The following is a 57,671-nucleotide window of genomic DNA, read 5'->3' as shown; positions in this document are numbered from 1 at the left end:
TATTTTTCCGTGGACGAGTGAAAAGGGCAAAGTGGCCCGTTTGATTTGTGATGTGTATAAAACAGATGGCACACCTTTTGAAGGAGATCCGAGGGGGATTCTCAAAAAAACATTAAAAAGAATGGAATCGTTAGGGTTTACTGAATTCAACATTGGGCCCGAGCCTGAATTTTTTCTTTTTAAAATGGATGCGAATGGCGAACCGACCCTTGATGTGAATGATAAAGGCGGTTATTTCGATCTTGCCCCAACCGATTTAGGTGAAAATTGCAGGCGTGATATTGTTTTGGAATTGGAGGATATGGGATTTGAAATCGAAGCATCCCACCACGAAAATGCGCCCGGCCAACACGAAATTGATTTTAAATATGCCGATGCTCTCACAACATGCGACAATATCCAGACGTTCAAGCTTGTTGTAAAAACGATTGCCAGGAAACACGGATTGCACGCAACCTTTATGCCAAAGCCATTATTTGGGGTGGCAGGTTCTGGAATGCATGCAAATATGTCGTTGTTTAAATACGATAAAAACGCTTTTTATGATGAAAAAGAGGAACTTGGTTTAAGCGAGGTTGCTAGGCAATTCATTGCCGGTATCTTGAAAAACGCAAGAGCATTCACCGCTGTTACGAATCCAACAGTCAATTCATATAAACGCCTTGTACCAGGCTACGAAGCCCCGTCTTATATTGCTTGGTCTGTCAAAAACCGCAGTCCGCTCGTCCGTGTGCCTTCCTCGCGGGGAATCAGCACCAGAATTGAAGTACGAAGCGTCGATCCGTCCGCAAACCCATATTTGGCGATGGCGTTGTTGCTGGCTTCAGGTCTTGATGGAATTGAAAATCACTTGATCCCTCCAGCTTCAACAGATTTTAACATTTACGAAATGAATGATGATGAACTTCATCAAGTTGGTATCTTTGCACTTCCAGATACGTTAAAAGAAGCGCTTAGAGAATTGAAAAACAATGAGTTGATGATGTCAACGCTTGGAGACCATGCATCCGAGCATTTTATTAAAGCGAAAGAAATTGAATGGGAAATGTTTCGAACCCAGGTCCATCCGTGGGAGAGGGAACAGTATATGACACTTTATTAAAAGAGGGTAAACCGTTGAGGCTATTGGCTTTGGCGGTTTTTATTTTGGGGCAAATTAGGCCATTTTCTTATTAAAAATAGAAGGCCGTCCTGAAAAGGACGGCCGCTATGCGGGAGTTTATTTTTTATATTTCTTTACGGTTATTTTGGTTGCTTTGCTTGTGTTCCCGGCGGGGTCTTTTGCTGTAACGTACAATACGGTGCCGGCTTTTTGTTTTTTGATTTTGATCTTGAATGTTCCTTTGCGATCGGCTTTTTTCTCGCCGATTGTTTTTTCTTTATGTTTTACGTATACGGTTGCGCCTGCTTCCGTTGATCCGGTTACGAAGGTGTCGCGGTCACTTACTTTATGGACCTTCGGTTTTTCCGGCGGCGTTATGTCAATGACCGTAACCAGGGCGGGTTTGCTCGTTTTTTTGGATACGCTTGTAGCCATTACATGGAGAACGGTGCCAGCTTTTTGTTTTGGAATGTTGACTTTAAACTGTCCTTTATCGTTAGGCTTTGCTGTTCCCAATGTTTTCTTATTTGCTTTAACGGTAATGGTGGTTCCCGCCGGGGCTTTCCCCGTTACGGCTGTATCCCGGTCGGTGACACGGTTGACTGTCGGAGTTGCCGGTGGCGGCGTATCCTGGACGACCACACGCACCGAAGTTTCGGCCGCTCCTTTTTTGGCTGTTAAGCGAAGAACTTCCTTTGCCTTTTGGGGCGGAATCTTGAAACTGAATGTGCCTTTGTCATCCGCTTTCCCTTTCACAAGCAAGGTTTCGCCGTTTTTGAGTTCAAGCTGTGTTCCCTTTGCTGCTTTGCCTGTGATTTTTTCGTCATTATCCGTCAACGGACGTACGGAAAGCCCCAAATCAAGCATACTTAAGGCACCCCAGGCATTCAGCCTGCCCCAGCCGGATGCTGGATCATACCCCGCCTCCAGTTCCCCGACACTAAAATCGTCATCCGGGAAATCGGGGTATTCGGGCTCTTCCACGGAAATATCGTCGGCTGTCGAATTGACGATATGCCTGATCTCATCCGGTTTTAAAGATGGGTTTGCCGACCATAATAATCCGGCAACCGCGGAAACATGGGGAGCGGCCATGGATGTTCCGCTTAAATATGTGACATTTCCGTTTGGCAGCAGGCTCGGAATTTCAACACCCGGAGCTACGAGGTCCAATTTTTTTCCGTTCAATCCTTCCCCATAATTGGAATCATCCCATACGACATCACCCCTGTACGTTGCACCGACCGCAATCGTGTATTTCGAGGCGGCCGGATAATTCAAGAATTCTCCACCGTCGTTCCCGCTTGCTGCAACCACGGTGACATTTTTCTCAGCCGCATATTTTAATACATCTTCAATCACTCTGCTCGTCGCCCCGCCCAGGCTCAGATTGATGACTTTTGCCCCTTTGTCGACGGCATGTTTAATCCCTAATGCAATTTTGTCCGATTCCCCGCTTCCGGTGGCATCCAATACTTTCACCGGTAAAATGGTGGCGTTCGGATGAATGCCTGTCATGGAATAATGATTGTCGGCAGCCGCTGCAATAATGCCGGCAACGTGGGTTCCATGGCCCTCATCATCGTAGGCATCCCCATCCCGGTTGACAAAATCATAATCGTGTTCTATGTCGATTTTTCCTTCAAAATCGGCCAGTGTATAATCGACACCAGTATCCACAACAGCAATTTTCACGGGTTGCTTCGATTGTTTTTGCTTCAAAAGCGGTTGAAGTTTTGCAAATCGGATATCTGCATGTTGTTTTCCCGATTCCTGGCCGGTATTTTCCAAGCCCCATTGGTGAGGATACTGGATATCGGTAGAATTTTTATGATAGGTTTTCACGGGTTCCGCGTATTCCACTTCAGGCAATTTTTTCAGTATGCCGGCCACTGCTTCAGTATTGGCGGCCACCTCTGCAATATACAAGTTTTTGATAGCCGTTTTCCCGTTTTCGGCCAATGGTTTCAAAGAACGCTGTTTCAATTGGGAAAAGGATTTTTTCTGGAACGATTGGAATCCCTTTTCATTTTTGAATTTCACAATCACCCGGTTTTTACTTTCTGTTGCTGCAACCAGGCCGTTTTCTTTTAAAATAGCAGAAACCTTTTTGCCTGCAAGATTGTTCATGTCCATATTTTCGGCAATCTTTTCGATTTGTTTTCGGTTGGAATCGGGTACATGCCCGATGGCGAATTCATAAAGGCTGATGATGGCTTTCTGTTCTTCCTTCGTAATGACGTGGCTGCTGTTTTCACCGTTTTCTGCAACGTCGCCAAAGAGATCTTTTAATGCGGCCAGATCTTCGTATACTTTGTTGATGGCTTTTTTGTCAAAGGTCAATTTCGAAACAAGGAAGGGTGCGGCTTTGTAATACATGGAAGATAATTCTTTTCCTTTTTCCGTTTTGGCCAATACGTTGTCCCGGATTTGGCGCAGATGTGTCAAAATTTTCGAACCGAGGGCCCGTTTGTCTGCACTCACTTCAACAGGGCATGCCTCACCGATCAAGCCCAAGTCCGTTGGCGGGAGTTTGATGCCTTCATATGTGATGTCATAAGTGGCATCCTGCTGTTCCGGATCCTCCTCGGAATGGCCGAAATATTCCACCTTTATGTAATAGGGCCCCTTCCAGGCATGCGGCATCATGACTTCAACAGGTTCGCCGTTTGTAATGTAACCTCTGTATGCATCAAAGGTTTCGTCCTGTTTTGCCCTGTTCAGATCCGGATAAACCGATACATTCCCTTCAAATGTTCCTGTGAGTTTGATCTTCATATGAGAATCTTGGTTGATTTCGTTTGCGTCCGGATTGATTTGGTACCAATGGACCTCACCCAGTTCTCCAAATGTTCCTTTAACAGTTTGTTCCTTTTTCAATGCCGTCCCCTGGCTAGGCGCTTCCGCTGCCATTGCGGCAAACGGATGCAAACAACTGATACATAATACGAAAACGATTAAAAAAGCTTTCCATTTCCTATTTTTCCCCATTTGTTCTCTCCCCAAAAAAGATATGAGCAACTGTCACCAGCATGGTCCTCTGGAACATATTCGGAAATATTTTCAGAGAAAGATATTTTCCAAACTTTTCCTGGCATAGCTAGTCTATATGATTATAACGCATAAAATAAAATTGCATAGCCCTTTTGGATGGGATTTTCTGAAAAATTTTTTGGGAAAATCGAAAAAGATATGTTCAAATTTTGGATATAGGGTCCGGCTTATGTATTTAGTCAGCGATGGAAACCGATTCTATGATCCCAATCGGGCGTCCCACCATACTATTTACGAAATCATGATGTCCGAACTGATTGAAATGAAAATTCAGTGCATGTCGCAAGCAGAAGAAATCCGCAGGGCCGTTTCAAAACAGGACAGCACGAAAGCAAAAGTTCTCCTCCATTTGCAAAGTGGGCAGACGTTGCAGCCGGAAATTACCCGGATGATCGATTACGATTGCCTGCTGCAAAAAAAGTGGCTTCAGTTCATTGAACAGTTGCCGAATGTGGAGGCATTAATGATAGAATGGAAGAAAATCAGAAATGGGGTTACCATTATGAGAATTGCATTTATTTCGGATATTCATGGCAATGCTGTCGCTTTAGATGCCGTATTACAAGATCTAGCAGAAAGAAACGTTGATAAAGTTTGTGTTCTTGGCGATCTTTGTTTTCGCGGTCCTGAACCGAAGCGTACACTTAATCTGATTCAATCCCTGAACTGTGATGTCATAAAAGGGAATGCGGATGAATGGGTTGTCCGTGGCATAAGGAAAGGAGAAGTACCAGATCAGGCATTGGAAATGATGGCGAAAGAACGCGAGTGGACGTTATCACAATTAGGCGAAGGGAGCCTCGAATATTTAAGAAATCTTCCAACAGAAATTATCATTCGATGCAGAAAATATAAAAATCCATGCTTTTCATGCAACACCTACTAGCTTGTTTGATGTCGTTCAACCAAACGAAAGTGATGATGAATTAAGCGAGAAATTGATGGCCAACGAAGCGGACATTTACATATATGCTCATATCCATAAACCATTTATCAGGTACATAGACGGCAAATGCCTGATAAATATAGGAAGTGTCGGCTTACCTTTTGACGGCATGAATAAGTCGTCCTATGCCATCATAGATGTTAATAAGAATGGTTTTCAAACTTCAATGATTCGCGTTGGTTTTGATGTAGAAAAAGTGATTAACCAATTAAAAGAAATGAATTACCCGAACATTGAATTGATAGCAAGTTTTTTGCAGAGGGCGAAAATGTAATGAAATGTGAAAGGACCATTTTAACGTATGCGCAGAATGTTTACTTCTCTAGGGTTGATACTTTTTTTCGCTCTATTTTTATATGCAAACAACAACATCATCACTATAAATAAAGAAGAAATTCATTTAAAAGATTTGCCGGAAGATTTTGATGGAATGCGGATCGTGCACTTATCCGACTTGCATGATGCAGCTTTCGGCGAGAGGCAAAATCGATTATTAAAAAAAGTGAGGAATGCTGAACCGGATTTCATTTTTTTTACTGGTGATCTTGTAGATAGAAATCGTTATCGCCTCGAAAACAGTCTGCACCTTATCGATGGATTACTGGAAATTGCACCAGTTTATTATGTGACAGGCAACCATGAAATCTCTGCAAATAAAGTAGAGGACATAACAGAAATACTTGAAGAGCGGGGAGTCATCGTTCTAAGAAATCACGTTCAACTTATTAAAAAGGGAAACAGCACCATTGCGATAGGTGGAATAGATGATCCGCTGATGAGAATAAGTGAATTGGAAGATGAAAAAACGATCACATCGACAAATATTGAAAAGGCGTTTACAGGGATTCCCGAGGGCACATTCGCTCTTCTACTGTCGCATCGCCCTGAGCAAATGGAAGCTTATGTTGAAAAAGAAATGAATGTTGTTTTCAGCGGGCACGCCCACGGAGGACAGGTAAGAATCCCTCTTGTTGGAGGCCTAGTCGCTCCAGGGCAAGGTTTATTTCCTAAATACACGTCAGGTATTTATTCAGCAGGGGAAACGCATATGGTCGTTAACCGCGGGTTGGGAAACAGCCTCTTTCCGTTTAGGATATTTAATTTTCCAGAGGTGATTGTCGTAACTTTAAAAAATTGATGCCGAACTAGCAAAAAAAGTGCTGTTTTTTTTAGCTATATGAAGGAAACTAAAGAATGGTGAGAAGCAGTCTTTTGAGTTTGAATATCTGAACGACTGTGGATTAAAATTCTTTTATTCCATGTCTATCGCTTTTTTCTTTAACAAATGATTAATTTGCAAGCGTGTTGGCCAAATTAAAAGCAACGGCATAGGAGGTGATCATTTTGAAAAAGGATGTTAATCATCTATCAACTATACAAAATGAGGAAAAAAGAGAAACAAATGATGATAACAAAGGAAAGGAAGAGAAAAATCCCCTTAACAAAGTTGATGGCATACATTCAGAAAAACTTCGTTACAAAAACGCGGATGAAATATATGATTAAAGCTATATTTGTGGATTAAAATTCTTAGGTTCATCTCATATATTATAATTTTTCGGGTTTAAAATGTCCGAAATAAACGCCACAAATTTCCGCCTTATTAAAAGGAACATTGATCGTCCTGTAATTTGGATTTTCTGAAACAAGACTAAACATCGGAAAGTTAGAAGACCAGGTTATCCGTTTTATCATCCCTTCCTCATTGCCTGTTATGCTAACAGCAGCAATTTGCCCGTTATATTCAGGGTGATCTAATGAACGCATATAAATGATATCGCCATCGTCTATACCCGCCCTCGCCATTGAATCCCCTTTCATTTTAAGTGCATAATCAGGCTGTGTCCCGTCGGAAAAAGGGTAATAAATATATTTTTCGATATTGGCTGCATTTAACAGCTCAATATGAGGTTTAACCTCATAAAGAAGAGGGATAGGGGAGGGGGAAGATTGATTATTTTGTTTTTCTAAACTTGAACGGGTTGACTCGTTCGTTTCTCTAAGCGCCTCTAAATCGATAAGCCCGGCTTTATCCAAAAGATCATAAATATTAAGCTCATAGGCATCCGCAATTTTTTTTAAGGAATTTATTGAAGGGATGACTTTTTTTCCTGTTTTTCGATTAATGCCTAGCTCTAAATCTCTAATATAAGAATGGCCAAGCCCACTTTTGCTCGCAGCTTCTCTTAAGGACAAATTCTTTTCTTTCCTTACTGCTTCTAAAAACGTTCCTAGCACATTTTCCATCCTAGAATCACCTGCCAATCAATTAAATCAATTGTACACTATACAACACATTATATAAACAAAAACATTGAACGTAAAACAACACAAGGTAAGACAGAAATACAACACACGAAACGTTTGTGTATTGTATAAAATACATCCGATGAATATAAAAAGACCATCCAAATGTTGAACAGTCTTTTTATACATTGCTAAATTTTTGTGTGTTAAGCGAGAGAACGAAATACACCAATTACTTTGCCTAAAATCGTACAATTTTTTAATATAATTGGCTTCATGGCAGAGTTTTCCGGCTGGAGGCGGATAAAATTCTTTTCTTTGAAAAAACGCTTCACAGTAGCTTCATTTTCCTCTGTCATGGCAACAACAATATCACCGTTATCTGCTGTAGCCTGCTGTTTAACGATAACGTAATCCTTATCATAAATGCCCGCTTCGATCATGCTTTCCCCATCTACCACAAGTATAAACATCGGATCATGGCTGGAGAAATGCTTAGGCAAAGGAAAGAAATCCTCTACATTTTCGACAGCTGTAATTGGTTGGCCGGCTGTTACTTTTCCGATGATTGGAACATTAATGCTTTCAACCTTTGGCAATTTGTCTCTTCTGTCAATAATTTCAATTGCTCTAGGCTTTGTAGGATCGCGTCTAATTAAGCCTTTCTTCTCAAGCCTTGCCAAATGGCCGTGGACTGTTGAACTTGAGGCAAGCCCTACCGCTTCTCCAATTTCCCTAACTGATGGGGGATATCCTTTTGTATTTACTTCTTCTTTTATAAAATCTAAAATCGCTTGCTGCCTTGTAGATAATTTTAACATCATTGCACCTCGCTCATTATACTGTTATTTAAAATTATATCAGATAATGCCCTTCGCTACAAACATAAGTTCGAGTTGTATTCGTTATTAAGGAAAATCTTTTTTCCATATGTTAAAATAAAGCGGAGTTTTCCAAGATGTGAGGAGTTGAAAATAGAATTGAAATCGGAATTAAATCGCATAAATGAACTGGCAAAGAAAGCGAAAACAGAAGGTTTAACAGATAAAGAAAAAATTGAACAAAAGGAGCTTCGTGGACAGTACCTAAAGAGGTTTCGCAGCGCTTTTGAAAAACATCTTCACGGATTAACGGTTGTTGACGAGTTGGGAAACGACGTAACACCGGAAAAACTTAAAAAAAGCAAAAAACGTAGACATAAGCATTAATTGTTAAAAAGTTAGCTTGTATAAAGCGGATTTAATTACTATTATAAAGAGAGACTTCAAACAATGCGGGATAGAAGGAGTAGATAGATGAAATGGAAAATCAATTGGATGCGGCAGCAATAAATACAATCCGGACACTTTCTATCGATGCGATCGAACGTGCCAATTCCGGTCATCCGGGTTTGCCGATGGGGGCAGCGCCGATGGCCTATGCACTTTGGTCTAAAATAATGAATCACAATCCAGCAAATCCGGAATGGTTTAACAGAGATCGTTTTGTATTGTCTGCCGGACACGGCTCGATGCTTTTATACAGCCTGCTTCATTTGTTCGGATATGAAGTAACAATGGACGATTTAAAAAACTTCCGCCAGTGGGGAAGTAAAACACCGGGCCATCCGGAATACCGTTATACACCGGGAGTTGAAGCGACAACAGGGCCTCTAGGGCAAGGAATCGCGATGGCTGTCGGGATGGCCATGGCAGAGCGCCACTTAGCGGCTACTTATAACCGAGAAGGCTATCCGATCATTGATCATTATACATACAGCATTTGCGGCGATGGGGATTTAATGGAAGGTGTTTCAGCAGAAGCGGCTTCTTTGGCCGGCCATCTTAAGCTTGGCCGATTAATTGTCATGTATGATTCGAATGACATTTCTCTTGATGGTGACTTGCATTTGTCATTTTCAGAAAATGTCGGTGCAAGGTTTGAAGCGTATGGATGGCAAGTCATCCATGTGGAAGACGGCAATGACATCGCTGCTGTGGAAAAAGCTTTGCAAGATGCGAAAGCAGAAGTAAATAAGCCTACCTTAATTGAAGTAAAAACAACGATTGGTTTTGGATCACCAAATAAAGCTGGTAAATCAGCCTCTCACGGAGCCCCTTTAGGTAAAGAAGAAACACGATTAACAAAGCAAGCGTACAAATGGGAATTTGAAGCGGATTTCCATGTTCCTGAAGAAGTAAGGGAGCACTTTAACCGGTTGAAAAATAAAGGAATCGAGAAAGAAAAAGAATGGATTTCTTTATTTGAACAGTATAAACAAGTTTTTCCGGAATTGGCAAAGCAATTAGAGTTCGCTTTAAACGAAACACTTCCTGAAGACTTTGAGAAACACATGCCGGTATTTAATGAAAATGAAGACACGCTCGCTTCACGCGATGCTTCAGGCAAGTTTATAAACGCTGCTGCTTCACTATTGCCTAATTTCATCGGAGGTTCCGCGGATTTGGCAAGCTCAAATAAAACATTGATAAAAGATGAAAGCAATTTTTCAGCGGAAAACTATAAAGGCAGAAATATTTGGTTTGGAGTACGGGAATTTGCCATGGGTGCAGCAATCAATGGAATGGCCTTGCATGGCGGCCTACAAGTTTTTGGTGCAACATTTTTCGTTTTCTCCGACTATTTAAGGCCGTCGATTCGTCTGGCGGCTCTTATGAAGCTCCCGGTTACGTATGTATTTACACATGACAGCATTGCGGTAGGCGAAGACGGGCCAACCCACGAGCCAATTGAACATTTGGCATCATTGCGTGCGATGCCGGGCTTATCCGTTATCCGTCCTGCAGACGGAAATGAAACAGTCGCGGCTTGGCGGTTGGCTTTGGAAAGCATGAATGAACCGACAGCGCTCGTTTTAACCCGTCAAGGTTTGCCAACGTTAGCCGGCACAGACAAATTAGCATATGAAGGGGTGAAAAAAGGCGCGTATACGATTTCTAAAAGCAGCAATTCACAAATCGATGCGTTGCTCATCGCGACTGGCTCCGAAGTAAACCTTGCCGTTTCAGCAAAAGAACAACTTGAAGCTGAAGGCATTCATGTCAATGTCGTCAGCATGCCTTCGTGGGATCGATTCGAAAAGCAATCAGAAGAATATAAACAAAACGTATTGCCATCAACAATAAAAACCCGTCTGGCAATTGAAATGGGATCCTCGTTAGGCTGGAGCAAATATGTAGGCGATTCGGGAGATGTGCTGGCCATTGATCGTTTCGGAGCATCAGCACCCGGGGATACCATCATCGAAAAATATGGTTTTACCGTTGAAAATGTTGTTCGAAAAGTAAAGGATCTGTTGAATAAAGCGAGACATCAATGAGTGGAAAATGGTCAAAAACCGTCTTATTTTTTTCGATAAGGCGGTTTTTTCGACGAAACTAGTGTTATCTTGCGTCATGAAGCGACAAGGATTTTTCATAAAATTGTTTATAATGGAAATATTATTGAACAAGGAGGATCCTTCATGAGGCGTTACGTTATTTATTTATTGGATAAAGAAGTAGCACATAATTACTGTGGCAAAGAAGAAAAATTATACCAGCTATTTCTCGAAGCACAAAATAAAATTTCTCCATACAATTCAATAGTAAAGAAACAAATAAAATATATTACGAACGAAATTCCTGTTCCTTATTTGCATCACGTGATATTGACTGAATTAAATGATCAACTACATAGCTATGAAAAAGAAAAATCATATGAAATTTTTATTGAAGAAAACAATAGCAGAGCGGTTCTTATCACAGAAAAAAATTATTTATCGCTTTATGCATATGGTTCGTGTGAGGCCGAGTCCGTCTTTTTTGAGGCCCTTCGAAAATTTGAACCAAGTTTCCTAGCTATCGATTTTAAACATTCAAATTACGGTTGGCTAAACCCAATCAAACGAGAAAACCTCGTTTAAGCTAAAAAAATAATTTGGCTGGCCGCCTCTTATCTCCCACATCTTGTAGATTCCGTTCTCATCCTATTGTATAATCGGATAAGATTGTAGTAAAATCAACAGGAAGATAGTTCGGAAATCCCGATGGACAAGGATTAGAGAGAGACAAGGAGGGAATCGCAATGTGGGTCTATATTTTAGTTGGTGCACTTTGCTTACTGGCAGGTGTTGCTTTAGGCTTTTTTATTGCACGTAGATACATGATGAATTATATGAAAAAGAATCCACCGATTAATGAAAATATGCTACGGGTAATGATGATGCAAATGGGTCAAAAGCCGTCACAAAAGAAGATTAATCAAATGATGAAAGCAATGCAAAATCAAATGAATAAATAACGAAACAGTTTAGCACTCAAAAACGAGTGCTTTATTTTATCCCGCATTAACTGGCAGTACGCAACTTTATTGAATAAGGGGTTTTTTGATTGAAAAAGTGGTGTGTGTTATCTGCAATATTTTTCCTTTTCTTATTTGCCACTGGCTGTGGAGGAAGTCCCGTAATGAAAGAGCAAAACGATCCTGAAGGGAAAAATGCAGGAGAAGCAAACGATGAAAAAATGACACATGAACAGAAACAGAACACAGGTTCTGTTGAAAAAGAGGCTGTCGATGTATTGGCTGATAAACGATTGGATAAGACAGTGACTGCAGATGGATCAGGAAAAAATATCGTATCAAATCCAGATGATCTTTTAGTTGTGACAAATAAAGAGCGGAACTTGCCGGCAGATTACATTCCTGAAGATTTAGTCTACCCAAATATTCCGTTCCCATTTGAAGGCAAAGAAGAAAAAATGATGTTGAGAAAAGAAGCTGCGGCAGCGTTGGAGGATTTGTTCAAAAAAGCGAAAGAAGATAAAATAAATCTTTATGCACAATCCGGTTACCGTTCGTATGAACGGCAAGAAGCAATCTTTGCATCCAATTCGGAGAGGGTTGGTGAAGAAAAAGCAAACAGGGTAAGTGCGCGAGCTGGACAAAGTGAACACCAAACGGGTCTGACAATGGATGTGACAAGTCCGGCAGTAGACTACAAGTTAGTCGAAGATTTTGAGAACACCGTTGAAGGGAAATGGGTGAAAGACCATGCGCACGAATTTGGCTTTATCATTCGGTATCCGAAAGGGAAGGAATCAATCACAGGGTATAACTATGAACCTTGGCATTTACGTTATGTTGGAAAAGAACATGCAAAAATGATTCAGCAAAAGGGGATAACGCTTGAAGAGTATCTTCAGCCCAAACATAAGGCAGTAAATAAATAAGCAATTATAAAAGCCCGCATTGATTTGCGGGCTTTTTATGATAGCAGCTCTTGGTAAGGTTTAATGTCGATTTGTTTTTCATTTAATTTTTTGATTAGAAATTTATGATCTCGTTTCGGTGTTGCAATAATATAGCCGCGTATAATTAAATCTTCATCAAGGGTCCGGGCTTTTTCTTTCAGTGCAAGCTCGCCGATTTTACCGGCAATTTTTTGCTTTGCGATGTCTCTGAACAATTCAGGAACGGGTTCAACCAATTCGTTTAGAAGGACTTTTTTATCTTCTGTCCAAAGATGGAGTGTTTTTTCTATATAATAATCTTGCCAATCAAGGATGGATTTGCCATCTTCTTTCGGCAATCTTTTTAAAAATTTGCGAAACATAAAGAATCCGCCAATGAAGATAATTGTAATAAGAAAGACCGACCATAATAGAATAAAGCCCATAAACCATCCTGGCATGAGGAAATCACCTCTAAAAGCATTTTACATCATTGTCTAATATTATACGCGATTCCTTTATTTTCAACAAGCTTTCCTATTGGAACGTTAAGAGAGTTTGCTTTCAATTAAATCGGCAATAAGAATATAACGTTCAGGGGCGCTGCCGATAAAATCGAAAGGGTAGCACGTTGTGACCGTTAAGGTCGCCCGAGGCTTCGGAACGATGATTGTACGATCATCAGCATCTACAATTTTTACTTTGCGAATCTTGTACGTAAATTCTCCGGCTGATGTGGAGACAACAAGCAAATCGCCTTTGCCGACATCGCCAAGCTTTCGGAACACGGTATCGCGGTGGCCTGAAAGGACTGAATTATCTTTTTCGCCGGGGAGTACACTGCCGGCGAAATGCCCCACGCCTTTTTCCAGCTCATCTTCATCTGTACCATGATAGATCGGTAGAACGGCATCAAGCTTAGGAATTTTTAAATCCCCAATTACATCTCCTTTTTCTGGACGTTCGGAATAGGTTACAGTCTTGGCTGTTTCTTCTTTCTCGTTCTTCTTTTCTGGTTGTGTTTCTTGAACGGGCTCTGTGCTCGTTTTCCCGGTTGTATAGATGAAATAGCCAGCCATAAATTTAAAAGCATTTGTCCCACTGAACCAAAGTCCAAACAAAATCATCCCTATGGATAGTGAAAGAAGAACCAGCCGTTTGGTTCTTCTTTTTTTCTTTTTATGTGCGCTTCTCATTCTACATGGCTCCGCCGCTTTTCATTTTACGGAACAGAACAAGCCCTGATAATAGAATCGCAAGTCCAGCGAATGTGTTTGGGAGATAATCGGAAGCCGTTTTCGGCAGCTTTGCTCCGTTGACCGTTTTTACTTTTTGTGATGGCTTTTTCACTGCTTTTGGTGCTTCTTTTGCTGTTTTTTTCGTTTTCACGATACTGGAACCTGCTTGTTCCAACAGGTCGGAGCCAAACATTTCTTTCGTAATCACCATGTCTGCCAAGAACTTGCCACTTTTTGAGAAAAATTTAATTAACAAATTCGCCCCATCCGTAGATTCCAATTTCATGAGCTGATTGAGAGAAATAGGCATCTCTTTGCCATTTTTAACTAAATAAAATTCCGTTTTTAATTCAAAGAGGTCAAGCATCTCGTTCCAAATGCTCAGAAGTTCTGCGATTTCTTTCGCCGACAATTCCTCTGCGCTTTCAAAATCGGCGAATCCCATCATCCGTTCTCCGATTGATTCCATGCGATTGAAGAACTCCTCGTTCTCTGATTCGATGTTCTTTTCGAAGATCGCCATGAAATGGTTTTTCAAGTTTTTGATCTCGTCTTTTGTCAAGCCGAACGGTTTCAGCATTTCGCTAATTTCATCTTCCATTTGATATTCAAAGATTGCCAGATCTAAATCTTCGAGTGACTCATAGTTATTAATCGAGTCACCGTTTTTGTTTAAATAGTTTTCCAGCTCATTCCTTGATTTGAATCCGTATTCGCTTAGCACGTCCTTTAACGTTTCATCATTAATTGGAGTTAACTCTTCGTCATATAGTAAATCAGAGACATCATAATCAAGATCATCATAAAAAACATAATCATCTACAGATGCACCGATTTCTGCAAGAAGGTCATCTAATTCCTCCCTGCTTAACCCGTACTCATCAAGTAAAGACTGAAGGTTTTCATCGTTTAGAACTTCTCCTAAGTATTCTTTTAAATCGTCCACATCGTCAAAGTCTTCTAAACTATAGTCGTGAACATCTTTAAGATATTCAACAAACTCGCTTTCAGGCATGCCGATTTCCTTTAAGTAGGCTTGCAATTCTTTATCTTTTACTTCTACTTTTGCAAAAGCCTGAAAAGGAAAGAGACAGCATACGAATGATAGAGCTAAAACGAATGCCAATGGTTTTTTCACAAATTTTCCCCCTGTTAATTCATAATACAAACACTTCAAATTATAACCGAATTTCTCTTAATTAAATAGAAGTAGTTTCATAGAAAATATTTTCAGGTGGAAAACACGGATAATCCATAAGTATTAGTAATTATTTTTAATAAATAACTTTAAATTTACTTATTAAGTATGATCAAGTATGATAAGTGTTGGAAATAAATATGGATACCTTTCGACAATTATTACATTTTGTTTTATGATTAGTTACGAGGAGGGGACTTTATGTCGAAACAAGATGTTTTTAACGCAAAAAAATCGTTCGAATCTAATGGAAAGACGTATCACTATTATGACTTAAACGTCCTAGAAGAAAATGGAGTAGGCAAAGTTTCAAAGCTGCCATATTCTATTAAAGTTCTTCTAGAATCGGTCTTGCGTCAATATGATGGAAGAGTGATCGCAAAAGAACATGTCGAGAATTTGGCAAAATGGGGCACAGAAGATGTCAAAGAGATTGATGTTCCATTTAAGCCTTCAAGAGTTATTTTGCAAGACTTTACAGGTGTTCCGGCTGTCGTTGATTTGGCATCACTTCGCGGCGCGATGGCTGATATGGGCGGAGATCCTGAGCAAATTAACCCGGAAATCCCTGTTGACCTTGTTATTGACCACTCGGTACAAGTTGACAAATATGCTTCACCAGATGCACTAAAATTTAATATGGAAAAAGAGTTTGAGCGGAACCAAGAACGCTATAAATTCCTTAAATGGGCACAAAACGCTTTTGATAACTACCGTGCAGTGCCTCCAGCAACAGGAATCGTTCACCAAGTAAACTTGGAATACTTAGCTTCCGTCGTCCAAACGAAAGAAAATAAAAACGGAGAAGTGGAAGCTTTCCCTGATTCACTTGTTGGAACTGACTCCCATACAACGATGATTAACGGACTCGGCGTACTTGGCTGGGGTGTTGGAGGAATTGAAGCGGAAGCGGGAATGCTTGGACAGCCTTCCTATTTCCCAGTTCCAGAAGTCATTGGCGTGAAGTTGACAGGACAATTGCCAAGCGGTGCAACAGCGACAGACTTAGCTTTAAAAGTAACGCAAGTCCTTCGTGAGAAAAATGTTGTCGGTAAGTTTGTCGAATTCTACGGCCCAGCTCTTTCTTCAATGCCGCTTGCAGACCGTGCGACAGTTTCAAACATGGCGCCTGAATACGGAGCAACATGCGGATTTTTCCCAGTTGATAAGGAAACGCTTGACTACATGCGCTTAACCGGACGCAGTGAAGAACAAATTAAATTAGTTGAAGACTACTGCAAAGCAAACGGTCTTTTCTATACTGTTGGAACAGAGGATCCAACATTTACAGAAATCGTGGAAATTGATCTGTCCAAGTTGGAGCCAAGCCTTTCAGGCCCTAAACGTCCACAAGACTTGATTCCATTATCAAAAATGAAGCAGGCCTTTAATGATGCTCTAGTCGCTCCACAAGGAAACCACGGATTCGGCCTTGGCGATAAAGAAATCGAACGTGAAACGACTGTAAAATTTGATGATGGCAGTGAAACAGTGATGAAGACTGGCGCAGTTGCGATTGCGGCGATTACAAGCTGTACGAACACTTCAAACCCATCTGTTATGATTGGCGCCGGTTTGCTTGCGAAAAAAGCTGTTGAAAAAGGCTTGACAGTACCAGCTTATGTAAAAACAAGCTTGGCGCCTGGTTCAAAGGTTGTTACAAATTACTTGAATGATTCAGGTCTTTCTCAATATCTTGATCAACTCGGATTTAACCTTGTTGGTTATGGATGTACAACATGTATCGGGAACTCAGGTCCGTTATTGCCTGAAATCGAAAAAGCCATTTTTGATTCAGACTTGACAGTGGCGTCTGTTCTTTCAGGAAACCGTAACTTTGAAGGAAGAATCCATCCATTAATCAAAGCGAACTACCTTGCTTCGCCTCCATTGGTTGTTGCTTATGCATTGGCTGGTTCAGTTAACTTTGATTTGCAAAACGATTCATTCGGCAAAGACAAGGACGGCAATGATATTTACTTAAAAGACATTTGGCCAACTCCAGAAGAAGTGAAAGAAGTAATGGCTCAAACCGTTACGCCGGAAATCTTTAGAAAAGAGTATGCCCGTGTGTTTGACAGCAATGAAGAGTGGAATAAGCTCGACACAACTTCTGAGGAGCTTTACAATTGGGATGAAGATTCAACATATATTCAGAACCCTCCATTTTTCGTTGATTTGTCACCAAATCCTGAGAAAATTCAGCCTCTTAGCGGCATGAGAGTCATCGGCAAGTTTGGGGATTCCGTAACAACTGACCATATTTCTCCGGCTGGGGCGATTGCGAAAGATATGCCTGCAGGCAAATATCTCATTGAAAAAGGCGTTCGCCCAATCGACTTTAACTCTTACGGTTCCCGCCGCGGCAACCATGAGGTCATGATGCGCGGTACATTTGCGAATATCCGCATCCGTAACCAAGTTGCGCCAGGAACGGAAGGCGGCTGGACAACTTACTGGCCAACCGGCGAAGTGATGCCAATTTATGATGCCGCGATGAAATATAAAGAAGACAATACGGGCCTTGTTGTTTTAGCGGGGCAAGATTACGGAATGGGAAGCTCACGCGACTGGGCAGCGAAGGGTACAAACTTGCTTGGCATTAAAACAGTTATCGCGCAAAGTTTCGAGCGGATTCACCGCAGCAACCTCGTGTTGATGGGCGTTCTTCCGTTGCAGTTCAAAAAAGGCGAAAATGCTGATACACTTGGTTTGACTGGCAAAGAAACGATTGAAGTTCAAATTGACGAAAATGTAAAGCCGCGTCAAATCGTAAAAGTTACAGCAACTGCTGAAGATGGCACGAAGAAGGAATTTGAAGTCATGGCACGTTTTGACAGTGAAGTTGAAATTGACTACTATCGCCATGGCGGCATCCTTCAAATGGTTCTTCGTGATAAAATTTCAAAAAAATAAAGATTGATATAGTGAACGTTTTTTAGGCTGTCGAAGAGACTTTCGGCAGCCTTTTCTAATATGAAAAAATTCACGTTCAAACCTGGTCTCAACCTCTGACTTCTATACATATAGTGTGTTACACTAGACTATGTAAAATTAAAGTGTTATAAGAGGCTGTTCAAAAAGTCCGGAGGCTCACAGGATGTGAGTCAGTTCGACGTTATCAAAGACGTGATGCTTTTAGTCGAACATCTTAAGCTGTCGAATTTCTTCGTCAGCTTCGTTCTTGCGGTACTCACGTATCCTTCAAACTGTTCGAAGGTTCTTCTGCTAAAAACGTGCACGTCCTGTGCACAACGCAGAAGCCGCACCTCCTGTGCAAGTCTCAGAACTTCGCTTCCTCGAAGGAGCCAGGCGACATTTCAACGTTGGCCACAGGACGTGGCCTGCCTTTAGTTGAAATTGGGCTCTTTTTGTCCTCCTTTTTGAACATGCACAATAGGGAAAGAAGTGTGAATGAATGTATTCAGTGGAAAAAGATATTCAAGTCCGTTACGCGGAAACGGATCAAATGGGCGTTGTTTACCATGCGAACTACCTTATTTGGTTTGAACTCGGAAGAACACAATTGATTGAAAGCATTGGCTTTACCTATGCTTCTATGGAGGAAGAAGGGTTCCTTTCCCCAGTAATCGATATTCAAGCCACATATAAAAAACCGGTAAGATATGGCGAAAAGCCGAGAGTTAGGACATGGCTTGAAAAATATGACGGTTTGCGTGTTACTTATTTTTATGAAATTTTAAATGAACACGATGAATTATGCGTGTCAGGATATAGCGTGCATATCGCTGTATTAAAAGACAGCTTTCGGCCAGTGTCAATAAAAAAACATTTGCCTAAGTGGCATCGGGAATATGAGAAAATTAAAAGAAATTGAGTGAAGAACATGGCATTTGGGATTACTAAAAAAGAATTGATGCTTTGGAAGAAAAAAGTGTCCAAAGGAGAAATGGCTTTTTTAACCCACTTTTGGTTTGATGAGAGGTTTCCACAGGCAAATACAGTAACAAAAGCAGGGTGTGTTGACATCGAACGTCTCATTGCATGGGGCAAAAAATATGATTTGAAAGAGCAGTGGATCGATCGGCGCAGCCGTTATCCGCATTTTGATCTGTTGGGAGAAAGACAGATTTTAATCTTAACTGAAGAAGGCCAGTGGGATCAAATCAGCCGTTTTCATCTAAAAGGTTAAAGTTCAAGGGAAGATCTACTATGCTTAAAAAAGTTTTCATCTTGATGGTTTCGATAATTATCGTGATTTTTGCATTGAACTTTTTTAATAAACCTGCAGTGCAAGTGAATACGCCAAAAATTGCACACAAGTCACAATCGACAGAAGTACAAACTGAAAAGAAAGCAGAAGAACATGTAGAAGAAGAGTCCTCTAAAATACATGAACCAACGAATAAAGAGGAATCATCCATTCAAACCAAATTTCAAAAAGAAAAGTGGCTCAAAGAGGAAGAGAATGAAGCAGCAGATATTCATATCGTTGGGATCGGAGACTCGTTAACCCAAGGTGTGGGCGATATGAATAAAGAAGGGTATATAGGAATTATTAAAGAAAAAATTGCGAATGAATCCAACGTAACAGTTGCTCTTCACAACTACGCAAAAAGAGGGCAGCGCAGCGATCAGCTATTAAAAAGGCTGAATAAAAATGAATTTAATGAGGATCTGCGCAATGCTGATTTTATTTTTTTAACAATTGGCGGCAACGATATTATGCGTGTTTTTAAAAATAATTTTTTCAATTTAAATGTTGCGTTATTTGAAAAAGAAAGTATCGATTTTCAAAACAACTTGGGAGAAATCTTAACACGTATGAGAAGTGAAAACCCAACAGCACCAATCTATATGATTGGCATATTTAACCCGTATCTCAATTATTTTTCAGATATTGTTGAAATCGATGAAGTTGTCCGAATTTGGAATGAAAGCATTAAAAAGGTAACAGTCAGTTTTCCAGAAGTACATTTCGTTCCAATTGATTCAATCTTTGAAGAGGGTGAAGAGCCGCTTTTGCACGATGATTTTTTCCACCCAAACAGGCACGGATATGAGCTTATCGCTGATAAATTAATCGCCCAAATGAAAGTTGAAGGAGACTTTGTCTCCAAAAAAGTTGAATGATTACGCACATGTTCAGGAGGGAAAAATATGGAGAAGAAGGAATTTGTTGAGATTATTGAAGAATTAAGCAAAAATTATACAGTTAAATCTTTTCTTCCTGAAAAAGCTGATTTCATCTTTATGCTTGAATCCCCCCATATTCAAGAATTGAAACACAACATTCCAGTTGCCGGTTCATCCGGCGCTACAATGTCAAAAAATTTATTTGGAGAACAATATAATAAACCGCTCGGATTGCTAGTTAAAAAGAATATGGAAATTGGATTTGAAAGAAAAACATTAAATAAAATAGGCCTTTTTAATGTTTCGGAAATTCCTCTACAGAGAAAAGCGTATAAAGATAAAGCGTTAGAGGAGCGTTACCACGATTTTTTTGACAACTTGGAGAAGGTTCGAAGCACAAATCACAAAATAAACTATGAATCATCTGAATTAAACGAACTTCAGCAAGTACTGCTCGATCGTTTCAAAGGAAGGCTGGCAATGCTTTTGGATCGCAAATGTACGATCGTCCCATGCGGCAGGTTTGCGCAAAAATTTTTTCGTTTAGCAAACCTTCACGGAGTCGAATGGACAGTCATTCATGACGTTCCTCATCCGTCTTATAATTCTTGGAGCCAAGAAAAATATCGTGCTAAAATTCAAGAATTGAAAGACGCGTTTTATTCAGAAATCTAAATCCAATAAGTCCATTGATAAGTATCGCTTTATAATTAAAACGGTTTTTGTGTATAGTATGAAGAGACAAACTTTTAAATATAAGGAGTTTATACATTTTGAAAACATTTTACGAATTTAATTTAAGTCATCCAGTTGTTCAGTCAATCAGTTCACTTGGCTTTGAGACAGCAACGCCAATTCAAGAACAAACCATTTCAATTGCACTTGAGGGACATGATGTAATTGGACAAGCCCAAACTGGAACGGGTAAAACAGCGGCATTTGGTATACCAATTATAGAAAATAGTGAAGCTGACAAAAGAGCGATACAAGCTGTCGTATTAACGCCAACAAGGGAACTTGCAGTTCAAGTCGCTGAGGAATTAAACAAAATTGGGAATAACAAAGGCATACGCACAGTTCCTATTTATGGCGGACAAAGTATTGATAGACAAATTCGGGCATTAAAAAACAAACCACAGCTTATTGTTGCGACGCCTGGCCGTTTAATGGATCATATGCGGCGCAGAACGGTTCGTTTTGATGAAATTAAAACGGTTGTATTAGATGAAGCTGATGAAATGTTAAACATGGGTTTTATCGAAGATATTGAAACAATTTTAGCTGAAATGCCGAAACCACGCCAAACATTGTTATTTTCAGCGACAATGCCGAACCAAATCCGCATGCTTGCTGAGAAGTTCATGAATGATCCAAAATTGATAAAAATAAAAGCAAAAGAAATGACTGTGTCTAACATTGACCAGGAGTATATTGAAGTCCAGGAAAAGAAGAAATTCGATGTGTTATGCCGGTTGCTCGACATTCAATCCCCCGAGCTTGCCATTATTTTTGGCCGTACAAAAAAGCGCGTCGATGAAGTTTCTGAAGCGCTTATTAAACGCGGCTATTTTGCCGGTGGGATCCACGGTGACCTCACGCAAATGAAGCGTGATCAAGTGATAAGGCAATTTAAAGAAAAAACAATTGATATTATGGTGGCAACAGATGTAGCGGCCAGAGGTCTTGATATTTCAGGTGTTACGCATGTTTACAATTTTGATATCCCTCAAGATCCGGAAAGCTACGTCCACCGCATTGGCCGGACGGGCCGTGCCGGTGCCACAGGCTTGGCCATCACTTTTGTTACGCCTAGAGAAATTGACCATCTACGGACAATCGAAAAGTTAACAAAGAAAAAAATTGCGAAAAGAGCAATTCCAACCTATCAGGAATTAATGGTTGGCCAAAGGCAGGCAACGATTGATAAACTCGTTCATACTGCTGAGGAAGAGGATTTAAAAGAATACAAAATGGCAGCGGAACAATTGCTCGAAGATACGGACTCTGTGACGCTTTTGTCAGCTGCATTGAAATTACTTACAAAAGAACCTGATACAACACCAGTTAAAATTAGTTCCATTGAGCCGCTGCGGGTAAAAAAAGCTAGGAAACAAAACGACTCTTATAACAGAAACCGCGGCCGGGATCGAATGCGCCGCAATAAACCGAGAGGAAGAAAAAAAAGCTAAGCTGCCATGATATTGATGGCAGTTTTTTCTTAAATAAAAGAAATCGGTCTGTTTCGCCGATTTTCTCTATTCTGGCCTCTGTTAAGAAAAAAGCCCGAGCGTTTTTCTTAACTTGCAGGAAAGGCGCGACAGCCATAAAATAAAGGTAGCACAGATAAAGATTGGGGAAGAACGATGAATTCTAAGCTTGCTATTACACAAGAAGCAACAGTGATTAATATAAATGATTGGGTGGGCCGGCTTGCCGTCATAAGAGAGAAAATGCAGGCAAAAGGCGACGAAAATAATGCACGGAAAATTTTGCAGTTAGTCGAGAAAGTGAAGCATAACGAATTTTCAATCGGTTTTTGCGGCCATTTTTCAGCAGGTAAATCGAGTATGATCAATGAGCTGTGGGAAGAAGATCTACTGCCTTCAAGCCCGATTCCGACAAGTGCAAATTTAGTAAAGGTGAAGGCAGGCGAGCCTTGGGCCCGCATTTATTTTAAACAGCAACAGCCTATTCAATTTTCCTATCCATACGATATAAACAAAGTAAAGAAATATTGTGTAGATGGGGATGAAGTCGAATCAGTAGAAATCAGCCATCCGAGCATTCATTTTCCTGAAAATGTCGTCATCATGGACACACCCGGAATTGATTCAACCGATGATGCGCACCGAGTTGCGACGGCATCATCTCTTCATTTAGCCGATATTGTGTTTTACGTGATGGATTACAACCACGTGCAGTCTGAACTCAATTTTCATTTTGCGAAGGAAATTAAAGAACAAGGGAAAAAAGTGTACTTTGTCATTAATCAAATCGATAAACATCATTCTGAAGAAATATCTTTTGCCGACTTCAGGCAAGGTGTCGATGATGCTTTTCAGAACTGGAACATTCAACCTGATGGTGTATTTTATACGTCTTTGCAAAATAAAGAACATGTCCATAATGAATTTCAGCAATTAAAGCAGTTCATTCATTCCCTCATCGAACAGAAAGATGAAGCATTTCATGAAAATCTTTGGAATGCAACAGTATCCGTCATTAATGAACATTACCATTGGTTAAAGTCATTAAATGAATCGAAAAAAGAAGAGCTTCATAAGCAGATTTCCACTCTATCAAACATTGAAATAAGTAAAATAAAAGAAGAGTATGAAGAGGCGTCACAGAAAAAGAAAAACAATGAAACAAAGCTTCATCAATTCGAGGACGAACTGAAAAATGAACTGGCTAAAATTTTAAACAATGCGATCCTTATGCCTTTCGAAACAAGAGATTTGGCGAAAAGCTTTTTAGAGTCAAAACAAGCGAACTTTAAAGTCGGAATGTTTTTTTCGAAAAAGAAGACGGAAGAAGAGCGAGACAGAAGGCTGCAAGCGTTCTATACAAATTTTATGGAGAAAGTTTCAGCACAACTGGATTGGCATATTAAGCAATTGCTTGTGAACAAAGCAAAAGACTACGGCATAGAGGATGGCAATGGCCTATTTACATCGATTTACAATGAAGAAATTGAGATTCAGCAAACATTATTAAATGAACTTGTGAAACCGGGCGCAAGTGTGAATGGAGACTACATTCTTAAATACACCGAAGATGTCGCTGAAGAAGTAAAGAAAGCATTTAAACAATTTGGATTGCGCGTCCTTGATCGGTTAATGGAACGCCTCCAATTCCATTTGGATCAAGAAAATCAAAAACTGGAACAACAGATTGGTGAAACTAGTAAAATCATCAACGCTTTCCAGGCAAAAAATCATTTGGAAAAAGAGGAGCAGTCAAACAAAACAGCGCTATTAGCCATTTTAAATGAGGAACACTTTGCAGAGCAAAGCGAGATTGAGAAAGCAATAAAAAACCTGCCGAATGAAAAACAGGTTTCGATTGCAAACAGTGATGACTTATATGAAGGAGAGAATAAAAGCCAAGAAGTGGACTTTGATGGGCCGCCTGTTGAGCAGCAAAATGATAAACAGGACGAAGTGGAAAATTCAAGAGAAGCTATTTTACACACCGTTCATAAATTAAAAGCTGTCTCAAAAGAAATAAAGGGACTCAGCGGATTTAAAACAACAGCGAAGGAAATGATTGAACGGGCGAACCGTCTTGAGAACAAGCAATATACGGTTGCGCTGTTTGGCGCGTTCAGTGCAGGCAAGTCTTCATTTGCCAATGCATTGATTGGGGATCACGTACTTCCTGTTTCTCCAAATCCAACGACTGCGACAATAAACAAAATTTTGCCTGTGAACGATGAACATCCTCACGGAACCGTTGTTGTAAAAATGAAGCCAGAGAAGCTGTTATTGGAGGATATCCAATCTTCATTAAAGTATTTTAATAAGCAAGTGGACACAATTCATGGAACCAGGGAAACCATCGATACAATCAAAGCGGATGAGCTTTCTCCAAAAGAGAAACCACACTTTTCTTTTTTACAAGCGGTAAGAAGAGGAATTGATTTCTACCGTAATCATGCTGGAAGTGAAATGACGATTTCGCTCAAAGAGTTCGAGCAATTTGTTGCGGATGAAGAGAAGGCTTGTTTTGTTGAATGGATTGAACTTTATTATGATTGTCCATTGACTCAAGAAGGAATTACGCTAGTTGACACGCCTGGAGCGGATTCGGTTAACGCAAGGCATACAGGGGTGGCGTTTGAGTATATCAAAAATGCCGACGCCATTTTATTTGTGACGTACTATAATCATGCATTCTCACATGCCGATAAAGAGTTCCTCATCCAACTTGGAAGAGTCAAAGATATTTTTGAACTGGATAAAATGTTTTTTATCGTCAATGCGGCTGATTTGGCGAAATCAAACGATGAACTTGAAATGGTGCTTGAGCATGTGAATGGCAATCTATTGCAATATGGAATTCGCCATCCTAGAATTTTCCCTGTCTCTAGCCAAATGGCTTTGCTATCCAAAATCGGGCAAAAGAGAAAGTTAAGCACCGAGCAAGAGACACGGTTAATGGGGATGATGAAAGCAACGAGCGGCAACGTCACCGACCTATCAGAAAAGGGATATGTCCAATCAAAAATTGAAGCCTTCGAACGATCGTTTCATTTATTTACGTCGAAAGAATTGACAGCAGCCGCAGTTGATGCTGCGAACACAGAAATCAGCCGAACAGTTGAAACATTGAAGGAATGGATCGAATCCGCCCAGCTTAGTTCTGAAAAGCGCGAAGAGAAGAGAAGGCAATCTGAACAACTGCGCAATGATTTAATAAACGAAGTCCGATCGATTGAGCTTGCTTCAGATAAACGGGCGCTTTTACAAGAGATCGAAGAATTATTTTACTATGTAAAACAGCGGCTTTTCCTTCGGTATAATGAAATGTTTCAGCAAGCATTCAACCCGGCTGTGCTTCAGAATGATAAACAGCCGGTAAAGGAAAAATTAAAAGGCTGTTTACAAGAACTTGTGGATTTCATAGGATTTGATCTTGCACAGGAAGTGCGGGCAACATCGCTTAGAATTGAAGCGTTTCTTTCGAAGCAGATCAAATCAACGTTCAATCAAGCGGAAAAAAGCATACATGAACGTTCTTCATCGTCGTTTTTACACAATTTTGAAATGGATTCGATCGAACTGCCGCAATTTCATGAGCCATTTGATACAGTGAACGTCCCAGCCCTGTATCCTATCTTAGCCAAGTTCAAAAATACGAAGCACTTTTTTGAACTGGATGGAAAAAAAGAAATGAGAGAAGCGATTGAAACAGCGTTTCAATCACCTGTCGAAGATTATCTTTCCGTAAATCGCAAACAGCTTTCAGCTTATTATGATGAAATATTCAACGAAGAAACCGAGAAGCTAAAGCGCCGATTGGAACGAGAGATTAATGATTATTTCGATGGACAGCTTTCAGCGCTCGCTCCGAATGTTGACATCCAGGAATTACAATCGCTTTGCAACAAAATCATGGAGGTTTAACATGCAAAAGAACTTGGCCATTTCGATGCCAAGTTCATTTTTTAAAAAGTTAACGTATAAATTTGTCTCTTTTGCAAATGTAGACCAATCTGACCTCTGACTTTCTAAGAAAGCCGCGCCAGCGTTTTTCTTATGTATGCCGTTATTTCTTTAAGTAAAGATAAAGCGCACTCATATCATCGTCGCCATGGCCGGAATCAACTGCTTCCTTCATCATAGCGGTTACTTGTTTGCCAATTGGCAAGGGAATGTTTTTCTCATCGGCAAGTTCACCGGCAATTTTTAAATCTTTATGTAATAATTTCATTGCAAAGCCTGGTTCATATTCATTTTTTGAAATAAAATTTTCATAATGCCGATCGAAAACCCGGCTTTGCGCATAGCTTGAATGTAAGATGTCAAATAGCACATCTGAATCAACACCCATCTTCTCCCCAAGATTAAGAGCTTCTGCAACAGCTTGGGTATGAAAGCCGACCATAAGATTATTAACGAGCTTGACGATCGAGCCGCTCCCGCATTTGCCGACATGATAAATGTTCTCCCCTAATATTTGAAAGTATGGCAACATACTTTCAAAGACTTCTTTGTCGCCGCCAACCATAATGCTGAGCGTTCCTTCTTCCGCACCGAAATTGCCGCCGCTTATCGGAGCATCTAGGAACTTCATTCCTTTTTCATTTGCCTTTTCATACACTTTCTGATTCAATGTAGGGGAAACCGTACTGAAATCGATAAGATATTGACCGTTCCGCCCATGCTTTACAATTCCTTCATCGCCTAGTATCACCTCTTCAACATCGTGGGGGAAGGGAAGGCACGTCATAAGGATATCACATTCTTGAACGATTTCAGATAATGTGTAGCCTCCTTTGCCGCCTGCGTCAATAAATAGCTGTTCTTTGCCTTTGCTGCGGTTCAGTCCAATTACATCATAATTTGCTTTTACTAAATTTTTTGCCATAGGCAGCCCCATCGCGCCTAGGCCGATAAATCCAATTTTGGCTGACATAAACTAAATCTCCTTTCAATCGGTTCTTCCCTTATTTTAGCATACTTATTTGCATATTCTTGACAGTTTTTTGGGAAATGAAGGAAACAATTTTCTGAAAAGACTAAAAAGTGGATTGAAATCTTTTACTGAATTCGGTATAATTAAAAAAAGCAGAGGAGGCACTAACATGAGACACGAAAACTCCTATAAAGAAAACATGAAAAAATCTGCTATGGATAGAAAGAGAAAAGAAGATGCATTTATGTTAGACATCTTTTCTCAAATGGTGATTGATGAAGCACTCTTTAAAGCGAAGAAAGAAGAGATGAAGGCACAAATTGATTGTGCGCTTGACAATCATGATGAGGAAAAGTTTTATTCTTTATCAAAACAGTATAAAGAATTGCTAAAAAAATATGCATAAATAAATGACCCCTTTTTGGAATGGCATCCAAAAGGGGTTCTTCATTTCATATTGTCATTTGCTTTTATAACGTTAAGCCATGTTTACTAACGCTTCTTTTTCAAACCATTGTTTTGCTTCGGCAATAAATGAGTGATTGCCTAAAAAAAGAATAAAATCGGCATGTTTGGTTTGGAGCGCTTTTTTGCATGCCTCGGGTATAGAGGAAATGAATTCGACCGAAAGGAGATTTTCTGCATATTTTGCGACGTTCTCTTCGCGAAATGTTTTATATCCGTTTTCCGGTTTCGTAATGATCAATTCATTTGAAAAACGTTTCACGACATGAATAATCCCTTTGTAGTCTTTGTCTTCTGATAAGCCAAGGACGGTAATAAGACAGGAAGGGTTAAAACTTTTAACGACTTCCTGTATATATTGGGCAGAGTCCCGATTAATCGCCGCATCCGCTATCACGACTGGTTTTTTTAAAATAACTTCACATCTCCCGGGATTTTGCAGGGATGCCAGCCAATGCCCAATCATCGTACGGCTTATTGCGGTTTTCAAAATTATTTCACAAGCTTGTATGGCCGCCGCAATATTTTCGCATTGGAATGCCCCCAACAAAGGGACGGACAAATTGCTGTAGGCTGTTTGTTTCGTATCGATATGAAATATCGTGCCATTGATCGTAACCTTGGATATAATGGCGTTAAAATCAGTGCCATAACGGAAAATTTCATTCGATTGGCTTGAAAGCTTTTTATTAATGTATTGCCGGACATCCGGGCGCTGTTTGCTTATAATGACAGAAGTGCTGCTGTTTTTTATGATGCCTAATTTATGGTCAGCAATGTTTGAAATGCCGGGCCCCAGCTCCTGAACATGCTCCTCAAAAATTGGGGTAATGACCGCCCACTTGTTATCTACGACGTTTGTGTCATCAAAAAGGCCGCCTTTTCCAACTTCAAGAACAATGTAATCAACATTCTGTTCTTCAAAGTAGAGAAGAGCGATCGCTAAATTAATCGCGATGGGTCCCAAATATTCATTAGCATCCAATTGGCGGTCAATCTCTTGTACATGCGGATACATGCTGTTTGCGATTTTTATAAAAGCGTTGTCTGGAATATTCTCCCCGTTTAATTGGATTCTTTCATTAAACGTAAACTGATGGGGTGATGTGAACAACCCCACTTTATAAGATAAAGACGCAAGTAAAGAAGAGATAAACTTGGCTGTTGAACCTTTTCCTTTGCTTCCGGCCACAAGGATAATCTTCTTACCGGCGTCTGGGTTGCCAATTGCGTGTAAAAGCTGGCGCGATCGCTCTTGTTTTCTAATTAAGTTCCTTTTTGTCATTTGACTTGCCCGGTTATAGGAAGAATAAACCAAATCAATGGCTTGAGATCTTGTTTTTATCATTTTTCCTGTCCTTTTAAGCGTGATTTATCCATGAAGAAAAGCCGCCCAAAAGTGCGGCTCTTTCAGGTTCGTTATTTCCAATCGTAAGGTGTTTCTTGATAAACGTAGTAGTTTAGCCAATTGCTAAACAGGAGGTAAGCGTGTGAACGCCAAGTATGCAGCGGCAGAATATTTGGGTCGTCATTAGGAAAATAGTGCTTTGGCAAAATATGCAACCCTTTTTTTGAATCTCTGACATACTCGTCTCTAAGTGTACATACGTCATACTCTAAGTGGCCTGTCACAAAGATTTGGCTGCCGCCCTGGTTCGCAACAATTGCCACCCCGGCTTCATCTGATTCACATAAGACTGATAAATCTTTTACTTTTTCAATGTCCTCTTTGCGTACTTCGGTAAAGCGGGAATGAGGTACGTTGAAGAGGTCGTCAAACCCCCGTAAAAGTTTGACATTGTTTTTCAAAACCCGGTGTTGAAAGATTCCTGTAAGTTTCTCATTTAACTCATATTTTTGTATTCCGTAATGGTAATAAAGGGCTGCTTGCGCTCCCCAGCAAATATGGAGAGTAGAGGTGACATTCGTTTTTGTCCAGTCCATAATTTCTTTTATTTCATCCCAGTATGTCACTTCTTCAAATTCAAGATGTTCAATAGGGGCGCCGGTAATAATCATCCCATCAAATTTTGCATCTTGTATATCCCCAAAGCTCGAATAAAATGATTCCAAATGGGACTTAGCCGTTGTTTTTGGTTGATGGGTAATCGGCGCTAGCAGTGTAATATTCACTTGCAAAGGCGAATTGCCAAGCAACCGTAATAAATGTGTTTCTGTTTTTTCTTTTTCAGGCATAAGGTTCAAAATGACAATATTTAATGGCCGAATATCTTGTGTATAGGCTCTTTGATTATCCATTACAAAAATATTTTCATTCTCTAATATTTCTTTTGCGGGCAAATCAACGGGAATATTAATTGGCATGACAAAGCTCCTTACTTCTTTTTTTCTAATAAATTCCATTCAATAATTATTTTTACATCTTTCCTGTTCTATTTTATCATAATAAAAGAGAGAATAGCACAAAAGACGCTTTAAATTCGTGTCCAAAATGGAGGACAAAAAGAGCCCGATTTCAACTGAATGAAGGCGACGTTCTGTGGCCAACGTTGAAATGCTGCCAACCTGGTTCCTCCGAGGAAGCAAGTTCTGAGCTGTCTCACATTTTGTGAGTCTCCAGATTTTTTGAACAACCGTTACAATGAATCGAACATTTAGGAGTGGAAGACCTTGCAGCGTAAACAAGTCATTTGTAAAGTGAACGACATACTTGATACCTATTGCACAGATTGCTTCCTTAAACAGTTTTTGCGCCAAACGTATGGAAAGAATCATGCACAGCGCTTTTGTATCAGGGAATGCTCAGTAGGTGAAGAACTGCAAAAATACGGAGACAAACTTTTAAAAAAGACGTAATTAACAATTTGATTATGTAATATACCTATTGATAAACTTGCAATAGAAACAAAAAGAGGAGCGGAACAAGCTAGAGGGGCACCTCTTATTTTAAACGCGATTACTGTGTCAGTATCATGCAAGAAATTTCCTTTGATATTTCTGATGAAGAGCTCGAACGCCGCCTCAGTGAGTGGCAAGAACCGCCTCTTAAGCATCCAAAACGTTCTAGGTAACTATGCGAGACTCTGCAGCTAAAGGTGCGGTTACAGACGAATCTTGAGCAGATAAGTTGACAATGCGCATGTCTTAAGACATAATAATTTTCAGATTGAATCGGTATATGTTTAAATTAAACTTGCGTTGAAAGGGATCAGTAGAAAGCAAGCGTGCACAAGAGAGTGGAATCCATCGGCTGAAAGATTCCATTGCATGGCACTTTTGAACCTGCCCTTGAGCTGTCAATGGTTAAGCATTGACCGGATATTCTCCGTTACAGGAAAAGAGTGGGCATACTTATGCCAAAAAAGGTGGTACCACGGAAACTTTCCGTCCTTTTACAAGGATTGGAAAGTTTTTTTATATTGAAAGGTGATTTTTCGTGAAGAAACAAAGAATTGTCGTTAAGATCGGCAGCAGCTCGTTAACAAATGAAACTGGTGGATTATCTGAAGATAAATTACATGAACATGTTGACGCTATCGCGAAATTGAAACAAAAAGGCAATGAAGTTGTTCTTATTTCGTCAGGAGCCGTCGCAGCGGGGTTTAAAAAACTCGGTTATCCTGCAAGGCCTGTCACGATTGCCGGAAGGCAATCCGCCGCAGCTGTCGGACAGTCACTGTTAATGCAGCATTACGGCGAATCTTTCGCGCGTTACAATATGATTACCGCTCAAATGCTGTTAACGAGAAACAACTTTAAAAACAGGGAACAGTACAGAAATATTTTTCAAGCGTTGTCAGAATTGCTACGCAGAGATGTGATCCCTATTATTAACGAGAATGATTCTGTTGCAATTGATGAACTGACATTCGGCGATAATGATATGCTCTCGGCTTTAGTCAGTGGGATTATTAGCGCCGATCTATTAATCCTTTTAACGGATATTAATGGATTGTATGATAAAAATCCGAGAGAACATCCTGACGCAAAAAAGTATAACTTTATCAGTGAAATCAGTGATGGCCGCATTGAAGAAACAAGCGCTTCCGGTTCATCAGTGGGCACGGGAGGGATGAAAACGAAATTGTTGGCGGCAAAAACCGCACTGTCACTCGGAGTAAAATGCTTTATCGGAACAGGCGAGGGAGAAGATAAATTGCTTGACGTCATCGAAGGCAAAGGCGATGGCACATACATCGGGTCCCCTAAAACGGCAAGAATAACGAACAATAAACAATGGCTTGGCCTCCATTCCCAAATATCCGGAGCAATTGTCGTAGACGAAGGAGCGGAAGCCGCTTTATTGAATATGGGAAAAAGCTTGCTTCCTGCAGGAATCGTTAAAATTGAAGGCGAATTTTCAGTTAATGACGTCGTTGAAATTAAAAATATCCGAGGAAAGCAAATCGCACGCGGGCAAGTTAACTATACGTCAAACGAATTAAAGAAAGTGAAAGGAATGGCCAGCTTTGATGCAAAGCATGTAACGGAACGAAATGCAAGCGAGGTCGTTCATCGTGACCATATGATTTTAATCTAATTAAGGAAGGATGATTCCATTGTTTAAAAATAAAGATGATCCTTCATTAAAAACTTGTTTCGAATTGGTTTTTTCCGAGGATTTGGCAGAGAAGTCTTTTCTGGAAGATCATCTTTATTCTCTCAATCATGGGGTGGTTTAAAATTCTACATTGAAAAGGAGATGGAGAAAAATGGAATTAATTGAAAAAGCGAAAAAAGCGAAAAAAGCTTCAGCCATTTTATCGGCAACGACGACGGAAGAAAAAAACGCGGCATTAAATACAATCGCTGATGAATTAATCAATCATAAAGATTTCATCCTATCGAAAAACGAGCTCGATATCCAAAACGGTAAAGAGACAGGCTTAAGCAGCGCACTGATCGATAGGCTGACATTGACAGAAAAGAGAATAAATGATATTGCGGAAGGGCTGAACCAAGTTGCGAAATTAAAAGATCCGGTCGGGGAAAAAATCGAATCCTGGGAACGCCCGAACGGCCTTCAAATTACAAGTGTACGGGTCCCTTTAGGGGTCGTCGGCATGATTTATGAAGCGAGGCCGAATGTAACCGTTGATGCTGCCGGCCTTTGCCTGAAAACGGGAAATGCTGTTATTCTTAGGGGAAGCTCTTCAGCGATTGAATCAAACAAAGCGCTCGTCACCATCATTCATCAAGCGCTCGAAAAAACCGCTTTGCCCGCTGATGCTGTCCAATTAATTGAGGATACGAGCCGCGAGGCCGCATCTGCCATGTTTAAGCTGAATGATTACCTTGATGTCCTAATACCAAGAGGTGGAGCCGGCTTAATAAAAACTGTAGTAAACAACTCAACGGTTCCGGTTTTGGAGACTGGGGCAGGAAATTGCCACGTATATATCGATGAGTCTGCTGAAAAGCAAATGGCGATAGATATTGCGGTAAATGCAAAAACACAGCGCCCTTCCGTTTGCAATGCGATTGAAACATTGTTAATCCATAAGCGCTGGGCAGATGCTCATCTAGGCGATGTTGTAAAAGATTTGCAAACAAATGGCGTGGCATGCCTCGGTGACGATTATGTTGTTCAGCACGCCACTGATGTAAAGAAAGCAACAGAAGAAGACTGGGCTACGGAATTTTTAGACAATACGATTGCGATTAAAGTAGTGAACGATGTTGAAGAAGCCATCGAACATATTAACGACTACGGAACGAAACACTCTGAAGCAATTGTCAGCGAAAATGAAGGGAATGTAAAGCGGTTCTTTCAAGCAGTTGACGCTGCCGCATTATACCACAATGCCTCAACAAGGTTTACCGACGGGTTCGAATTTGGCTTTGGCGCAGAAATCGGGATCAGCACGCAAAAACTCCATGCAAGAGGGCCAATGGGATTAAAAGCGTTGACAACGAATAAATATGTTATTGAAGGAACGGGGCAAATCCGCGAATAAGGTAATTCAAAAAGTCCGGAGATTCACAGGATGTGAATCAGTTCGACGTTATCACAGGACGTGATGCTTTTAGTCGAACAACTTAAGCTGTCGAATTTCTTCGTCAGCTTCATTCTTGCGGTACTCACGTATCCTACAAACGGTTCGAAGGTTCTTCTGCTAAAAACGTGCACGTCCTGTGCACAACGCAGAAGTCAGCACCTCCTGTGCAAGTCTCAGAACTTTGCTTCCTCGAACTTCTCGGCTCTTTTTGTCCTCCTTTTTGAATCCGCAAATAAGATAATTCAAAAAATCCGGAGTGCTATTTCACCCCGGATTTTTCTTTTTTCATAAGGTAATCCATGACCCCCATCGAGAATACTTGCAGATCCATCTTCAGAATTTCAAAAGTGACGTGATCTGTTGGAACGTTATGTTCATTTATCAGCCTTTCGCTTATTTTATCAAACAATCTGTCAGCGAGTTCATTCATCTCTTTTCCTTCGCTTAATACTTCTTTCCCTGTATTCACATAAACAGGAAGCCAATATTCAATTTGCCGGTATGCCTCTTCAACTTGATCCGTCACGCTGAAATGGCCAAAGTAAATGCGTTCGACATCCATTTTTTTGATTTTTTCCATGGAATGCAAAGTTTTGTCCGGGTCAAATTGATTGGGTGAAGTTGCCGGCAAAAATAATTTAAAACCAAATTCTTCAATATGCGTGTGTTGAATTCCAAGCGTATCGCCTACGAAGATGCCGTTGCTGACAGGATCGTAAATACTGAAATGATGGTTCGCATGTCCCGGCGTATCTAAAAATAAAAGTTCACAATGATCGCTTATTCGAAGTGTGTCATTCTCTCCCTTTATCAAAATTCTCTCTTCAGGAACGGGTAAAATCGGACTGAAAAACTGTTCGAATTTTTCACCGTAAACTGCTTTTGCCCCTTGGATTAAGCGAGACGGGTCAGCCATGTGCCTTGCTCCTTTAGGGTGAACAACAAGCTTTGCATTTGGGCACTTCTCCATAAGCAAACCTGCACCGCCGGCATGATCAAGGTGAATATGCGTAACAATAATATACTCAACTTGTTCAGGATTGATATGTAAATCCTCCAAACCTTGAAGGATGTACGGAATTGAAGGGCTAGCACAAGTTTCAATCAGCGTTAATTTTTCTTCATTTATCACATAGGTGCCTGTCCTGTTTTCAAACCCAAGATCAAAGCCGTCAATTAAGTGGATACGGTTTCCTAGATCAATCGGCTTCTTTTTTCCCATTTTTCGAAAAACTCCCTTGTTAGTGAATTTGACATTTCATTAACTATATTCCCTCTATTCATTCTAAGGGAAGAAAATTGAATTGTAAACGGTGGTCATGAGGGCGTTTAATCTTTAAATGGATAATTTTTTTCAAAGTAATCCCGCTCATTTATCGCATACTAACTGTAATCTCCTTACTAAAGAAGGGGGGATTACGACTGATGTCTCATGATTATGATGCTGCCTTATTCTACCTCCATCGAATGGCATGCAGCGACTTAATTCATTTGATGACTTTAACGAAAGATGATTTTCTTTCTAAGAAAATCGAGAAATTTGTTAAAGATTTTATGTATGAACCCGAATTTTCTGTTGTTGAAAAATCTTACGATTCTTTATTATCGTATCTCGATCACGTATTTTTAGCTGAAATAGAAGAAGCTATCCAAAAACAAAGCCAATAATGTTTGGCTTTGTTTTTCTTAAGTGAGTCCCTTTTTTCATGTTAGAATGATGGTAGTGTAAAAAGGGGAGGGGCATAAATTATGTACACATCTGCTTTAATGACAAAGTTCAAAACAAGTGTATTTAGCGAAATGGCCCAGTATAAAAAGAAAAAGATCGCTGAAGGAAAAGAAATCATTGATTTAAGCATCGGAAGCCCTGATCTACCGCCGCCAACATTCATGATGGATGAACTCGCGCGCTCAGTCTGTGACGAAACTCAGTATGGCTATACGCTCACTGGAACCGATGAGTTTTTATCGGCTGTTTCATTTTTTTATCGGAATCGATACAATGTCGAACTGGATAAAGAGACGGAAATATTGCAGTTATCCGGGTCACAAGACGGGCTTGTGCACCTGCCGCTAATTTTAACGGATCCAGGCGACGTCGTATTAATGCCGGATCCTTGCTATCCAGCTTACCAAATCGGCATTGATTTAGCACGCGCTGAAGCCTATCGGATGCCATTAAAGAAAGAAAACAATTTTTTTCCGAATCTAAACGAAATCCCAGAAACTGTTGTAAAAAAGGCAAAGCTTATGTTTCTTAATTATCCGGGCAATCCTGTTCCAGTTATGCCTACAAAGGAATTTTTTGAAGAGGTTGTGGCATTCGCAAGAAAACACAGCATCGTTGTCGTTCATGACTTCGCCTATTCAGAGTTAAACTTTACGAATGAAAAGCCGATAAGTTTTTTATCGGTAGATGGGGCAAAAGAAATCGGGGTTGAATTCAATTCTTTGTCAAAAAGCTTTAATATGGCGGGCTGCCGGATTGCTTATCTTGCAGGAAATCACCATATCATTAAAGCGTTGGGCCGATTAAAGTCTAATTTGGATTACGGGGTTTTTATGCCGATCCAAAAAGCAGCAACAAAAGCATTAATGGAGGGAGCGCAATTTTTGGATAAAAACCGTTACATTTATAAAGCGCGCCGTGATGTGCTAGTGGACGGATTGAATGAGATTGGATGGAAGATTGATACACCCGATGCGACGATGTTTATTTGGGCGCCAATTCCAAGCGGGTTCACCTCTTTAAAATTTACATATGAGTTAATTGATCGGGCAGGGGTTGTCGTTACCCCGGGAAATGCGTTCGGTGAGTATGGCGAAGGGTATGTTAGAATCGCACTTGTGCAACATGAAGGAAAGCTGAAAAAGGCAGTTGAGAAAATCAAGAAATCCAATATTTTGTAACGGTTTTGTAGAACTTTAAATTGGAGTGTCGTGTGTTTTTTTGGTAAGATGATATGTTGTAAATATAATTTTGAAAGGTGATGTTTGCTATTGGAAAGCAAAAAATCATACCAAATTTTACTTTATTACAAATATGTCCATATTGAAAATCACGAAGAATTCGCTGCAGAGCATCTCGCTTTCTGCAAAGAATTGGGCCTTAAAGGAAGAATCCTTGTTGCCGAAGAAGGCATCAATGGCACAGTTTCCGGAACAGTTGAACAAACGAATAAATATATGGAAACGATTCATAACGATCCGCGCTTTGCAGATATGGAATTCAAGATCGATGAAGCGGATGGACACGCATTCAAAAAAATGTTTGTCCGCCCAAGGAAAGAAATTGTATCGCTTCGCCTCGAAAACGATATTAACCCAAACGAGAAAACGGGAAAATATTTAAGCCCGAAAGAATTTTACGAAGAAATGCAGAAAGAAGACGTTATTGTCCTTGATGCCCGAAATGACTACGAATATGAAATCGGCCATTTCCGCGGAGCGATTAACCCGGGCGTTGATGCATTCCGCGACTTGCCAAAATGGGTTAAAGAAAACTTGAGTGAGCATAAAGATAAGAAAATCCTCGCGTATTGCACCGGCGGTATCCGTTGTGAGAAACTTACCGGTTTCTTGCTTGAAGAAGGCTTTAAAGATGTCGGGCAACTGCACGGCGGCATTATTATGTACGGAAAAGATGAAGAAGTGCAAGGGGAGCTTTACGACGGAAAATGCTACGTATTTGATGAAAGAATCTCGGTGCCAATTAATAAAAAAGAAAATATCATCGTTTCCAACTGCTATTATTGCGGGAAAAAAGAAGATCGCTATGTAAACTGCGCGAACCCGGATTGCAACAGGCAGCACGTTTGCTGTGAAGAATGCGAGGAAAAATATCAACGTTCCTGCTCTGATGAATGCAGGGCACATCCGCGCAACATGTATAGGCGTGAGCTTCAGAAACAAAATGCTTAAAGAAAGGCAGAGAGGCCGGGGATACGAATGAAACAATATCTCGAATTGTGTCAACACATTTTGGAACACGGAACCGAAAAATCAGATCGCACAGGGACAGGAACAATCAGTATTTTCGGCTACCAAATGCGATTCAATTTAGCGGATGGCTTTCCTTTGTTAACAACAAAAAAACTGCATACGAAATCAATTATTCACGAGCTGCTATGGTTTTTAAAAGGTGATACGAACATTCAGTATTTGAACGAAAATGGTGTGAAAATATGGAATGAATGGGCAGATGAAAATGGAGATCTCGGCCCAGTATACGGCTATCAATGGCGTTCATGGCCAGATGGCAACGGAGGAACAATCGATCAAATCAAGGAAGTCGTTCACCAAATTAAGCACAATCCCGACTCAAGAAGGTTGATTGTAAGTGCGTGGAATGTGGCTGACGTCGGCAAAATGGCGTTGCCGCCTTGCCATTGCCTGTTTCAATTTTATGTGGCTGATGGGAAATTGTCTTGCCAATTGTACCAGCGCAGTGCTGACGTATTTCTCGGTGTTCCGTTTAATATCGCTTCCTATTCATTGCTTACGATGATGATTGCGCAAGTATGCGGATTGAAGCCGGGGGAATTTGTCCATTCGTTTGGAGATACGCATATTTATACGAATCATATCAAGCAGGTGAAGCTGCAATTAACAAGGGAGCCGAGACCCCTTCCCATCTTGAAAATCAATCCGGATGTCAATTCCATCTTCGATTTTAAATACGAAGATTTTGAGATCGTAGATTACAATCCTCATCCGCATATTAAAGGGGAAGTCTCGGTATGATTTCTTTTTTAGTCGCAATGGACAAAAACCGGTTAATTGGCAAGGACAATGATTTGCCGTGGAGGCTGCCTGCTGATCTTGCCTTTTTTAAGAAAAAAACGACCGGCAATACAATCATTATGGGCAGGAAAACATATGCTTCCATTGGGCGGCCGCTCCCAAACCGCCGAAATGTCATTTTGACAAGGGACAAAAATTTTAATGCTGAAGGCTGTATTATTGTACACACCGTCGAAGATGCAATTGCCTCCATTCAGCCGAATGAAGAAGGTTTTGTCATTGGCGGTGCAGAAATTTTTCCTCAATTTCTGCCTTATGCAGACAAAATGTATATTACATTCATTAACGAAGAATTTGACGGCGATACGTATTTTCCTGAGATTGACATGGAGAAGTGGCAGCTCGTTTCAAGAGAAAAAGGAATAAAGAATGATAAAAACCCGTACGACTATGAATTTTTATGCTATAAAAAACTTCCAATTTAAGTTGGAAGTTTTTTCTGTTTTTAAAACACTTTTTTTGGGAATAGGTTAGGAAATGGAACGATCAAGCAAGAAGTAAAAGAAAATTGGGATGTAAATAGCCCGTAAGCAAGATGAGACAAAATAATTCAAAATATTTCGGTTATATCAGCTTTGCATCCTATTTTTGCTCTTGATATGCTTTTAACAACTTTATAGTAAGAAAATACTGCAAAGCATCCATTTTTTTAAGAGGGGGTAAACCGTGAAAAAACTCTTTAACTCTGCTATTTTATTTGCTTTATTACTAGTGCTTGCTGCATGTGGTTCGTCCGGCAGCTCGGGTGATGGAGAAGATTCTGATAATTTATTAGCCAGTTTAAAAGAAAAAGGGTCAGTGACGATTGGTTTTGCCAATGAAAAGCCTTATGCCTATGAAGAGGACGGTGAACTAAAAGGCGCAGCCGTAGACATTGCAAAAGCCGTTTTCAAAGAAATGGGCATTGACAAAGTGGAAGGCCAGCTTTCTGATTTCGGACAATTGATTCCTGGTTTGAATGCAGGCAAATTCGATGTTATTACGGCGGGCATGGCGATCACTCCTGACCGCTGTAAAAATGCGGCATTCGCTGAGCCGGAATTACAGTATGGAGAAGGTTTAGTTGTCAAGGCTGGAAATCCGGAAAATCTGCATAGTTATAAAGACATTGCTGATCATCCTGATATAAAGGTTGCGGTCATGGCCGGCGCCACTGAAAATGAATTTCTTATTAGAGAAGGCGTCAGCAAGGATCAAATCATGAGTGTACCCGATATTCCGGCTTCTTTCTCAGCTGTTGAGTCAGGGAGAGCCCATGCGACAACTGCAACAGAAATGACGATAAAAATGGCACTGGAATCAGCAAATAACAACAACCTCGAATTTGTTACAGACTTTGAGCAACCTGATATTGAGGGAGTCCCAAGCTACGGCGCGGCGGCATTCCGAAAAGACAATGAAGCATTAAAAAATGCGTATAACGAAGCGTTGGCAAAGATTAAAGAAGACGGAACATTAATTGAACTTGCCGAGAAATCTGGATTTACCGAGGAAATGAATATGGTTCCGGAAGGTATCACGGCTGAAAACGTATGCAGTGGCGAAGAATATTAATTTTCTATTTCTTCTAGGTCAGGTTCCACATAAGAGAATCTGGCCTTTTCCTTTGAAATAGGGTGCGATTTATTTTCCGGGAAGCGGTATTTTGTTAGGGGAAAATCGCCCCGATAATGTCTATTTAAAGAGGTGATTGCGATTAATGAACTGGGTGAAATCCTTTTTGTTTTATTAAAAGGTTTGAAAATTACACTAATCATTTTGGTTGGGTCTGCCGTTTTAGCATACATCATCGCATTTATTGCAGGGTTTTGCCGATTGTCTACTAATATTTTTCTCAGTAAATTTACGGGATTTTACGTGGAAGTATTTCGAGGCACTTCTTTAATTGTGCAATTATTTTGGTTTTCATATGCGTTGCCCGGCCTTTTTGGGATTCAATTGGGCAGTGACTTATGGGCGGGCATTCTCGCTATTTCATTAAACTATGGTGCATACATGTCTGAAATTGTCCGGGGATCGATTCTATCTGTATCCAAAGGACAAACAGAGGCTGCCATCGCGCTGAACATGTCGCGGTTTCAGCGAATGCGTCTTGTTATTTTACCTCAGGCCGTAAAAATGATGCTCCCTGAATTCGGGAATTATCTCATTCATATGCTAAAAGCCACTTCTCTTGTCTCCTTAATAGGATTAACTGACATTCTTTATTACGGCGACATTTACAGAAGTACACATCTTTCATTAGCGCCAACGGTCTATATTTTCGTTCTTGTCTTTTACTTTATTCTCGCACTTCCGCTCATCGGAATCACAAGAAAATTTGAACGAAGCGCAAGGAAGGGAGTGGCGAACTAAATGAATTGGGATTGGAATGTTATGGCCGACGCATTCCCAATGGTTTTTAAAGGAATGTGGGTGACGTTAGGGCTGACGATTGCATGTTATTTGTTTTCACTTGTATTTGGGTTCTTTTGGTTTTTTGTGAAGCAGATTCCGGGTCGACCGTTTCAATGGATTGTCTTTTGGATAATGGAATTTATACGCTCAACGCCGCCTCTTGTCCAATTGTTTTTTATATACTATGCATGGCCGATGGTTCCCTATGTCGGGGTTTCACTAAATCCGTTTGTTGCAGCAATTCTAGGGCTCGGTATTCACTTCAGCACTTATATTTCTGAAGTATACCGTTCAGGAATTGAGTCAGTTGACAAAGGGCAATGGGAAGCGGCAAGAGCTTTAAATTTCCCGACAGGCAAAACATGGACGAAAATCATTTTGCCACAGGCTTTGCCTCCGACAATTCCAATGCTTGGAAATTACTTAATCATCATGTTCAAGGAAGTTCCGCTTGCATCGACAATTGGGGTCGTCGGTATGCTTCATATGGCAAACGAATACGGAGCGCAGCATTGGAAATATCTTGAACCATTAACGCTTGTTGCCATCTTTTTCTTACTTCTAAGCTATCCGTCAGCAGTTTTAATTCGCAAACTCGAACAAAAATACAACCGGCGTTTTGACAAACGGGAAACTGTGCAATCCAAACCTGTTTAAATAAAGGAAGGGTGAGTGTTGATGGGTGAACCTATCGTAAAATATAAAAATGTATATAAATCATTCGGTGATGTCAATGTATTAAAAGGAATTAATTTAAATATTTCACCATCTGAAAAAGTTGCGTTAATCGGCCCGAGCGGTTCAGGGAAGACAACGATTATCCGCATGTTAATGACATTGGAACAACCGACATCAGGAACGATTGAAGTTAATGGCCATAACTTATGGAAAATGGAAAGGAATGGAAAGCAAGTCGATGCCAATGAAAGCCATTTACGAAAAATAAGAGGAGATATCGGAATGGTGTTCCAACATTTTAACTTATTTCCTCACATGACTATTTTGGAAAATTGCATGGCAGCTCCAATCCATGTGCAAAAAGAAAGCAAAGAATCAGCAAAACAGCGTTCAATCGAGATGCTGGAAAAAGTAGGATTAGGCGATAAAACCGATCTCTATCCTTCTCAGCTGTCAGGCGGCCAAAAGCAAAGAGTAGCGATGGCAAGGGCCCTTGTCATGAGGCCGAAAATTATGCTGTTCGATGAAGTGACTTCAGCATTGGATCCCGAGCTTGTCGGCGAAGTATTGGAAGTTATTCGCGACCTTGCGAAAGAAGGCGAAATGGCAATGATTCTTGTCACCCATGAAATGGACTTCGCAAGAGATATTGCTGATCGGGTTTTGTTTCTTAACGAAGGCGTCATTGAAGCGGAAGGACCGCCGGAAGAAATCTTAATCAATCCAGAAAGCGAAAGGCTGCAATCCTTTTTAAGCAGGTTTACAGGCAGCAACAGCTCCTCCTGATTATTTTCAGGAGTTTTTTTTTGGTTAAAAATAACAATCATATCTTCAAAAAAATAACCCATTCTAATTAATGTTCCATGATATTACTTCTTGAGGAGGAACATAAAAAATGACGGTTGCAACCCAAGTACAACAAACAGTGGCAAGCTTAAAAGGGGCCCAGGCTAGTTTAGAAAGCTTTGCACTTCAAACAGAGAACCAGCAAGCGAAACAACTCTTTCAAAATGCGGCCAAACAAACTCAAATGATTGTTGATACCGTTGATGCAAGGTTGAAAGAAATAGAAGCAGAAGAACCTCAATACAAACAGCAATAGTTCCAGTAGGGTTGGTGGTTTGTATCACCAACCTTTTTTGAACCTTAATTAAATGAGGTGCCTAATTTGATAATAAAAAAACAACCGATTATCATGATATTTACATTTTTTATGTGTTTAATCGTTGGCTGCTCACCTGAAGAGCAGGAGACGAAAAATCCGATCATTACCCAAACGTCCAATGAGAGCTCAATCGATCAAAACCTGTCGAACGAAGCGGTTGAAAAAGTGCTCAAAAAAGAAGAAATAACAAAAGCAAACGCGGTAAATACCGAAAATTTGCTTTTAGTGGCGTTTGAAGTTGAGCAATTTGAGCGCTTTAACTTAAAAGAAATTGAAAAAGAAATTAAATCGCAATTAAAAAAAGACTTTAAAAAAGTAAAAGTAGAAGTAACACATGATACGAAAATTATGATGGAAATCGAAAAATTGCAAGACAAAGTTGAAAATGAAAACGTAGCACCAAAAAAGTGGAAGAAAGAAATTGAAAAAATCCAGAAATTGATGAAAGAAAAAACTTAACCGCAAAAACGAAATGAGGTTTTCGTTATGTCGAACAATAAAAAGAAAAATTTAACCCCTGTTCAGCAGGATTACCAAGAGCTGCAAAAAAAAAGTGAAACAAAACGCCCAGTTTTAAAAAACTGCATAAAAGCCTTTTTAGTCGGGGGTTTTATCTGTTTAATTGGACAGGTGATTCAAACCTTTTTCATTTACCAGTTTGATTTTACGGAACAAACTGCCGGGAACCCAACCGTTGCCGTTTTAATTTTTATTTCAATGCTTCTTACGGGGTTTGGAATTTACGACCGAATTGCCCAATTTGCGGGCGCGGGAACCGCTGTTCCAGTGACAGGGTTTGGAAATGCCGTTATTTCAGCAGCCATTGAGCACCGCTCCGAAGGATTTGTATTAGGGGTTGGCGGCAATATGTTTAAACTGGCCGGTTCTGTCATCGTGTTTGGCGTGTTTTCTGCATTTGTCATTGCGCTTATAAAGACCATTATCATACAATGGGGTGGTTTTTAACATGCTACAGGGACACAGGACTTGGAAATTTGAAAATAAACCTGTCATCAAATCAAGTGCAACAGTTGGCGGTCCATTTGAAGCAAGAGGAAAGATAGCTGATGATTTTGATGTGTTGCATGAGGATCTTTGGATGGGTCAGGATTCTTATGAAAAGGCTGAAAACGTCCTTTTGGAAGAAGCGTTCTTGCGAACAACAGAGAAAGCGGGGATTACAAAAGACAAAGTTCAGTTTATGTTAGCAGGAAATCTTATTAATCAGCTCACTCCTGTTAATTTTGCGGCGAGAACGATAGGAGCTCCCTACCTTGGCTTGTTCGGGGCTTGTTCCACATCGATGGAAGGGCTGGCGCTTTCAGCGCTTATCGTTAACAGCGGTGCGGGAAACCATGTGTTGACAGGGGCTGTAAGCCATAATGCCTCGGCGGAAAGGCAATTCAGGTACCCGACGGAATATGGTGCACAGAAGCCGCCGACTGCCCAATGGACGGTTACAGGTGCCGGGGCAGCGTTGATTACATCTGAAGGAGAGGGGCCTTGCATCACTTCGGCTACCATTGGGAAAGTGGTTGATATGGGCTTGTCCGACCCGCTTAATATGGGCGGGGCGATGGCGCCGGCGGCAGTCGATACGATTGAAGCTCATTTAAAGGATACAGGCATGGATATTAATGAATACGACTTCATTGTAACGGGTGATCTTGGAAAAATCGGGCGGGACGTATCATTGGACTTATTTCATAAACATCACATTGACATTGATGAATCTAAATACTTAGATTGTGGATTAATGATTTATGAAAAAGACCAGCAAGTTTTCGCTGGCGGAAGCGGGACGGGTTGTTCGGCAGTTGTGGTTTACGGCCATTTGTTAAACAGGATGAAAAAGGGGGAATTTAACAAAATTCTTGCAGTTGCTACCGGTGCGTTGTTATCGCCGCTTTCTTACCAACAAAAGGAGACAATCCCTTGTATTGCCCATGCAGTGGCAATTGAATATGGAGGTGGCTTATCATGATCTTTTTTTGGGCTTTTCTCATCGGTGGACTTATTTGCGTAATCGGGCAAATTATGTTTGACGTTTTCAAACTTTCTCCAGGCCATACATTGAGTACTTTTGTTGTCATTGGCGCCGTTCTTAGTGGTTTCGGCTTGTATGATCGGTTAATTGATTTTGCAGGAGCCGGAGCTACAGTGCCGATCATGAGTTTTGGCAATTCCCTTGTTAACGGCGCAATGCAAGAAGCTGAAAAACATGGGTTAATTGGCGTTGTAACAGGGATGTTCGAAGTAACGAGCGCAGGAATCTCCGCCGCCATTATCTTTGGCTTTCTTGGCGCTCTGTTGTTTAAACCAAAAGGATAGGAGGAAAGCGAATGACGGTAGCTTCAGGAGTAAAACAATGTTTAGCCAGTATGAAAAATGTCCAGGCCACCCTCTCAACACTCGCCGTGCAATCCACGAACGGGGAGACGCAAAGAGAACTTCATGAAGCGATGATGAGCTGTGAAAGCGTGATCGACGATTTAAAAAAAAGGATAAGCGAGCTGGAAATGGAGGAGCCGCAATACAAAGGTTTTTAAAGAAAGGGAGGGTTGCCCATGCCTGCATGGTTGGAAATTGCATTACGTTCTTTTGTTATTTTAATCGGGATTTTTTTTATCATTAAATTTCTAGGGAAAAAACAAATATCCGAGATGTCTTTCTTTGAATATGTGATCGGGATTACGATCGGAGCGATCGCTGGCACGCTTTCTATCGATCGTGGAATTCCATTCGTTTATGGAGCAATAAGTATTTTGATCTGGATAGCCATACCTATTCTTTTCAATTTTCTTTCTTTAAAAAATAAAAAAGTACGTGATTTTATCGAAGGAAAGGCAACGATTTTTATTAAAGACGGTAAAATTTTAGAAGATAATCTAAAAAAAGAAAATTATTCCACAGATAATTTATTGAGTCAATTAAGAAAGCAGAAGGTATTCTCAGTTTCCGACGTCGAATTTGCGACGCTTGAATCAAGCGGAGAATTAAGTGTTTTGTTAAAAAAGGACAAACAACCTGTAACACCAAAAGATTTAAACATTTCTACAGCGGTTGTCAAAGAGCCGCAGACCGTCATTATGGACGGGGAAATTATGGATGAAGCGTTAAAAAATCGGGGACTCAACAGACAATGGCTGAAAACAGAGCTTGAAAAAATCGGTGTTGCGATTGAAAACGTCTTTCTTGGGCAAGTTGATACGATGGGGCAGCTAACGGTAGATTTGTTTGATGATAAAATTACGGTTCCTGAACCCGTACAGATCCCTTTATTGCTTGCCACAATTAAAAAATGCCAAGCAGATCTTGAGCTTTTTGCACTTGCAACAGACTCAAAAACTGCCAAGCAAATGTATAGTGGAAATGCAAAAAAAATCGAAAAGCTCCTAGAAAAAGTTACTCCGTTGCTGCAATAAGATTACGCTTCCTGCTCTTCATTTTTTAGCTGAATCGCTTTTAAGTCTTTCATGCGATTTTCATCTTCTTTGAAATATTCAACGAGGTCGCTTATACGATCGACGGTTTCCAAGCTTAGGTGATGCTCAATTCCTTCTACTTCTTCGTAAATTTTGCTTTCTTCCACTCCGATAATGCGCAGCAGCTCTTCCAGCAAATCATGCCGGTAAACAAAATGTTTCCCGGTTTTTTTGCCTTTCGGCGTCAACACTAACCCTCTGTATTTTTCGTAGATCAAATATTTTTTTTTATCTAATTTTTGTACCATTTTCGTGACAGAGGAAGGATGGACTCCAAGTATTTCCGCAATATCAGAAACTCTTGCGTAACCTTTATCTTCAATTAATAAATAAATTTGCTCAATATAATCTTCCATGCTCGGTGTAGGCATAAAATTCCCTCCAACTATACTTTCAATACCTATTATAGCAAAAGCGTGAAAGTTATTGCAGTAAATATAGAGAAGATGTAGAATGTTACTTAGCATACTTGCGTGATACAACTAGAAAGAAGGGGAGAAATGGGGAAAAAGAGAGAATTTTATTACGGATGGATAATTGTTTATGCTGCAACATTCATTACTTTTTTAACGGTTGGCATGAGAATGAGCATCGGGCCGTTTTTCCTGCCAATGCTGGAAGATTTCGCAATAAGCCGCACAGGTTTATCTGCTATTATCGCGACAGGCATGTTTCTATACGGAATAGGAATGCCTCTTGCAGGCTATTTGGAAAAGAGATGGGGGACAAAATTCGTTTTAATCTCCGGAGCCATTATTGTTTTTTTGTCAAGCCTTTGGGCAAAGTTCTCCTCTTCGCCATTTGAGCTGTTGATGTCTTTCGGTATATTTTTATCACTTGGGCTTGCGTTTACGAGCCAAATTGCCTTTACTCCAATCATTTCGCGTTGGTTTATTAAACGGAAAGGCCAGGCGCTGTTTTATCTATCGACGGGGTCAATGGCTGGAATTGCCGGAATGAATCCGGTTGTTACATTTTTAATCCGTTCTTTCGGATGGCATCAAGCGATTCTTATTTTTGCAATTGTTTTTCTTCTAATCGTTGTACCTACAGCCCTGTTCATTATTCGGGAAGATGTGCCTGAAGGGGCGGATGTAGGACCTGACGCAACCGGAGCGAAGCCAAAAGTGAAACCGCAGGACCCTCATCCGGATTTAACATTAAGGGAAGCGTTTAAAACGTTGCCTTTCTGGCAAATTGCAATCGGGCTATTTGCATGCGGTTATGGAATGAACCTGCTTGGAACGCATGGAATTCCGATGCTCGTTGATCACGGGTTTACCGAAGTGACGGCATCGCTGGCTATTGGCGCAATCGGGTTGGCGGCCATTCCCGGTACACTTATTATGGGATATTTTGCTGATCGTGTGCCGCGGAAAAATTTGCTCGCGCTTATTTATTTTGTGAGGGGCCTTGCATTTATTTTCTTAGTGATGGTAACTGTGGTGTTCCAGCTTTACATTGTTGCCATGATATCCGGAGTAGTATGGGCAGGGAATATGGCCCTTTCTTCTGCGATTATGTCTGACATATACGGCGTACGCCTCGTAGGCATTATGTTTGGGTGGGCTTATTTCTCACACCAAGTTGCGGCTACGTTTAGTTCGTTATTAGGTGGCTGGGCTTTCGAAACATTCCATACCCACTGGATTTCATTTGGCAGCGCTGCAGTTGTTCTCTTCATGGCCGGCTTCGTGTCATTGAGGCTGCCAACTGCGCTAAAGAGAAAAAAGCAAACGAAGACAAACATTTCGACAGAAGTCCCTTCACATTAAAATCAGCGAAAAAATCCAGCCATTTTATTTGGCTGGATTTTTAGCTAATGACCACTCTTTGCTTGCTAATTCTCTTCTTTCATCAGGAACGAGAACTTTTTGCCTTGTTTTTCGATCCAATAGTATAATGATAACATTACTTGCCAACGTTAGGACAGCCAGCCCGCTTATACATAATATAACAAATGTTGCGGCAACGAATGATTCGAATTACAAGGAGAGGGATAGACATGTACCAATTTGCGGCAAATTTAACAACATTATTTACTGAAGTTCCTTTCTTGGAACGGTTCAAAAAAGCGAAGGATTCGGGATTCACACATGTTGAATTTCAATTTCCTTATGCTTTTTCGCCTGAGCAAATAAAACAAAAATTGCACGAATATGAGCTGAAAACGGTTCTGTTTAATTTGCCTCCGGGAAATTGGGAACAGGGAGACAGAGGGATCGCGATTCTTCCTAGCCGCCGAGAAGAATTTGAGGAATCTGTTGAACAGGCGATTCGATATGCGCGGGAGCTAAAGTGCAACAAGCTTCATTGCATGGCAGGCATTTTACCGGAAGGCACAAAGAAGGAAGTGGCTTTATCCGCTTACAAAGATAATTTGCGTTTTGCAGCAGAACAGCTGCATAAACATGGCTTAACATTGGTCATTGAACCGATCAATACGTTCGACATGCCAGGCTATTTACTTTCAAATTTAGGACAGGCTGTTGAAATGATTCATGAACTAAAGATGCCAAATCTTAAGCTTCAATTTGATTTTTATCATATTCAACGCATGCAGGGAGAGCTATTGAATTCCTTTAAGCAACATAAAGGCAGCATCGCCCATATTCAAATTGCCGACAACCCTGGCCGCCATGAACCCGGAACTGGGGAAATCCATTATGAAAATGTATTTACATTTTTGGAGAAAGAAGGCTACGAAGGCTTCGTCGGCTTGGAGTACAATCCTTCGGGAAACAGTGAAAAAAGCCTTGCTTGGTTGGAAAAATTGAAGAAGGATAGGATGTGATGTGATGAAGATAGGTTTTATAGGGCTTGGCGTCATGGGTTCAAGAATGACAAAAAGACTGCTTGCAGCTGGATTCTCCGTCATCGTTTATAACCGGACGAAAGAAAAAATGAAGGAATTTGTGAAACTTGGCGCAGAAGCGGCTGAAAGCATTTCTGAACTCTCTGAAAAAGCGAATGTCATTTGTACATGCCTTTCCATGCCGAGTGATGTCAATGAAGTATATGAAGAAGTGATTCAGCATGCGAAGCCTGAAACGATTTGCCTTGATTTTACAACAGTCGGTATGGACACAAGCCAAACGATGGGAGAAAAGGCAAAGAAAAAAGGAATGATCTTTCTAGATGCCCCAATCAGCGGAGGCCCGGAAGGAGCGGAAGAAGGGACGCTCACGATCATGGTCGGCGGTGACGAGCCATCCTATGAAAAAGTTTTTCCAGTCTTAAACGCTTTGGGTGGAAATATCCAACATCTCGGACAGAGTGGAATGGGAAGCGTCGCGAAGCTAATGAACCAATATTTGGTCGCGGTCCATTCGCTTGCCGCTTCAGAAGCAATGGTTGTCGGAACTGCTCTCGGACTTAAATCCGATCAGTTGTACAATATTTTAAAAACAAGCTACGGCGACAGCCGGATGCTGCGGCGACATATGGAACATTATGTGCTCGACAGGCAGTTTGAACCTGGCGGTGCCGTGAAATATGTCCATAAAGACGTGAAGCTCGCCAATCAATTAATGAACCAAGCGGGACTCAAAGTGTTTACAGGCAACATGGCGCAGGATGCATTCAACACCGCCATTCATGAAGGGCTGGCCGATGAAGACATGTCAGCCGTCATTAAGCCGTTGGAAAAACAAGCTGGAGCAGTTGTTGCGCGGAACAAAGCTTAAGTAAGAAGCAAAAAAAGCGGGGGACGTATCCCTCGCTTACATTGCGGCATGCCCTCTTAACTGATTTTCCCTCTCTTTGATTAATTGGCGCACCTCTTTATTAAATTCTGCTTTCTTCCGTTCAATTTGTTCTTTTTCCGGCAGAATTATAATGGAGTACTCAAATTCGTATTGTGTCAAACGCGAATCAAGCAAATATTGATTCATATTCATCCCGCGTATAAAATTTTTGCTTTCCCGCGACAGATGCTTTCGTATTTTCCGGTCGCTTAGCTTTTCGAGGAAATCGTGCATCACTTTAATGTTTTCATCTAAATAATGCCCCTGCTTGAATTGCATCAAATCAAGCTTGGCCAGAACAGACAGTGTATAGTCGACATCTTTTTTATTAAATACATTTTTTACCGTAATGCTCTCTGTATAAAATGCTTCAAATTCGTCATACAGCCGGTTAAATTCGGTTTGCATGTCAATCAGCTTCTCAAATAATTGAATCCCTTTGAGTAACGTTTCATCTTTGGGAACAGATGACGTTTCAACCGCTTCAATAATATCTTCATAAAACTTTGGCGTAAGCTTTCTCCTTGGGCCCATGACTGTAAAAATATTTGATACCGCAGATGCAAATTGCGTTAACGGATATAACGCCTTCTTATAATCGCTTTTCGGTCCCCCGTCAAGTGAGATAACAGCAATCCCTTTTAGATTCTCCGGGTTTCTTCCGTGGTAATCAACGAGGTGATACGCCCTTTCGTTTAAAATGTAAGCGAAAGGACTGATCGTATATTTCTCAGGCCATTTTCTAAATTTGGCTGCTTCTTCTTTTAATTCCTTCGTAGTCATGAATGTCCTCCTAGCTTTTCTATCTCTTTGTTAATGATAACTTATAATGGAAGCAATCGTCATCTTAGCGATGCCATATCGGCTGCTGTATGTGTACTCGGAGTGAATCGTTGCACTTTTAGTGTAACGTTGACTGTACACTTCTCTTATTGTAAATTTAAATTAAATTTTAACGGAATGGGGTGTATGCGTTGGGAAGTTTTATAGAATTGGGGAGCTAGCCGATAAGGCAAATGTTTCTAAGCGGACTATCGATTATTACACCCGGATTGGCTTATTGAAGCCCATACGTTCCCATTCGAATTACCGTTTTTACGAAGAAGATTCCATCCGGATTTTAAAACTGGTGGAACATTATCAAAAACTGAATATGCCGTTGGATGAAATAAAGAATACTATTGAGCTCCTCCAATCTAACGGCACACTCGATTGCAACGAAGTTACTAGGCATACAGAACAAATTAAAGAGGTAATGGAGTTTCTTGAATTTGAAATTAAAGAAATAAAACCTATGCTAGAAAGCTTAACTAGAAATCAACGTGAAAAGATAATGAAAAGTTTGTCCCCACAAAGCACATCGCTGCTTCATGCCTTGCTGTTATTAAAGGGATAAGGATCTAACGGACGCTGCGGCGTCATAGTGATAAAAGACAAGAAACCTTATACAGGAGGTGTATTCCTTTATTGTAGCAATACAATGAGGAGACCATTTGGAGATAGTTAATTTGGTGATGGTGGCTATTTTGATTGCATTAACCGGATTTTTTGTGGCATCTGAATTTGCAATTGTAAAAGTTCGAAGTACAAGAATTGACCAACTCGTTTTAGAAGGCAATAAACATGCGATCGCTGCCAGAAAAGTTTTATCCAATTTAGATGAATACCTTTCAGCGTGCCAATTAGGCATTACCATTACCGCCCTAGGATTAGGCTGGCTTGGGGAATCTACGGTTAAAGGCTTGCTGCAGCCTTTATTTGATTACTTTCGTTTATCTGAGTCGGTGTCGAGTCTTTTATCGTTTGTTTTAGCGTTTTCCATCGTCACATTTTTGCATGTCGTCGTTGGGGAGCTTGCTCCTAAAACATTTGCGATTCAAAAAGCGGAATCGCTGACGCTTCTATTTGCAAACCCGCTCATTTTCTTTTATAGAATCATGTACCCATTTATCAAGGTATTAAATGGCTCAGCCCGTTTTATAACGAGTCTTTTCGGTATGAAGCGAGTATCAGAACATGAAAACGCCCATTCTGAAGAAGAGCTTCGCCTTATCCTTAATGAAAGTTTTCAACACGGGCAAATCAATCAAACGGAATTCAAATATGTGAATAATATATTTGAGTTTGATAATCGCACTGCCAGGGAAATTATGATTCCACGTACGGAGATTGTTGCATTTGATAAGAATCAGACGGTACAAGAGTTTATTGATGCTGCAACGAACGAAGTCTATACGCGCTACCCCGTTATTGATGGCGATAAAGACAATATTATTGGCATGGTGAATATTAAAGATGTGTTGCTGCATTTCGCCAAGGGAAATGATTTGGAAAACACGATAGAAAAATACACCCGGCCGATTATTCAAGTCTTCGAGTCGATTGCGATCCATGATTTGTTAATAAGAATGCAAAAAGAACGCGTCCACATGGCTATATTAATGGATGAATATGGTGGAACAGAAGGATTAGTAACGATAGAAGATATACTTGAAGAAATTGTGGGAGACATTCGTGATGAATTCGATGAAGATGAAATTCCTGAAATCCATCGCATTGATGAAAACCGGACAGTGCTTGATGGGAAAGTCTTAATCGAAGAAGTGAATCATTTATTTGGCCTTCAAATCAACAATAATGATGTTGATACGTTGGGCGGATGGGTGCTAAATGAATTACAAGAGGTAAAAGAAGGGGACGAATTAACTGTCGGACAGTATAAATTTAAAGTACTGGAAGTGGAAAATTTTCATATCAAGTCTATTGAAGCCACAAAGTCTTCCACTGTTAACGATAAACTGCTTTCATGATAGGGAGCCTTAAATAATGATTTTTGTTCCCTGAAGAAGAAAGCAATATAACAAACGCCTTGGTACCCCCATAAGATAAATAATGGAGGTGATCCAATGGCAAAATGGATTGACGTCTCTACTTCTCGGCACCAATTAAAACTTTTTGACGGCAATAAACTATTAAAAAAGTATCCGATCGCAGTCGGAAAAATATTAACGCCAACACCTACAGGGACGTACAGAATTATCAATAAACAGCGCAATCCGGGAGGCCCTTTTGGGGCGCTTTGGATGGGTTTGTCAAAGCCCCATTACGGTATACACGGAACAAACAACCCGTCTTCGATTGGAAAAGATGTCTCACACGGCTGCATTCGAATGTACAACCATGATGTGCTGGAATTATCATCTCAAGTTCCAATAGGTACGAGGGTTGTGATTCATAAATGACGTAGACAAAAAGGGTTAAAAATGCAAAAAACAGGGAAAATTAAAAAACGATAGAAGAATTACGGACGTTGGAATCATTTGTAAAGCTGGAGGTTGACATGAGTCGAGAGAATGGCCTGAATCAAGCATATTGTATGGATGAATACAGCACACTGAAAAAAGTGATTTTATGTCCGGCCCATCATATGGAAATTAGAGAAGTCATCAATCATACGCAGGAGCACTTTGCCAAAGAGGACATTGACAAATCGCTTGCGGCGGAACAGCATAAACATTTTACAGATGCGTTGGAAAGCTATGGTATAGAGGTTGTACTTCTTCCAGCCGATAAGAAATTTCCTGAGCAGGTATTCACCCGTGACATCGGATTTACGCTTGGAAACACTGTATTTTTAGGCAATATGCGGAGGGAAATCAGGCAAGGCGAGGAAAAAATTTTGGAAGAGCAGCTTGCTAAGCATCATATTCCTTTTCAGTCGTTGCAAAAGGGAAGCATCGAAGGCGGGGATGTCATCATTGATCGGAACAAACTCTGGATCGGAGTCAGCACTCGAACATCGAAAGAGGCGATTGATGAACTCCAAAAACAACTCCCTCATCTTGAAGTAACGGCCGTCCCGTTTTTAGACGATTACTTGCATCTTGATTGTGTCTTTAATATTGTGTCACCAGATGAAGCGGTCATCTTCCCGAAAGCCTTAGACAAAAAGATGGTTGACGCTCTGGCCGCCCATTATGACTTAATTGAAGTAACAGAAGAAGAGCAGTTTACATTGGGGACGAATCTGTTATCAATTGGAAACCGGACCCTTTTCAGCTTGCCGATGAATAAAAACATCAACAAAAAGCTAAAAGAGCGCGGCTTCAATGTCATTGAAGTGGACATTTCCGAAATTATCAAATCTGGCGGTTCCTTTCGTTGTGTTACATTGCCATTGGTGCGCGGCTAAATGATCAAAGTCATTTAGCCGCGCTTTTAACATTTTGGCAAGAAATTATGTTACTGTAACAATAGTTGAATTTCAATGATTTGCGAGGTTAAATGACAATGAAAATTGTTGCACCTAAACCTTTTACATACAGAGGAGGAAGCCGGGCGGTCCTTTTGCTGCACGGGTTTACAGGAACTGCATTCCATGTAAGAAAGCTGGGAAAATATTTACACGAACACGGCTATACTTGCCATGCACCTGTCTATAAGGGCCATGGGGTTGATCCAAAACAGCTTCTTCAAACCGGGCCTGAAGACTGGTGGCAGAATGTAATCGATGGCTATAATTTTCTTAAAGCGGAAGGATACAGCGACATTGCCGCAGCCGGCCTTTCGATGGGTGGGGTTTTTTCTTTAAAATTAGCAGCAGAAAAGCCTGTTAAAGGTATTGTTACCATGTCAGCGCCCATTATCAAGAAAGAGGTTAGCGATTTATATAGACGAGTCGAAAGCTACGCAAAAGAATTCAAAAAGTTTCAAGGAAAAGACAATGCACAGATAACTAATGAACTGAAAGAGCTTAATGAAATGCCAACAACCTCCCTTGAAAACCTTGCGCAAACAATTAACGGCCTACGAGAGAGGCTTGATTCAGTCACCGCCCCCATTTTTGTCCTGCAAGGCTGCTTGGATGAATCTCCATATCTTGAGAGCGCTCAAATGATCTACGACAATGTGGGATCGGAGCGTAAGGAATTGAAATGGTATGAACAGTCCGGCCATGTCATTACGCTTGATAAAGAACGCGAGCAAGTGTACGAAGATATTGGTGAATTTTTAGATTCATTGGATTGGTAGTCTGTTTCCAAGTTCCAAAGGATAAATTTAGAATAGATGGGAATTTTAAAGAAGATGATTTTAAGCTTTATTTAATAATGGGAGGTAACATTATGGGAAGGTTATCAGGAAAGGTTGCAGTCATTACCGGCGGGGCTGGCGGCATAGGTAAAGTAACAGCTGAAAGATTCCTGAAAGAAGGCGCAAAAGTCATTTTAGTCGACTTAATGGAAGAACCGCTTAACAATGCCGAGAATGAACTGTCCGCTCATGGTGACATGCTCACAGTTCAAGCAGATGTTTCAAAAGAATCCGATGTAGAAAACTATGTAAAAAAAGCGGTTGACCAATTTGGAAAAATTGACGTATTTTTTAATAACGCCGGAATTGAAGGGAAAGTTGCCCCGCTTGTCGAGCAAAAAGTGGAGGACTTCGATAAAGTGATCAGCGTCAATGTACGCGGCGTATTTTTAGGATTGAAGCATGTCCTTCCAGTCATGATGAAACAAGGTCACGGCAGCGTAATTAACACTTCCTCCGTCGCAGGGTTGAGCGGCAGCCCTAACGTGTCTCCTTACATCACTTCGAAACATGCAGTCGTTGGATTAACTAAGGCTGCGGCGGTAGAAGCAGCAAGTGCAAATGTACGGGTTAATTCCATTCATCCGTCCCCGGTAAATACGAGAATGATGCGTTCATTAGAGGAAGGATTGGAAACGGATGAAGCCACCTTGGCGAAAACTATCCCTTTAGGGCGATACGGCGAATCAAACGATATTGCAAATTTAGTTCTTTTCCTTGCTTCTGATGAAAGTTCATTTATCACTGGCGTCCAATATCGGGTTGACGGCGGCATGGGAGCGTTATAAAAGGCAAAGAGAAGAAAGCCACTCATTTCATTGATTTGGGTGGCTTTTTATGTGGTCGAAAACTTGATCATCTGCAACGAACAGTACTTTTACATTCATAATTTACTATTCAATGGCAAATAACTAAACTAGTTGGAGATTGTGCAATAGACATAAGGAGGTTTAACTTTATGGAGGAAAACAAACAAATAAGGCTAACAGCAACAGAACTGGCTTCACTCTGGTTCCAATATTTAAACGATAGTGCAAGAATTTGTATGTTATCTTATTTTTTGGAAAAAGCAGAAGACGCCGAAATCAAACCGATGATTGAGCATGCTTTACAATTGTCAAAAATACATTTGGAAACTTTAACCACGATATTTACAAAAGAAAATCGCCAAATTCCATATGGGTTTAAAATCGAGGAAGATGTAGATTTAACTGCTCCTAGACTTTATTCCGACGGATACGTTTTACACTTTTTGCATCAAATGGCATCCATTGGACTTAACCTTTTTTCCGCAGGTGTAGCGGCATCTGTAAGAACTGACATTACAGATTTTTATATGGAATGTTTAACGAAAACGATGCAGTTGTATAAGATGACAAAAGACTTGTTATTATCTAAAGGGATGTATATCAGGTCCCCTTATTTTCCAAATTCGCAGCAAGCTGGCTATGTAGAAAAGCAAGGATTCGTTTGGGATGTATTTGGTGAAAAGAGACCATTATCTTCGATGGAAATTGCAAATTTACATGCCAATATACTAAGGAATGCGTTAGGGGCGGCAATCCTTACGGGATTTATTCAAGTATCTAAATCAAAAGAGGTTCGGCAATACTTTTTAAGAGGGAAAGAGATTGCGAAAAAACATATTGAGCTATTTGGAAAGAAATTAAAAGAAAATGATTTGCCTGTCCCAATGACATGGGAATCCGAAGTAACAGAGAGTACAGCTAATACATTTTCCGATAAACTGATGATGTTTTTTACAAACGGATTAATCTCGTTAAGCATTGGTTATTACGGTATAAGTGTATCACAAAGTCCAAGAGTTGATTTGGGCGTCATGTACAATAGGCTATCTGCAGAAATTCAATTATACTCGGAAGATGGAGCAAATCTCATGATAAAAAATAAATGGCTGGAACAGCCTCCAATGGCTTATGACCGGGATAAATTGTCAAAGAATAAATAGAGGGATAGCAGCTAAGAACAAGCCATAACCGTTTCAGTATGTGGTTTTCCAACATCCTGAGACGGTTTTTCAATATCATCCGTAAAAGCAATGAACAAAAATGTCATAATATAAGGTATAATAGAAACTATTAACGATAGGGAGGTGATGAATAATGGAATATCAACCGTTTATTGATGCGATGAAGCTCGCATTGGAAGAAAATAATAGAAAATTAATTAAAGAGATGCGGGCAGAGTTCGGACAATTCAAGGAAGAAATTCGCTCTGACATGCAGGAATTCAAGGAAGAAATGCGTTCTGACATGCAGGAATTCAAGGAAGAAATGCGAACTGACATGAAAGAATTCAAAGCAGAGATCCGTTCAGATTTACAGGAATTGAAAAATGAACTTCATCAACGTATGGATGTATTGGATACCAACATGGACCAGCGCTTTATGAATTTTGGTGGTTCACTCACTAAAACCGAAGAAAATTACGATTATTTGGAAGCGAAGTTTGTTGAGCATGATAAAGAAATTTATCAGTTGCAGAAAAAAGTTGGAATGTAGCTCGAAATATATAGAACTCCATGAAATGTCTCCCAGTATCCCTCAGAACGTTAACGTTAACCCATTTATTTGATTTTCTAATCCATTCCCCTGACTTTTGCAAATCCGCTTTCAAAAAGAAAATAAA

At 40.5% G+C, this 57,671-nt stretch carries 59 protein-coding genes, 1 pseudogene and 1 other annotated feature (1 of these 61 running past the window's edge); of the genes and pseudogenes, 47 read left to right on the top strand and 13 right to left on the bottom strand.

Features of this window, described 5'->3' with window-relative positions:
• On the top strand, positions 1-1,102 hold the 3' portion of the coding sequence (glnA, locus tag DCC39_RS02280) for a type I glutamate--ammonia ligase (protein WP_116553279.1). Its footprint begins 236 nt before the window's first position; only the last 1,102 of its 1,338 coding nucleotides appear in the window; its start codon lies off the left edge, out of view; the stop codon is at positions 1,100-1,102.
• Between the two features lie 117 nt (positions 1,103-1,219).
• On the opposite strand, the gene DCC39_RS02275 is transcribed toward glnA, so the two are convergent.
• Entirely contained in the window at positions 1,220-4,093 is a 2,874-nt protein-coding gene (locus DCC39_RS02275; protein WP_116553249.1) for a S8 family peptidase, read from the bottom strand.
• Between the two features lie 565 nt (positions 4,094-4,658).
• Here DCC39_RS02275 and DCC39_RS02270 point away from each other — a divergent pair.
• The 3 genes and pseudogenes from DCC39_RS02270 (at position 4,659) to DCC39_RS19035 (ending at position 6,608) form a co-directional block, all read left to right on the top strand.
• Positions 4,659-5,376 (top strand): annotated as a pseudogene (locus DCC39_RS02270) (metallophosphoesterase family protein).
• Positions 5,377-5,403: 27 nt separating this feature from the next.
• Positions 5,404-6,240 (top strand): metallophosphoesterase, encoded by an 837-nt coding sequence (locus DCC39_RS02265; RefSeq protein ID WP_338066528.1) that lies wholly within the window; start codon positions 5,404-5,406, stop codon positions 6,238-6,240.
• A gap of 206 nt (positions 6,241-6,446) precedes the next feature.
• Positions 6,447-6,608 carry a hypothetical protein gene (locus tag DCC39_RS19035; protein WP_165820759.1) on the top strand — a complete coding sequence of 54 codons (162 nt, stop codon included), beginning with the start codon at positions 6,447-6,449 and terminating at the stop codon, positions 6,606-6,608.
• A 42-nt stretch (positions 6,609-6,650) separates the two neighbouring features.
• On the opposite strand, the gene DCC39_RS02260 is transcribed toward DCC39_RS19035, so the two are convergent.
• Together DCC39_RS02260 and lexA are read right to left on the bottom strand one after the other, a co-directional pair.
• Complete coding sequence (locus tag DCC39_RS02260) at positions 6,651-7,349, bottom strand: helix-turn-helix domain-containing protein (protein WP_116553248.1); 699 nt, start codon at positions 7,347-7,349, stop codon at positions 6,651-6,653.
• A 206-nt stretch (positions 7,350-7,555) separates the two neighbouring features.
• Positions 7,556-8,170, bottom strand: a complete 615-nt coding sequence (gene lexA, locus DCC39_RS02255) for a transcriptional repressor LexA (RefSeq protein ID WP_116553247.1) — start codon at positions 8,168-8,170, stop codon at positions 7,556-7,558.
• Between the two features lie 159 nt (positions 8,171-8,329).
• Here lexA and DCC39_RS02250 point away from each other — a divergent pair, with 159 nt between their 5' ends.
• The 5 genes from DCC39_RS02250 to DCC39_RS02230 all read left to right on the top strand — a co-directional run bounded on the left by DCC39_RS02250 (position 8,330) and on the right by DCC39_RS02230 (position 12,559).
• On the top strand, positions 8,330-8,557 hold the full coding sequence (locus tag DCC39_RS02250; protein ID WP_407071825.1) for a DUF896 domain-containing protein: 228 nt from the start codon (positions 8,330-8,332) through the stop codon (positions 8,555-8,557).
• A gap of 92 nt (positions 8,558-8,649) precedes the next feature.
• Complete coding sequence (gene tkt / locus DCC39_RS02245; protein WP_116553246.1) at positions 8,650-10,668, top strand: transketolase; 2,019 nt, start codon at positions 8,650-8,652, stop codon at positions 10,666-10,668.
• A 144-nt stretch (positions 10,669-10,812) separates the two neighbouring features.
• Positions 10,813-11,253 carry a sporulation inhibitor of replication protein SirA gene (gene sirA, locus DCC39_RS02240; protein ID WP_116553245.1) on the top strand — a complete coding sequence of 147 codons (441 nt, stop codon included), beginning with the start codon at positions 10,813-10,815 and terminating at the stop codon, positions 11,251-11,253.
• A gap of 155 nt (positions 11,254-11,408) precedes the next feature.
• Positions 11,409-11,630 (top strand): YneF family protein, encoded by a 222-nt coding sequence (locus tag DCC39_RS02235; protein WP_116553244.1) that lies wholly within the window; start codon positions 11,409-11,411, stop codon positions 11,628-11,630.
• A 164-nt stretch (positions 11,631-11,794) separates the two neighbouring features.
• A complete protein-coding gene (locus DCC39_RS02230) occupies positions 11,795-12,559 on the top strand; it encodes a M15 family metallopeptidase (RefSeq protein ID WP_116553243.1) in 765 nt (254 codons plus the stop codon).
• A gap of 35 nt (positions 12,560-12,594) precedes the next feature.
• Here DCC39_RS02230 and DCC39_RS02225 read toward each other — a convergent pair whose 3' ends face one another.
• From DCC39_RS02225 to DCC39_RS02215, 3 genes are all read right to left on the bottom strand, one after another.
• Positions 12,595-13,020 carry a DUF2621 domain-containing protein gene (locus DCC39_RS02225; RefSeq protein WP_116553242.1) on the bottom strand — a complete coding sequence of 142 codons (426 nt, stop codon included), beginning with the start codon at positions 13,018-13,020 and terminating at the stop codon, positions 12,595-12,597.
• An 87-nt stretch (positions 13,021-13,107) separates the two neighbouring features.
• Complete coding sequence (locus DCC39_RS02220) at positions 13,108-13,755, bottom strand: class D sortase (RefSeq protein ID WP_407071824.1); 648 nt, start codon at positions 13,753-13,755, stop codon at positions 13,108-13,110.
• A 1-nt stretch (position 13,756) separates the two neighbouring features.
• Positions 13,757-14,935 carry a processed acidic surface protein gene (locus tag DCC39_RS02215; RefSeq protein ID WP_165820758.1) on the bottom strand — a complete coding sequence of 393 codons (1,179 nt, stop codon included), beginning with the start codon at positions 14,933-14,935 and terminating at the stop codon, positions 13,757-13,759.
• Positions 14,936-15,196: 261 nt separating this feature from the next.
• On the opposite strand from DCC39_RS02215, the gene acnA reads away from it, so the two are divergent.
• The 7 genes from acnA (at position 15,197) to DCC39_RS02180 (ending at position 26,220) form a co-directional block, all read left to right on the top strand.
• The gene (gene acnA / locus DCC39_RS02210; RefSeq protein WP_116553240.1) at positions 15,197-17,911 is read left to right on the top strand and encodes an aconitate hydratase AcnA; all 2,715 of its coding nucleotides are present in this window, start codon (positions 15,197-15,199) and stop codon (positions 17,909-17,911) included.
• Between the two features lie 502 nt (positions 17,912-18,413).
• A complete protein-coding gene (locus tag DCC39_RS02205) occupies positions 18,414-18,833 on the top strand; it encodes an acyl-CoA thioesterase (protein WP_116553239.1) in 420 nt (139 codons plus the stop codon).
• A 9-nt stretch (positions 18,834-18,842) separates the two neighbouring features.
• Positions 18,843-19,148: a hypothetical protein gene (locus tag DCC39_RS02200; protein WP_116553275.1), complete on the top strand. Its 306-nt coding sequence runs from the start codon at positions 18,843-18,845 to the stop codon at positions 19,146-19,148.
• Positions 19,149-19,168: 20 nt separating this feature from the next.
• Positions 19,169-20,089, top strand: a complete 921-nt coding sequence (locus tag DCC39_RS02195; protein WP_116553238.1) for an SGNH/GDSL hydrolase family protein — start codon at positions 19,169-19,171, stop codon at positions 20,087-20,089.
• Positions 20,090-20,116: 27 nt separating this feature from the next.
• Positions 20,117-20,767 (top strand): hypothetical protein, encoded by a 651-nt coding sequence (locus DCC39_RS02190; RefSeq protein ID WP_116553237.1) that lies wholly within the window; start codon positions 20,117-20,119, stop codon positions 20,765-20,767.
• Between the two features lie 98 nt (positions 20,768-20,865).
• Positions 20,866-22,281 carry a DEAD/DEAH box helicase gene (locus DCC39_RS02185; RefSeq protein WP_116553236.1) on the top strand — a complete coding sequence of 472 codons (1,416 nt, stop codon included), beginning with the start codon at positions 20,866-20,868 and terminating at the stop codon, positions 22,279-22,281.
• Between the two features lie 174 nt (positions 22,282-22,455).
• Entirely contained in the window at positions 22,456-26,220 is a 3,765-nt protein-coding gene (locus DCC39_RS02180; RefSeq protein WP_116553235.1) for a dynamin family protein, read from the top strand.
• A 142-nt stretch (positions 26,221-26,362) separates the two neighbouring features.
• Here the strand turns inward: DCC39_RS02180 and DCC39_RS02175 are convergent, their stop codons facing one another.
• The gene (locus DCC39_RS02175; protein WP_116553234.1) at positions 26,363-27,232 is read right to left on the bottom strand and encodes an NAD(P)-dependent oxidoreductase; all 870 of its coding nucleotides are present in this window, start codon (positions 27,230-27,232) and stop codon (positions 26,363-26,365) included.
• Positions 27,233-27,401: 169 nt separating this feature from the next.
• On the opposite strand from DCC39_RS02175, the gene DCC39_RS02170 reads away from it, so the two are divergent.
• The gene (locus DCC39_RS02170) at positions 27,402-27,638 is read left to right on the top strand and encodes an IDEAL domain-containing protein (RefSeq protein ID WP_116553233.1); all 237 of its coding nucleotides are present in this window, start codon (positions 27,402-27,404) and stop codon (positions 27,636-27,638) included.
• Positions 27,639-27,710: 72 nt separating this feature from the next.
• On the opposite strand, the gene DCC39_RS02165 is transcribed toward DCC39_RS02170, so the two are convergent.
• Both DCC39_RS02165 and metA read right to left on the bottom strand, forming a co-directional pair.
• Complete coding sequence (locus tag DCC39_RS02165) at positions 27,711-29,045, bottom strand: bifunctional folylpolyglutamate synthase/dihydrofolate synthase (protein ID WP_116553232.1); 1,335 nt, start codon at positions 29,043-29,045, stop codon at positions 27,711-27,713.
• 71 nt (positions 29,046-29,116) lie between these two features.
• Entirely contained in the window at positions 29,117-30,022 is a 906-nt protein-coding gene (gene metA, locus DCC39_RS02160) for a homoserine O-acetyltransferase MetA (protein ID WP_116553274.1), read from the bottom strand.
• 306 nt (positions 30,023-30,328) lie between these two features.
• Here metA and DCC39_RS02155 point away from each other — a divergent pair, with 306 nt between their 5' ends.
• From DCC39_RS02155 to DCC39_RS02145, 3 genes are all read left to right on the top strand, one after another.
• Positions 30,329-30,514: a zinc-finger domain-containing protein gene (locus DCC39_RS02155; RefSeq protein WP_116553231.1), complete on the top strand. Its 186-nt coding sequence runs from the start codon at positions 30,329-30,331 to the stop codon at positions 30,512-30,514.
• Between the two features lie 333 nt (positions 30,515-30,847).
• Positions 30,848-31,053 (top strand) — a binding site (T-box leader).
• Between the two features lie 41 nt (positions 31,054-31,094).
• Complete coding sequence (proB, locus tag DCC39_RS02150; RefSeq protein WP_116553230.1) at positions 31,095-32,198, top strand: glutamate 5-kinase; 1,104 nt, start codon at positions 31,095-31,097, stop codon at positions 32,196-32,198.
• 172 nt (positions 32,199-32,370) lie between these two features.
• On the top strand, positions 32,371-33,615 hold the full coding sequence (locus DCC39_RS02145) for a glutamate-5-semialdehyde dehydrogenase (protein ID WP_116553229.1): 1,245 nt from the start codon (positions 32,371-32,373) through the stop codon (positions 33,613-33,615).
• A 301-nt stretch (positions 33,616-33,916) separates the two neighbouring features.
• On the opposite strand, the gene DCC39_RS02140 is transcribed toward DCC39_RS02145, so the two are convergent.
• Complete coding sequence (locus DCC39_RS02140; RefSeq protein WP_116553228.1) at positions 33,917-34,879, bottom strand: MBL fold metallo-hydrolase; 963 nt, start codon at positions 34,877-34,879, stop codon at positions 33,917-33,919.
• Between the two features lie 203 nt (positions 34,880-35,082).
• Here DCC39_RS02140 and DCC39_RS02135 point away from each other — a divergent pair, with 203 nt between their 5' ends.
• From DCC39_RS02135 to DCC39_RS02060, 16 genes are all read left to right on the top strand, one after another.
• Entirely contained in the window at positions 35,083-35,325 is a 243-nt protein-coding gene (locus tag DCC39_RS02135; RefSeq protein ID WP_240613491.1) for a YhdB family protein, read from the top strand.
• Positions 35,326-35,403: 78 nt separating this feature from the next.
• Positions 35,404-36,567 (top strand): LL-diaminopimelate aminotransferase, encoded by a 1,164-nt coding sequence (locus DCC39_RS02130; protein ID WP_407071829.1) that lies wholly within the window; start codon positions 35,404-35,406, stop codon positions 36,565-36,567.
• A 90-nt stretch (positions 36,568-36,657) separates the two neighbouring features.
• Positions 36,658-37,578, top strand: coding sequence for an oxygen-dependent tRNA uridine(34) hydroxylase TrhO (gene trhO, locus DCC39_RS02125; RefSeq protein ID WP_116553226.1), 921 nt, complete (start codon positions 36,658-36,660; stop codon positions 37,576-37,578).
• A 27-nt stretch (positions 37,579-37,605) separates the two neighbouring features.
• Positions 37,606-38,400 (top strand): thymidylate synthase, encoded by a 795-nt coding sequence (locus tag DCC39_RS02120; protein ID WP_116553225.1) that lies wholly within the window; start codon positions 37,606-37,608, stop codon positions 38,398-38,400.
• Positions 38,397-38,885 carry a dihydrofolate reductase gene (locus DCC39_RS02115; protein ID WP_116553224.1) on the top strand — a complete coding sequence of 163 codons (489 nt, stop codon included), beginning with the start codon at positions 38,397-38,399 and terminating at the stop codon, positions 38,883-38,885. The genes DCC39_RS02120 and DCC39_RS02115 overlap by 4 nt, the downstream gene beginning before the upstream one ends.
• Positions 38,886-39,126: 241 nt before the next feature.
• Positions 39,127-40,014 carry an ectoine/hydroxyectoine ABC transporter substrate-binding protein EhuB gene (ehuB, locus tag DCC39_RS02110; protein WP_116553223.1) on the top strand — a complete coding sequence of 296 codons (888 nt, stop codon included), beginning with the start codon at positions 39,127-39,129 and terminating at the stop codon, positions 40,012-40,014.
• A gap of 141 nt (positions 40,015-40,155) precedes the next feature.
• Positions 40,156-40,815 carry an amino acid ABC transporter permease gene (locus DCC39_RS02105; RefSeq protein ID WP_116553272.1) on the top strand — a complete coding sequence of 220 codons (660 nt, stop codon included), beginning with the start codon at positions 40,156-40,158 and terminating at the stop codon, positions 40,813-40,815.
• Positions 40,816-41,514: an ectoine/hydroxyectoine ABC transporter permease subunit EhuD gene (ehuD, locus tag DCC39_RS02100; RefSeq protein ID WP_116553222.1), complete on the top strand. Its 699-nt coding sequence runs from the start codon at positions 40,816-40,818 to the stop codon at positions 41,512-41,514.
• A 21-nt stretch (positions 41,515-41,535) separates the two neighbouring features.
• Positions 41,536-42,321 carry an ectoine/hydroxyectoine ABC transporter ATP-binding protein EhuA gene (gene ehuA, locus DCC39_RS02095; RefSeq protein ID WP_116553221.1) on the top strand — a complete coding sequence of 262 codons (786 nt, stop codon included), beginning with the start codon at positions 41,536-41,538 and terminating at the stop codon, positions 42,319-42,321.
• Positions 42,322-42,430: 109 nt separating this feature from the next.
• The gene (locus DCC39_RS02090; protein ID WP_116553220.1) at positions 42,431-42,637 is read left to right on the top strand and encodes a DUF1657 domain-containing protein; all 207 of its coding nucleotides are present in this window, start codon (positions 42,431-42,433) and stop codon (positions 42,635-42,637) included.
• A 66-nt stretch (positions 42,638-42,703) separates the two neighbouring features.
• Positions 42,704-43,159, top strand: coding sequence for a YhcN/YlaJ family sporulation lipoprotein (locus DCC39_RS02085; protein WP_116553219.1), 456 nt, complete (start codon positions 42,704-42,706; stop codon positions 43,157-43,159).
• A gap of 27 nt (positions 43,160-43,186) precedes the next feature.
• Positions 43,187-43,666, top strand: a complete 480-nt coding sequence (spoVAC, locus tag DCC39_RS02080) for a stage V sporulation protein AC (RefSeq protein WP_116553218.1) — start codon at positions 43,187-43,189, stop codon at positions 43,664-43,666.
• 1 nt (position 43,667) lies between these two features.
• Positions 43,668-44,684, top strand: a complete 1,017-nt coding sequence (gene spoVAD / locus DCC39_RS02075) for a stage V sporulation protein AD (RefSeq protein ID WP_116553217.1) — start codon at positions 43,668-43,670, stop codon at positions 44,682-44,684.
• A complete protein-coding gene (gene spoVAE, locus DCC39_RS02070) occupies positions 44,681-45,031 on the top strand; it encodes a stage V sporulation protein AE (protein WP_116553216.1) in 351 nt (116 codons plus the stop codon). Before spoVAD ends, spoVAE begins: the two co-directional genes overlap by 4 nt.
• Before the next feature lie 11 nt (positions 45,032-45,042).
• On the top strand, positions 45,043-45,249 hold the full coding sequence (locus DCC39_RS02065; RefSeq protein WP_116553215.1) for a DUF1657 domain-containing protein: 207 nt from the start codon (positions 45,043-45,045) through the stop codon (positions 45,247-45,249).
• Positions 45,250-45,267: 18 nt separating this feature from the next.
• Positions 45,268-46,125, top strand: coding sequence for a DUF421 domain-containing protein (locus tag DCC39_RS02060; RefSeq protein ID WP_116553214.1), 858 nt, complete (start codon positions 45,268-45,270; stop codon positions 46,123-46,125).
• A 2-nt stretch (positions 46,126-46,127) separates the two neighbouring features.
• Here DCC39_RS02060 and mntR read toward each other — a convergent pair whose 3' ends face one another.
• Complete coding sequence (gene mntR / locus DCC39_RS02055; protein ID WP_116553213.1) at positions 46,128-46,556, bottom strand: transcriptional regulator MntR; 429 nt, start codon at positions 46,554-46,556, stop codon at positions 46,128-46,130.
• Between the two features lie 129 nt (positions 46,557-46,685).
• On the opposite strand from mntR, the gene DCC39_RS02050 reads away from it, so the two are divergent.
• Positions 46,686-47,960, top strand: coding sequence for an MFS transporter (locus DCC39_RS02050; RefSeq protein WP_116553212.1), 1,275 nt, complete (start codon positions 46,686-46,688; stop codon positions 47,958-47,960).
• A 24-nt stretch (positions 47,961-47,984) separates the two neighbouring features.
• Here the strand turns inward: DCC39_RS02050 and DCC39_RS19560 are convergent, their stop codons facing one another.
• Positions 47,985-48,107: a hypothetical protein gene (locus DCC39_RS19560; RefSeq protein WP_276309871.1), complete on the bottom strand. Its 123-nt coding sequence runs from the start codon at positions 48,105-48,107 to the stop codon at positions 47,985-47,987.
• An 83-nt stretch (positions 48,108-48,190) separates the two neighbouring features.
• On the opposite strand from DCC39_RS19560, the gene hyi reads away from it, so the two are divergent.
• Both hyi and DCC39_RS02040 read left to right on the top strand, forming a co-directional pair.
• Positions 48,191-48,979 carry a hydroxypyruvate isomerase gene (gene hyi, locus DCC39_RS02045; protein WP_116553211.1) on the top strand — a complete coding sequence of 263 codons (789 nt, stop codon included), beginning with the start codon at positions 48,191-48,193 and terminating at the stop codon, positions 48,977-48,979.
• A 4-nt stretch (positions 48,980-48,983) separates the two neighbouring features.
• Complete coding sequence (locus DCC39_RS02040) at positions 48,984-49,871, top strand: NAD(P)-dependent oxidoreductase (RefSeq protein WP_116553210.1); 888 nt, start codon at positions 48,984-48,986, stop codon at positions 49,869-49,871.
• A 36-nt stretch (positions 49,872-49,907) separates the two neighbouring features.
• On the opposite strand, the gene DCC39_RS02035 is transcribed toward DCC39_RS02040, so the two are convergent.
• The gene (locus DCC39_RS02035; protein WP_116553209.1) at positions 49,908-50,714 is read right to left on the bottom strand and encodes a hypothetical protein; all 807 of its coding nucleotides are present in this window, start codon (positions 50,712-50,714) and stop codon (positions 49,908-49,910) included.
• Positions 50,715-50,880: 166 nt separating this feature from the next.
• Between DCC39_RS02035 and DCC39_RS02030 the strand changes: the two genes are divergently transcribed.
• From DCC39_RS02030 to DCC39_RS01995, 8 genes are all read left to right on the top strand, one after another.
• On the top strand, positions 50,881-51,327 hold the full coding sequence (locus DCC39_RS02030) for a MerR family transcriptional regulator (protein ID WP_116553208.1): 447 nt from the start codon (positions 50,881-50,883) through the stop codon (positions 51,325-51,327).
• 97 nt (positions 51,328-51,424) lie between these two features.
• A complete protein-coding gene (locus tag DCC39_RS02025; RefSeq protein WP_116553207.1) occupies positions 51,425-52,741 on the top strand; it encodes a hemolysin family protein in 1,317 nt (438 codons plus the stop codon).
• A gap of 96 nt (positions 52,742-52,837) precedes the next feature.
• Positions 52,838-53,173: a L,D-transpeptidase gene (locus DCC39_RS02020; protein WP_116553206.1), complete on the top strand. Its 336-nt coding sequence runs from the start codon at positions 52,838-52,840 to the stop codon at positions 53,171-53,173.
• Positions 53,174-53,271: 98 nt separating this feature from the next.
• Complete coding sequence (locus tag DCC39_RS02015; protein ID WP_116553205.1) at positions 53,272-54,123, top strand: dimethylarginine dimethylaminohydrolase family protein; 852 nt, start codon at positions 53,272-53,274, stop codon at positions 54,121-54,123.
• 98 nt (positions 54,124-54,221) lie between these two features.
• Positions 54,222-54,962: an alpha/beta hydrolase gene (locus tag DCC39_RS02010; protein ID WP_116553204.1), complete on the top strand. Its 741-nt coding sequence runs from the start codon at positions 54,222-54,224 to the stop codon at positions 54,960-54,962.
• A gap of 92 nt (positions 54,963-55,054) precedes the next feature.
• Positions 55,055-55,810, top strand: a complete 756-nt coding sequence (locus tag DCC39_RS02005) for an SDR family NAD(P)-dependent oxidoreductase (RefSeq protein WP_116553203.1) — start codon at positions 55,055-55,057, stop codon at positions 55,808-55,810.
• Positions 55,811-55,980: 170 nt separating this feature from the next.
• Entirely contained in the window at positions 55,981-56,991 is a 1,011-nt protein-coding gene (locus tag DCC39_RS02000) for a DUF3231 family protein (protein WP_116553202.1), read from the top strand.
• Positions 56,992-57,145: 154 nt separating this feature from the next.
• Complete coding sequence (locus DCC39_RS01995) at positions 57,146-57,544, top strand: hypothetical protein (protein WP_116553201.1); 399 nt, start codon at positions 57,146-57,148, stop codon at positions 57,542-57,544.
• Positions 57,545-57,671: the final 127 nt, after the last annotated feature.

This window comes from Pueribacillus theae (assembly GCF_003097615.1).
Classification (GTDB): Bacteria; Bacillota; Bacilli; order Bacillales; family UBA6769; genus Pueribacillus; species Pueribacillus theae.
Note: the sequence above shows the minus strand (reverse complement) of the source record. Positions and strands in the feature narration are given on the sequence as shown.

Coding starts and splice junctions, on each gene's coding strand:
- DCC39_RS02195 (WP_116553238.1), top strand. CDS start 19,169: ATGCTTAAAAAAGTTTTCATCTTGATGGTTTCGATAATTATCGTGATT.
- lexA (WP_116553247.1), bottom strand. CDS start 8,170: ATGTTAAAATTATCTACAAGGCAGCAAGCGATTTTAGATTTTATAAAA.
- mntR (WP_116553213.1), bottom strand. CDS start 46,556: ATGCCTACACCGAGCATGGAAGATTATATTGAGCAAATTTATTTATTA.
- sirA (WP_116553245.1), top strand. CDS start 10,813: ATGAGGCGTTACGTTATTTATTTATTGGATAAAGAAGTAGCACATAAT.
- DCC39_RS02275 (WP_116553249.1), bottom strand. CDS start 4,093: ATGGGGAAAAATAGGAAATGGAAAGCTTTTTTAATCGTTTTCGTATTA.
- DCC39_RS02265 (WP_338066528.1), top strand. CDS start 5,404: ATGCGCAGAATGTTTACTTCTCTAGGGTTGATACTTTTTTTCGCTCTA.
- DCC39_RS02020 (WP_116553206.1), top strand. CDS start 52,838: ATGGCAAAATGGATTGACGTCTCTACTTCTCGGCACCAATTAAAACTT.
- DCC39_RS02260 (WP_116553248.1), bottom strand. CDS start 7,349: ATGGAAAATGTGCTAGGAACGTTTTTAGAAGCAGTAAGGAAAGAAAAG.
- ehuD (WP_116553222.1), top strand. CDS start 40,816: ATGAATTGGGATTGGAATGTTATGGCCGACGCATTCCCAATGGTTTTT.
- acnA (WP_116553240.1), top strand. CDS start 15,197: ATGTCGAAACAAGATGTTTTTAACGCAAAAAAATCGTTCGAATCTAAT.
- DCC39_RS02005 (WP_116553203.1), top strand. CDS start 55,055: ATGGGAAGGTTATCAGGAAAGGTTGCAGTCATTACCGGCGGGGCTGGC.
- DCC39_RS02140 (WP_116553228.1), bottom strand. CDS start 34,879: ATGGGAAAAAAGAAGCCGATTGATCTAGGAAACCGTATCCACTTAATT.
- DCC39_RS02120 (WP_116553225.1), top strand. CDS start 37,606: ATGAAACAATATCTCGAATTGTGTCAACACATTTTGGAACACGGAACC.
- DCC39_RS02230 (WP_116553243.1), top strand. CDS start 11,795: ATGAAAGAGCAAAACGATCCTGAAGGGAAAAATGCAGGAGAAGCAAAC.
- DCC39_RS02180 (WP_116553235.1), top strand. CDS start 22,456: ATGAATTCTAAGCTTGCTATTACACAAGAAGCAACAGTGATTAATATA.
- DCC39_RS02220 (WP_407071824.1), bottom strand. CDS start 13,755: ATGAGAAGCGCACATAAAAAGAAAAAAAGAAGAACCAAACGGCTGGTT.
- spoVAD (WP_116553217.1), top strand. CDS start 43,668: ATGCTACAGGGACACAGGACTTGGAAATTTGAAAATAAACCTGTCATC.
- ehuA (WP_116553221.1), top strand. CDS start 41,536: ATGGGTGAACCTATCGTAAAATATAAAAATGTATATAAATCATTCGGT.
- DCC39_RS02205 (WP_116553239.1), top strand. CDS start 18,414: ATGTATTCAGTGGAAAAAGATATTCAAGTCCGTTACGCGGAAACGGAT.
- spoVAC (WP_116553218.1), top strand. CDS start 43,187: ATGTCGAACAATAAAAAGAAAAATTTAACCCCTGTTCAGCAGGATTAC.
- DCC39_RS02050 (WP_116553212.1), top strand. CDS start 46,686: ATGGGGAAAAAGAGAGAATTTTATTACGGATGGATAATTGTTTATGCT.
- DCC39_RS02190 (WP_116553237.1), top strand. CDS start 20,117: ATGGAGAAGAAGGAATTTGTTGAGATTATTGAAGAATTAAGCAAAAAT.
- DCC39_RS01995 (WP_116553201.1), top strand. CDS start 57,146: ATGGAATATCAACCGTTTATTGATGCGATGAAGCTCGCATTGGAAGAA.
- DCC39_RS02135 (WP_240613491.1), top strand. CDS start 35,083: ATGTCTCATGATTATGATGCTGCCTTATTCTACCTCCATCGAATGGCA.
- DCC39_RS02200 (WP_116553275.1), top strand. CDS start 18,843: ATGGCATTTGGGATTACTAAAAAAGAATTGATGCTTTGGAAGAAAAAA.
- DCC39_RS02165 (WP_116553232.1), bottom strand. CDS start 29,045: ATGATAAAAACAAGATCTCAAGCCATTGATTTGGTTTATTCTTCCTAT.
- tkt (WP_116553246.1), top strand. CDS start 8,650: ATGGAAAATCAATTGGATGCGGCAGCAATAAATACAATCCGGACACTT.
- spoVAE (WP_116553216.1), top strand. CDS start 44,681: ATGATCTTTTTTTGGGCTTTTCTCATCGGTGGACTTATTTGCGTAATC.
- DCC39_RS02170 (WP_116553233.1), top strand. CDS start 27,402: ATGAGACACGAAAACTCCTATAAAGAAAACATGAAAAAATCTGCTATG.
- DCC39_RS02090 (WP_116553220.1), top strand. CDS start 42,431: ATGACGGTTGCAACCCAAGTACAACAAACAGTGGCAAGCTTAAAAGGG.
- DCC39_RS02065 (WP_116553215.1), top strand. CDS start 45,043: ATGACGGTAGCTTCAGGAGTAAAACAATGTTTAGCCAGTATGAAAAAT.
- DCC39_RS02010 (WP_116553204.1), top strand. CDS start 54,222: ATGAAAATTGTTGCACCTAAACCTTTTACATACAGAGGAGGAAGCCGG.
- DCC39_RS02015 (WP_116553205.1), top strand. CDS start 53,272: ATGAGTCGAGAGAATGGCCTGAATCAAGCATATTGTATGGATGAATAC.
- DCC39_RS02040 (WP_116553210.1), top strand. CDS start 48,984: ATGAAGATAGGTTTTATAGGGCTTGGCGTCATGGGTTCAAGAATGACA.
- DCC39_RS02060 (WP_116553214.1), top strand. CDS start 45,268: ATGCCTGCATGGTTGGAAATTGCATTACGTTCTTTTGTTATTTTAATC.
- DCC39_RS02035 (WP_116553209.1), bottom strand. CDS start 50,714: ATGACTACGAAGGAATTAAAAGAAGAAGCAGCCAAATTTAGAAAATGG.
- metA (WP_116553274.1), bottom strand. CDS start 30,022: ATGCCAATTAATATTCCCGTTGATTTGCCCGCAAAAGAAATATTAGAG.
- DCC39_RS02225 (WP_116553242.1), bottom strand. CDS start 13,020: ATGCCAGGATGGTTTATGGGCTTTATTCTATTATGGTCGGTCTTTCTT.
- DCC39_RS02000 (WP_116553202.1), top strand. CDS start 55,981: ATGGAGGAAAACAAACAAATAAGGCTAACAGCAACAGAACTGGCTTCA.
- hyi (WP_116553211.1), top strand. CDS start 48,191: ATGTACCAATTTGCGGCAAATTTAACAACATTATTTACTGAAGTTCCT.
- DCC39_RS02175 (WP_116553234.1), bottom strand. CDS start 27,232: ATGTCAGCCAAAATTGGATTTATCGGCCTAGGCGCGATGGGGCTGCCT.
- DCC39_RS02145 (WP_116553229.1), top strand. CDS start 32,371: ATGGAATTAATTGAAAAAGCGAAAAAAGCGAAAAAAGCTTCAGCCATT.
- DCC39_RS02115 (WP_116553224.1), top strand. CDS start 38,397: ATGATTTCTTTTTTAGTCGCAATGGACAAAAACCGGTTAATTGGCAAG.